This window comes from Actinoplanes couchii (assembly GCF_016862075.1).
Classification (GTDB): Bacteria; Actinomycetota; Actinomycetes; order Mycobacteriales; family Micromonosporaceae; genus Actinoplanes; species Actinoplanes couchii.
This window is the reverse complement of sequence record NZ_BOMG01000070.1, coordinates 1-56,614: the sequence shown is the minus strand read 5'-3', so window position 1 is coordinate 56,614 and position 56,614 is coordinate 1. Positions and strand designations below refer to the sequence as shown.

The following is a 56,614-nucleotide window of genomic DNA, read 5'->3' as shown; positions in this document are numbered from 1 at the left end:
ACTCTGCGCACCTAGCCATAGCCGATCGAACGAGTCAGGTATGCCGGATCAACGAATCGGGGGGACGAAATGACCAGGACATCGATCATTTACCGGATGGAAATCCGGTAGATGTCCCGCTTTTTCTGGACTTAACGTACAGCGGAGTGATCAATTTTCGCCATTCCGATCACCTGATAGTGACAACGATTCCCCTTCGCAACCATTCCGTTATCCAGATAGACCAAGATCAACCCAACCCCCCAAGTCCGAAAGTGATTACGCAATACCCCACCCGAGTGATCTCCCCCAGCCCCCACCCACTCCTTCCCGGCCCCGCCCTCCACGCCCTCGCCCTCCGCACCCTTCTTCCGCGCCCCGCCATCCACTTCCCCTCCTTCGCGCCCACCCGTCCCTGCCTTCCTTCACGCCTTTGCCGTTCGCCTCGCACTCACCCCGTCCGCTTCTTCCTAGCTCCGTCCCCTCAACGCCTCCTCGCATTCGCCCCTTCCACGCCCCTCCCTCGCTTTCGCCCCTTCCGCGGCCTTTCTCCGCCCCCTCGCCTTCGCGTCGCACTCACCCGTCCTCCTCGCCTTCGCGTCGCACTCACCCGTCCTCCTCTTCCCAGCCCGTCCCCTCCGCGCCTTCGCACCGCAAGGCCAAGCACACCCTTCGCACCGTCAGGTGAGATGCGACTTCGCGCTGCGAGGCCGGGCTCGGAGGGGAGCGTTGGCTGGCGTGGGGGTCGCTCGGACCGGGGGTGGTCGGTGGGGGCGGGAGGATGTACGCTCCCCGGCAATGGATACCTTCGTGAACGGAACGGGGGTCTCGTCCGCGCAAGTTGAGTGCTGATGCGCTCATCCGAAGCGGACGGGCTGGCCCGTCTCCACAGCTGGCGGCACGTGCGGCAGTTTGCCGTGCCGACCTCGATGATTCTTGCTGCCACCACCCGCCGGATCGCCGGTGACTGGGCCGGGGCGTGCGCTGCCGCGCATGTCGACGTGGATTTTGATCTGCGTACCGTGGCCGTCGACCGGGGCCGGGAGTTCGCGGCACGCCTTCAAGCCGATCTTCGGGATCTCGCACCCGATCTGTTGCGCTGGCATCTGCCCCGAACCATCGCCGACGGCCTGCTCCGTCCCGGCCTGACCATGTCCCTGATCCGGTACCGGCTTCCCGGCGGCGATCTCCACCTGGTCGCCCGGACCGCCCCGACCTGGGCGGACTTCGGTCAGCGGATCAGCCTGGCTCTCTGGGATCCCGGCGCCGGCGACCCCGGCCCGCACCCGTGGCCACGCCCCGACCACCGTTTCCGCCTCGACCTGCACCCACACCTGTGGTCCGCCACCCACGCCCCGGACCTGCGGGAACGTTCCGGCGCCACCCCGAGCGACCCGGCCGGGCCCGGGAACCGGCCCGCGGGACCGGGCGAGGACGCCTTCGCCGACGGCTCGGCAAACCGCGATCCCGCCGACGGCCCGGCGAACCGCGACCACCCGGAAGAAACGGCAGGCCGTCAACCCGCGGAAGATTCGACAGGCCACGCCCATGCCGAAGGAACCGCAGACCGCAACCCCGCGGCAGGAGCGGCGGAAACGGCAGACCGCGACCACCCGGAAAAAACGGCAGGCCGCGACCATGCGGCCCACCGACATGCCGTGGAAGCAGGGCCCCACGACGCCGGGGTGGAGATTCCGGCGGGGCGTGGTTACGCGGTTCACCGGTGGGTGGCCGAGGCGGGGATCCTGCGCGCGGCCGACGGGCTTCGCGGGCCGGTCGCGGTCCGGCTGGGTGGTGGGCGTCGGCTGACGGTCAGCGACGACGGTCACGGTTCGCGGTTCGAGCACCACCGCTGCGGTACGGGTGGGCCGGTCCTGCCCTACGCCGCCACCTGGCTACCGCCCGATCTGGAGCTGCTGCACGCCGGGATGATCAGCCCGGAGCAGCTGCATCCGCTCGTGGCTGCCGCTCTTGTGCCCGGGTTCACCGCCGGCGCCGTGCCGCCGGTTGCGGTGGCCACCGGGGTGCGGCTCGTCGAGTGCCGGGGTGTGACACATCGGCTGGGGATCGTCGACGGGCGGCTCGTTCCGCTCGATCACCATCCCGACGAGCTGCGGCGGGAGGAACTTCTCGTCACGTTCGGCGGGCCGCCGCTGCCGTGTCTGCGGGTCATCGCCGAGGACAGTCGCAGTCCACACTGGCTGGACGAGGTACGCACCCGGCTGGACCACGGTGACCGGGACGGTGCCGCCGCCCTGGTCGCCGAGTGGCTCGGGCCGGACGCCGAGATCGAGGGCACGCTCCGGGAAGCCTTCGACGACGCCGATGACGGGTCGGCGGAGCACGGAACCTACCGGGCCGGGCGACTGGCCGGGCAGACACCACCCCGGCTCGGCGCCCCACTCGGCGTCCACCAGCACAAACTCGGCCGCCGCGGCCGGCACCGCCGACTACCGAAGCGTGCCACCAGCCGCCACTGAAACGACCCGAGCGAGCCACCGGCCGCCACTGAAACGACCCGAGCGAGCCACCGGCCGCCATAAAGACCCGAGCACGCCACCGAAGACCGAGCGCGCCAACAACAAGAAGCCTGCCCGGACAAGGCCGGAAGCGCGCCACTGAACCCCACCCACTTGCCGCACGACGACGGCGCCCTACTCCGGGCGTACCCGAAAAGCGGTCTGAAAAATCCCAAGGTGATCTCTTTGACCAGTTTCAACACCCTGCCGGTCGCCGCCGAACTGCTGGCCCTTCTCGCCACGACCGGCACCGAACCGCGACCCGACAGCCAGCTCGAAGCGCTCACCCTGGCTGTCGCCGCCGACCTGCCGGTGCTGCTCTGGGGTGAGCCCGGCATCGGCAAGACCGCTACCCTGAACCAGCTCGCCGACGGGCTCGGACTACCGCTGACCACGGTGATCGCCAGCGTGCACGAGCCGTCCGACTTCTCCGGCCTGCCGGTGATCGGCGACGATCCGGCGGTGCAGGGGGTGCCGATGGCGCCGCCGGACTGGGCGGTTCGGCTGGTCCGCGCCGGGCACGGCCTGCTGTTCCTGGACGAGTTGTCGACCGCCCCGCCCGCGGTGCAGGCCGCCCTGCTCCGGGTGGTGCTGGAACGGCGGGTCGGCGCCCTGACCCTGCCGCCCGGTGTGCGCATCGTGGCCGCCGCGAACCCGCGTTCGTCCGCGGCCGACGGCTGGGAGTTGAGTGCGCCGCTGGCGAACCGGTTCGTGCACATCCAGTGGACGTTCCAGCACGAGGTGGTGGTCCGCGGGCTGGGCGGAACCTGGCCGCGCGCCCTGCTGCCCCGCCTCGACGACGAGCGGCTGCCCGAGGCGGTGGCGCTGGCCCGGCGGGCGGTGTGCGGTTTCCTCGACGCCCGGCCGACGCTGGTGCACCGCCTGCCGGACAGCGAGTCCCGTCGCGGCGGTCCGTGGCCGTCGCCGCGCAGCTGGGACATGGCGTTGCGGCTGATCGCGTTCGCCACCGCGGCCGGTGTGTCCCGCGAGGTGCTGTCGATGCTGGTCCGCGGCACCGTAGGCGACGGCCCGGGCCTGGAACTGCTGGCTTTCCTCGACCGTCTCGACCTGCCCGACCCGGAGTCGCTGCTGGCCGACCCGTCGTCGGCTGTCCTGCCGGAACGCGGCGACCTGCGCCAGGCCACCCTCGACGGGGTGGTCGAGGCGGTCCGCAAACGGCCGGAACGGTCCCGCTGGGACGCGGCGTGGGCGGTGCTGGTCCGGGCCCTGGAGACCGGCGCACCGGACCTGGTGGTGGTGCCGGCGTCCACGTTGGCCGCACTGCGCCGCGACGACTGGGCAGTTCCGGACACCATCGAACGCCTGGCCCCGGCCGCCATCCTCCGCCGCCGCGTGGGTGCAAACCGATGAAAACCAAACCTTTGCTGCGTACGCCATCAGCATCGCCCTCGCCCCACCCGCCTCATGCGAGATCCGCCCCGGACCGGCCATCCGAGCCGGAGGGCAGACCCGAGCCGGAGGGCGAGGCCACCACGCCGCAGGGCAGAGGCCTCACGCCCAAAGGCAGGATCGCCGCGCCGCAGGGCAGAGGCCTCACGCCGAAAGGCAGGATCGCCGCGCCGCAGGGCAGAGGCCCCGCGCCGAAAGGCAGGGTCGCCGCTCCGCAAGGCAGAGGCGCCGCTCCGCAGGGCAAGGCCGCGTCCGAGCGGAAGGCCCCACCATCAACGCCGGAAGGGTCGCGGCGGGCCTCGTTCACCGCCGAGGAGTCCGAGAAGCTCTATGCGGCCCGCTTGTTCGCCGCCGAAGCCCGCCCCTATCTGGCGACCGCCCTGTTCGCACTGAAGCCGATCCTGTCCTGGCGGGTGCCGACGATGGCGGTCGACAGGTACTGGCGGTGCTACGTCTCCCCCGGTTTCGTGACCGCGACACCGCTGGAGGAACTCGCCGGGATCTGGGTGCACGAGGTCTCCCACCTGCTGCGCGACCACCACGGCCGGGGTGACCGGCTGGCCGCCGGGAAGGACCTGACCGGCCCCGGTGACCGCCTGCGGATGAACATCGCCGGAGACTTCGAGATCAACGACGACGTGTACGGCGACGGACTGCCCCGCCCGTCCGGGGCGATCGTCCCGAGCCTCCTCGGCCTGCCGGACGGCAAACTGATGGAGGAGTACCTGCCGATGATCGCGATGGGCCCGTACCTGGACCGTCTGGTCTGGCTGGACTGCGGCGGCGGCGCGGACGGCGCGGACCGCCCGTGGGAACTCGGCCCGGACGGCGCACACGCCATGGACGCCGAGGCCCAGGCGCTGGTCCGGCATCGGGTGGCGCGCGGCATCATCGGCCGGGGTGACAGCCCGGCCGGCTGGAAACGCTGGGCCGAGCGGGTGATCCACCCACCACAGCCGTGGCGGCAGTTGCTGGGCAGCGCGATCCGGTCCGCGGTCTCGGCCTCCGGCGCCGGCGAGGACTACTTCTGGAACCGCCCGTCCCGCCGAGCGTCGAGCCTGCCCGGCGTGATCCTGCCGAGCCTGCGCCGCCGCCCGCCCCGGGTGGCCGTGGTGATCGACACGTCGGGTTCGGTGAGCGACTCCGAGTTGGGCAGTGCCCTGCTGGAGGTGGCCGCGATAGCCCGGGCGGTAGGCGGCCGCAGCGACCTGCTCCGGGTGATCTCCTGCGACGCGGCCACCCACGTCTCCGGCCCGATCTGCCAGGCCGAGAACATCACGCTGCTGGGCGGCGGCGGAACCGATCTTCGGGCCGGTTTCGCCACCGCCCTGACCACCCGCCCCGACGTGGTGGTGGCCCTGACCGACGGCCAGACCCCATGGCCGGACCACCGTCCCCCGTGCCGAACAGTGGTAGGCCTGTTCAGCCGGCCCCCGGCCGAGGACGACGAGGACAACTACGTCCCGATCCTGACACCGTCCTGGACCCGAACCGTCCACATCGGCTGAGAAGCCGCCCGGATCCTGTCGTCAGGCAGCTCACCCGCGGCCACCCCGGCCCGCGGGAAACGGGGGGCGGCCTGGCGACACCACAACAACACAGCACCAACGGAAACCGCTGCCGCCGCCCGCAGCGAAGGCAGCAGACGGCAATCGGGACGGGCACTCCGACCCGACAAGCCGACAGCCGCGGCGAAGAGGGCCGAGGCGGCGAAGAAGGCGGCGGCCCGGGAGAAGCACCCCGCGCAGGCGACCCGGGAAAGGCCGCCCGGATCAGCAGGGCGGCGGCCGAAAGGGCGGCCGCGGAAAACGGCCCGGATCAGCCGGCCGACGGCGGTGGCGACGATGGTGGAAGAGGGGCGGGTAGGGCGGCCCGGATCAGTGGGGTGACGGTTGCGGCGAGGGTTTCGGATTCGGCCGGAGTCAGGGCCGGGTCGGCTCGGCGGATCTCGATCGCCTCGGCGAGTGCCTCCGGCATCGCGGTGCCGGTCAGTGCCAGGAACGACGTGAGGAACGCGGCGGCGCCGGCCGCGTGGGGATGGTCGGGGGCGGCGGCGACCTGCGCCAGGATGACGGCGGTCAGGCAGACGTCGACGGCGGGTGGGCCCTCGGCGGCGTTGTGCCAGTCGATGACGACCGGGCCCCGGGTGGTGAGCATGACGTTGTCCGGATGCAGGTCCCGGTGCAGGATCCGGTCGCCGTCCTGCCGGGCGAGCCGGGCCGGCAGTCCGTGCAGGCGGCGCTGCAGATCGGCCAGGATCCCGGCGCCCTCGGCCATGGTGAGCCGCCCGTCCCCGAGCGCCCCGAGCATGGTCGGCCCGTCGAGGCGTTCCAGAATCATGTCGGCGCCACTGACCTCGAACACCCGCGGAACCGGAAACCCGAGCCCGCCGAGGTACGCCATCATCTCCGCCTCGGCCCCCGCACCGGCCCCGTTCCGGTACCGCCGCAGCACCCGCCCCGAATCCAGGGCGAAGACGTCGGCCTCCCGCCCGGAACCGACCAGCTCCATCCGAGTCACCGGCTCATTCTGACCCGACCCCACCGCAGCCGCCGCCCCGCGACAACACCGGGCCACCCGAACGCACCGGGGACGCCGGAAACCCGCAGGCCGCCCGAAAGCCCGCCGACCGCCGAGTCACCAGCCGCGACAAAAGGGACAACCGGGCGGCACCAGGTAAGCCAGGAAGCCGAACAAAACGGATAAGTCAGTGCAGGATGACCGGCGCGGCGGTCTTGTCGTCGTCGAGCAGGTGGGACTCCTCGCGCTTGCGGGGCAGGAACAGGGCGGGAATCAACGTCAGCGCGGTCAGCACGAAACCGACCATGAACGTGGTCGCGAACGAATCCGCCGCGAACGCCAGCCCCCGCTCCAGGATGCTCGGGTCGGGCACACTCGCCGCCACGGCCGGGTCCATCTGGGCGCCGATGGCCAGGCCCGCCTCGGTGACCGGTGCTCCGGTCGGGCCGGTCAGCCCCGGGACCGGTGTGGAGTCGTTCAGCTCGGCGGTCAGGATCACCGACATCACCGCGCCACCGACCGACCCGGCGATCTGCTGCAGGATGTTCAGCAGGGTGGAGCCGCGCGCGACCTCGTGACTGGTGAGGGTCCGCAGCGCCGACGTCATGATCGGCATCATCGTGCCGCCCATGCCGAGGCCCATCACGAAGAGCGAACCGCACAGCAGCACGTACGACGTGTCCGGCCCGACCTGGGTGAACGCGAAGAACCCGGCGGTGATCAGCAGCAACGCGAACGGCACGGTCCGCCCGATCGGCACCTTGTCGGCGAGCATGCCCGCGATCGGCATGGTCAGCATGGCGCCGATGCCCTGCGGGGCCATCAGCAGACCGGCGTGCAGTGTGGTCTCGCCGTGGATCTGCAGGAAGTAGCTGGGGAAGAGCAGCCCGGCGCCCATGAACGCGACGGTGAACACCGACAGCGTGACCGACGCGACGGTCAGGTTCCGGTTGCGCAGCAGGCGCAGGTCGAGCAGCGGATGTTTCGGTTTGAACGAGTAGAGGACGAACCCGATCACCAGGAGCGCGCCGACCAGCATCGGGATCCCCACCTTGGGGGCGGTGACGCTCTGCTCCTCGGGCAGGGTGGAGACGCCGTAGAGGAAGAGGGCGAGACCGGGCGACAGCATCAGCATGCCGATGAAGTCGAACGACTCGGACGGCTCGGGGTTGTCCTTCGGCAGCACGATCTGCGCGTAGATCAGCGCGGCGATGCCGATCGGGATGTTGATCAGGAAGATCCAGTGCCACGAGTACGAGTCGATCAGCCAGCCGCCGAGGATCGGGCCGCTGATCGGGCCGAGCAACATCGGGATGCCGAGGACGGCCATCAGCCGGCCGATCCGGTCCGGCCCGGCCGCCTTGGTCATGATCGTCATGCCGAGCGGCATCAGCATGCCGCCGCCGAGGCCCTGCAACACCCGGTAGGCCACCAGCTGGCTGATGCTGTCGGCGGTGGCACACAGCGCCGAACCGGCGGCGAAAAGCAGCAGTGCGGCCATGTAGAGCCGTTTGGTGCCGAACCGGTCGGCGGCCCAGCCGGTCAGCGGGATGACGGTGGCGAGGGCCAGCGTGTAGCCGGTCATCGTCCACGCGACCTCGGCGAGGCTGGCCTGGAACGTGTCGGCGAACGTCGGCAGGGCGACACTCACCACGGTCACGTCGAGGATCGACATGATGGCGCCGAGGACGACGACCCCAGCGATCTTGAGGACGGCGCCGTCCAGTTTCGCCGGCGCCGAGGTCTGACTGCTCACAACATCTCCACAGGTGAGGCGGCTGTTGGGAGCCTAGCGACGGGGTCGGACACCTTTCTCAGGATTAAGCGTTGCCACCGGAATCGGGTTGCATCGAACGCCGCACCCATACCGAAGCGAGTATCCCCAGGCCATTGGCGGTCCAATGGAGCACGAAGGGGGCCAGAAGTCCGCCGCCCGCGTGCCGGAGAGAGCTGAGAACGACACCCGCGAGGGTGGTGAAGGCCACTTCCCGGGTGTCCGGAAGATGCCAGAGCCCGAAGAGCAGAGCAGTGATCACGTACGCCCACACCGGCCCGTGGCCGACATACAGCAGGCCCCACAGCACGCCCCGGAACGCCACCTCCTCGAAGATCACCGTGGACAGCGGCACCCCGATCAGCGCCCGGCGCAGCGGGTGGTCGAAGGACGGGACGGCCAGGGCCCGGCGCGCGGCGGGGATCACCAGCGCGACCCCGTACCCGGCGGCGACCAGCAGGGCCGCTACCCCGGCGTACCAGAAACCGGAAAGGGTGAGGCCCGCCGCCGCGGGAGTGAGGCCGGAGACCGCGACCAGCAGGAACGCCGCGAGGGGCCCGATCACGGGTTGCGCCCGCGCGGGCCCGAGGCGGTTCGCGGCACGAACCGCCACCATGATCAGCAGCACCAGAGCGAGCGTCACCATCGACCACTTTAATCGCTCGACGGCGCGCCGGGATCTCCGTAACGTCGATGCCATCAACCGCGACCGGAAGGAGACCCGGCCATGCAGTACCGCACCGCCGTCGTCATCCCCGCGTCGCGTTTCGAGCTGATCCTGGTGAGCGGTGTGGCCGGCTCCGGCTGCGCCACCGGGGCTGGTCTCTGCCTGTAACAGGCGCGGTCCACCACCAGTTCACGCTCGAAAGATCCCTGTCATGACCATTCGTAACATCGGCATCCTCGCGCACGTCGACGCCGGCAAGACCACCCTGACCGAGCGCATCCTGTTCACCACCGGCACGACCCACCGATCCGGGCGGGTCGACGACGGCAACACCGTGACCGATTTCGATCCGCAGGAGCGGGATCGGGGCATCACCATCTTCGCCGCGGCGGTGAGCTGCGACTGGGCCGGCCATCGGCTCAACCTGATCGACACACCCGGCCACGTGGACTTCTCCGACGAGGTGGAACGTTCGCTGCGGGTGCTCGACGGGGCGGTCGCGGTCTTCGACGGTGTCGCCGGGGTGGAGCCGCAGAGCGAGACCGTCTGGCGGACCGCTGACCGCTACGGCGTGCCCCGCATCGCGTTCGTCAACAAGCTGGACCGGGCCGGGGCCGACTTCGACGCGGCGGTCGCCTCGATCCGGGAGCGCCTGGAAGTGACAGCGCTGGTGGTGCAGCTGCCGACCGAAGAGGGCGTGATCGACCTGGTGAACCAACCGCCCCCGCATGCCCGATCTGCACGAAAAGCCCTAGAAGAAGCGGTAGCCGAACTCCACGAGGAAGCCCTGAACGAACTGTCTGAAATGTCGGACACAACTCTCAAAAAGGCCATCCACGACCTCACCCTGGAAAACAAGGCAGTACCCGTCTTCTGCGGATCGGCCTTCCAGAACATCGGCGTCGAGGAATTGCTCGACGGCATTGTCGACTACCTGCCCGAACCCACCGGAGACCAGACCAAGCCACCACTCGCGCTGATCTTCAAGAAGCGCGAGAGGCTCACCTACCTGCGCGTCTACGACGGAACGATCACCAAGGGAGACATCCTGTGGAACGCCACGGACAACCGCACCGAACGAATCTCCAGAATTCTCCGCGTCCAGGCGGACCGGCAGACCGACGTGGATCAGGCGAGGGCGGGGGAAATCGTCGCCGTCACCGGGATCAAGGCGGCCCGGACCGGGGCCACCCTCTCCACTAGGGAGGCGCCGGTCGAGCTGGAGGCCCCACGGACGACCGAATCGCTGGTGTCCGTGGCGGTCGAGGCCCGCACCCGCTCCGACGCCCAGCGCCTGCCGTCCGCCCTGGCCACCCTGACCGAGGAGGACCCGTCGCTGCACGTCCGCACCGACCGGGAGACCGGCCAGATCCTGCTGTCCGGCGTCGGTGAACTGCACCTGGAGGTGGCCGTGGAGAAACTGCGCCAGACCACCGGACTGGAACTGATCACCGGCCGCCCCCGGGTCGCCTACCGCGAGGCGGTCACCGGGGGTGTCACCGGAGTCGTCTACCGGCACGTCAAACAGGACGGTGGCGCCGGCCAGTTCGCGCACGTCGTCCTGGACGTGACACCGGCCGACGGCACCGGTTTCACCTTCACCTCCACGGTGACCGGCGGCCGGGTTCCGGCCGACCTGATCCGCGCGGTCGAGGCCGGCTGCCGGGAAGCCCTCACCGACGGTGAGCATCCGGTGGTCGGGCTGCGGGTCACCCTCACCGACGGTCAGACACACGTCAAGGACTCGTCGGAGATGGCGTTCCGCGCGGCCGGCCGGTTCGGGCTCCGCGCGGCGCTGCGTGCCTGCACGCTGACGCTGCTGGAACCGGTTGCCGAGGTCACCGTGAGCGCGCCGGGCGAGGCGATCGGCGCGGTCCTCGGCGACCTCGCGGCCCGCCGGGCCCAGGTGACCGATTCGACGGTACGCACGGTGACCGCGACCGTGCCGCTGGCCGAACTGTTCGGTTACGCGACCCGGTTGCGCAGCCGCACGCACGGCCGGGGCACGTTCACGAGCCGTCCGGCGGGTTACCGCCCGACGGCGGAGAAGGCGGCGGAGCAGGCCGCGTAACAGGAACGGAGAGTGCCAGGGACAGCCGGCGCAACCATTGCCGGGCTGCCCCCGGCACCCCCGGGAAGTCGCCGAGGAAGTTGCCCCAGTCCACATCCGACCAGGTCAGCACGGTCGCCGCGGTGAACCCGGCGGCCTCCGCGCCCATGTCCGGCTCGGACAGCTCCCGCACCAGATCCAGATCAGCGGTGAACCGCTCGGCGAGCAGCACCGCGTCGTACAGATCCTTGCCCTGCGGGTACCTGTCGGTGAACAGCCACACCAGTTTCCAGACCAGCGACAGCTCCGGGGTCGCCGCCAGCACCGGCACGTCCACCCCGCGCAGCCCCACCGGCTCCGGATCGATCGGCAGACCCTCGCCGAACACCACGTCGACCTGCAGGCTGAAGTCGTCCGGGTAGGTGATCACCAACCGGCGGCCGTCGGCTCGCTCGTACGTCCAGATCGCCGACTCGGAGACATCCGCGGCCGGCCGGCCGGACGCCTCGATGATCGCGTCGAGCAGTTCCCGGGCCTGGACACTGTCGCTGGTGATGTCCACCGGAGTGACCACGAAGTCGAGATCACCCGGCGGCCGCGCCTGATCGCCGAGCCACGCCCGCATCACCGCGCTGCCCCGCACCACCAGATGCCCCGCGAACCGGCTCCGCCCGATCGCGGTCAGCAACTCGTTCATCGCCCGGTCCCGCGCCGCCCGCCAGTCCCGGCCGGTCGACGGGTCGGGGAACACCGGCTCGCCCGGCCGGTACGCGTTGGAGTGCTGCTTGAGCGCCGGATCGAAGACGTACCGCTGGGTCGCCTTCTGTTTGCGCACCGGCTGGAACGTCGGTGGCATGCCACTCGCGCGCCGCCTGTTGATCACCGACTCCCGGCCGAACCGCTCCGTCGGGGTCAGCCAGCCCACGTCCGACGCCGGATCGGTGTCCCGCCGCACACACCACCGATCCACCGGGCCGACCCGCAGACCGGCCGCCCGCAGGTCCGCCACCAGCCGGTCCAGCCGCTCCCCCGCCTCCGCAACGGTGGTCCTCCGCAGGCCCTGGATGATCAGCCGCCGCGGATCACGGAACAGCCCGGCCCCGTGCGACTCGGCGATCTCGTCCAGCCGCACCATGTCGGCCACCTGATCCGGTTCGGACAGCAGCTCCACCTGATGCAGGAAGTCCCGGCCACCGGTCAGATCGTCGTCGAGGCTCTGCACCCGCTGCACCCGGACACCCCACTCGCCCAACTCCCCGCGCACCACGATGGTCCGGCGCGGCCCCCACTGATAGTGGTCCGCCTCCACGGAACGAACGAACCCACCGTGACTCTCCGCCATGGTGGCCAGATGCCGGATGTCGTAGCCGGCGACGGTCAGATGATGCTGGATTATGGTCACGCCTCCTGGTCGTCCTGATAGATGAAACTGCGATGAGTGGGCCGGTAGCCGAGCGCGTCGTTGACCCGCCGCATCACCACATTGCTGTCCGCGGTGTCCGCCACCAGCGCTTTCACCTGCGGAAACCGCTCCTTGACGAGACCGATCTGGGCGACCTTCAACCACTTCGCCAGGCCACGCCCCCGATGCGCCGGCAGCACCCCGGTCCCGTAGTGCAACCCCTCGTCGCCGGACAGCACCACCTCGGTGAACCCGGCCATCTCCCCGTCGGCGCCGATCGCCGCCGTGGTCAACAGCGTGTCACCACGATCGGCCACCACCGCCGCCACCCGGTGCAGCCGCGCCACGTCCCACGGCTCCGGACGGTAGTCGATGTCATCCATCGGCATGTCGTCCATCGCCGGCCGGGCACGCGCGAACGTCTCCGCCAGATCGTCCGCCACGGTGCCCTCCCAGTGCACCAGCCGATAGCCCGGCACCGCCTCCGGCTTCAGATCAAAATCCGACACCGCCAGCTTGGTGTACGTCAGGGCGAGCACCCGTCGCATCCCCGCGGCCCGGCAGCGCTCGTCAGCCGCGGAGCCCTCCTCGACCGGTTCGCTCAACACAGTCAGCCGTCCCCCTCGACACGTGTGATCACGGCACGCATTGTCACCCGTACGGCACAGTGGGGTGAAATCATTTTTGCCATGCGTTCAACGGTGGCGACAGTGCACGAACTGGTGACCGGCCTGGTCCCCGGCGACAATCTGGAGGCCGAACACCGGGCCCACACGCTGGGCTGGCTCCGGCGTACCGACGACGTCTTCCGGCGGGTGAAGCCCGCACAGCCCGCACAGCACCTGGTGTCGTATGTAGTCCCGATCGACCCCGCCGACGGCTCGGTGCTGCTCGTCGAACACGTCAACGCCGGACTGTGGCTGCCACCCGGCGGCCACGTCGAAGTCGACGAACACCCACACCGGACCGCCGCCCGCGAGATCGAGGAGGAACTCGGCGTCACCACCGCGCCCACCAGCGAACCGGTCTTCCTCACCGTCACCGAGACCGTCGGCGTCGACTCCGGCCACACCGACGTCAGCCTCTGGTACACCGTCGACGTCCCCCGCGACCGCGAACTGACACCGGACGCCGGCGAATTCCACGGCATCCGGTGGTGGAGCCGCGCCGAGATCCTGGCCGCCGACCCGAAACTCTTCGACCCGCACCTGACCCGGTTCCTGGAGAAACTGCCTACCGCAGCACCCGATAGGTCAGGTGGGTGACACCCCGCCCCTCGATCACCTCCGGATCACCGAGCCGGATCGGCATCACCACCGGCATCCGGAACAACCGGGTTCCGGTCCCCAACAGCACCGGCACCAGCGACACCGCGATCTCGTCGAGCAGACCCGCGTCCAGATACTGCTGAGTGAGCGTGGGAGTGGACACCGACACCGTTCGCTCCCCCGCCACCTTCTGCGCGGCCTCCAGCGCCCCGATCGGATCCGGGAAGAACGAAGTCTCCGAATCGTCCCGCGGCCACCCACCCGGCACCGAGTGACTCACCACAAAAACCGGACACCCTGCCGGATGCCTTCCACCCCATCCGTCGGTACGGTCGAACAACCGCCGCCCACAGATCAGCGCACCGGAACTCCCGAACCCCGACCGCAGGTACCGTTCGCTCGCCCCGGTCACCCGGAACACCCGGCGCGGATCGGCGCTCGGTAACTCGACATCACCGTTCATGTACCACCCGAACAGCTCACCAACACCGTCATGCTCGTCCGCGACGAACCCGTCCAGTGACATGGACAGGGCAGCGACGACCTTGCCCATGGCAGGCCTCCTCAAGCGCATCCCTACCCGCAGGTTTCCCCTCACCGGCAGTTCACGCAACCCACCCATGTCGGTTTTGGCCCAGCGGAGTCCCCGGTGCGCAGGCCTTCTAGCGGTGGACTCGCTTGACGTACCGGCGCACCACGACCGTCATCGTGGAGTCACCGGCCGTTTCCGCCGGGTAGTCGACCGGCCCCGCGTCGGCCCAGCCCTGCCGCTCGTAGAAGCGCCGGGCCCGCGCGTTCCCCACCGCCACCACCAGGAACGCCTCGACGTGACCGGCCGTCGCGACCTGCCGTTCCGCCTCGTCGAGCAGCAGCGTGGCCACCCCGCCGCCCCGATGTCCGCCGTCGACGAACACCTGCTCCACCTCGTCCGCGGTGACCGTGACGAATCCGGCCACCTGACCGTCCTTGACAGCCACCGTGGTCCGTTCCAGCCGCGCGACGACCCGAGCCGGAAACGCGTCGGGGGTCCGCACCGCGGTCAACTCGTCCGGCACATGCCCCGCATGCCCGTCATGCCACCCGGAATGCCAGACAGCCGCGATCGCTCCGACATCATCGGAGGTCGCGGCCCTGATCGTGTACGCCATGCCGGCGACGCTACACAGCGGATGACACTCCCGGTTCCGTCGAGGCTCCCGGCCCTGCCGAGCCCTCCGTCCCTGCTAAGGCTTCCGGCCCTGGCGGGGCTTCCGGCTCCGCCGAGGCTTCCGGCTCCGCCGGCCTCTGTCGAACTCTGTCGCGCGGAGGAGGTGGGATTCGAACCCACGGGACTCGTCACCGAGCCCACGCCGATTCCAACGGCGTTCCCGAAGCCAGGCCGGCTCCTCCGAATTGGAAGCAGGGACGGGATTCGAACCCGTGATCTCCAGCTTATGAGACTGGTGAGGACGACCGGACTCCTCCACCCTGCGAGTGCGCCGCCGGGGACTCGAACCCCGAACAGCCTGATTAAGAGTCAGGAGCTCTGCCAATTGAGCTAGCGGCACTCTTTTGTTGTGCTTTTCCCGCGTCGGGTTGGCGGGATTCGAACCCGCGACATCTCGCTCCCAAAGCGAGCGCGCTGACCAAGCTGCGCCACAACCCGTGGTGACACGTATCGCCGGGTGGTCTCGAACCACCGCCCTCCCCGTTATGAGCGGGGCGCTCTGACCACTGAGCTACGGCGACAGGAGCGGAGAGTGGGAGATTCGAACTCCCGACAGAGGTGTACGCCCCTGCTACGGATTAGCAATCCGCCGCCATAGACCACTCGGCCAACCCTCCACCGTTGTTACGTGGACCCGGCCGGACTCGAACCGGCCACCTTCCGCGTGCAAAACGGACGCTCTACCAGATGAGCTACGAGCCCCTTACTGCGTACCCGGAAAGGGATTCGAACCCGTAACCTCTGCGACCTGAACGCAGCGCCTCTGCCAATTGGGCCATCCGGGTGTGAAAAACGTGCCCTCGGCGCGATTCGAACGCGCACCGTCCAGATCCTCGGTCTGGTGCCTCTGCCGTTGGGCCACGAGGGCGATGAAGAGTGGCTACCGGGCTTCGAACCCGGGACCTCCGCCATGGCAGGACGGCGCTCTACCTGTTGAGCTACAGCCACGTGAACCGCGTGTCCCCGGAGAGATTTGAACTCCCGGCCGCCGGAGTCGTATTCCGGTGCTCTGTCCGCTGAGCTACGGGGACAAGATGGACCCGGGCGGGATCGAACCGCCGGCCTCCGGTCTGCCGAACCGGCGCGCTACCCGCTGCGCTACGGGCCCATGACCCGGCCTGGTCGAGGCCGGAAGAATATGTGTCATCCGCTGTGTAATTGTCAAAGAAGAATGCGCACGGGCAGCAGGAGTCGAACCCGCATCTGCCGGATTTGGAGGCCGGTGCTCTTGCCGTTGAGCTACACCCGCATACGAAAAAGCCGCCCGATTCCGATCAGGAAGGGCGGCGCCGACGCTAGCTGGATGCTAGCCGCGCCACCGGGCCGGAAGTCGGCTCAGACCTCGGGCGGGGGAACTCGGTAGGGCCATCGCGGCCAGGGACATCGCGGTCCGTGCCGGCGCGGCCGGGGAGAGGGCGGTCAGAGCCGTCGCGGCCTGCCACATTCGCTTGGCGGACATCATCTCCCCTTCCGTTTCCTTCGTTCCCGTCCGGCTGGGCCATCGCCCGGCCGGTGAGAACAAAGATAGGCGCCGGACGGGAACCCGTCCAACGAATTAATGGGAGAAACTTGGAGCATGATTTTCCGGGTGCTGGCCGAGGCCACGATGGCGGTGCATTTCCTGTTCATCGGGTACGTCGTGCTGGGTGGTTTCGTGGCCTGGCGCTGGCCGTGGACGATCTGGTTGCACCTGGTCGCGGCGGGGTGGGGCCTGTGCATCGTGGTGTTCACGCTGAACTGCCCGCTGACCTATGTGGAGGACTGGGCGCGGGAGCGGGCCGGCCAGTCGGGGCTGAGCCGCGGTTTCATCGACACGTACCTGACCGGGGTGATGTATCCGGAGCGCTACCTGGACGAGGTGCGACTGCTGATCGCGGCGGTGGTGCTGGTCTCCTACGCAGGCCTGGTGTACCGCTGGTGGCGACGGACGCGACGGCACGACGCGGAGCAGGTCAAGCGAGGATGATCCCCGCAACCACGCGCCGCGGACGGCCGGACAGGGAGCAGATCGAACGGTGACGATCGCCGTGACCACGCGGCACGGGCAGCCGAGACGGAAGTAATCACCGCGACCGCGCGACGCGGGCGGGACGGACGGTGACGATCGCCGTAACCGCGCGCCGCGGGCGACCGGGCTGCACGGAGATAGTCACCGCGACCGCGCGACACGGGCGGGACGGGCGGTGACGATCGCCGTGACCGCGCGGCGCGGGCGACCGGGCTGCACGGAGATAGTCACCGCGACCGCGCGGCGCGGGCGGGACGGACGGTGACGATCGCCGTGACCGCGCGGCGCGGGCGGCCGGGTGGGTGGGGAACGGGTCAGGCGGGGATGATCGCCTCGACGGCACGGCGTAGTTCGGCCGGGGTGGGGGGTGAGCCGGTGCGGTCGGCGTGGAGCAGGTGGCCGGTTCCGATCAGGATGGCGCCGAGGACTGTGGTGTCGGCTCCGGCGGCGACCCGGCCGCGGGCGCGTTCGTCCTCCAGGTAGTCGGCGAGGGCCACGGCGCCCTGGGTGAGCACGGGGACTCCGGCTGGCCAGGTGTCGCGGAGCCGTGCACGGAGCCCGTCGCGGAAGGTGACGAGGGCGACGATGGCGACGGCGACGGAGCCGAAGAGCGCGGTGAGGAAGGCGGCGACGTTGCCGGTGACCGTTCCGCTTCCGGCGTTCAGGAGGTCGTCGGCGGAAAGACGGTGGACGCGGTCGAGGACGTAGTCGGCGAGGAACGCGTCGAAGTCGGTGAAGTGCCGGTGCAGGACGCCTTTGGCGCAGCCGGCGGTGTCGGTGACGGCTCGGCTGGTGAGTGCTTCCGGCCCTGATCCGAGCAGGATGCGGTCGGCCGCGTCGAAGAGTTGTTCCCGCACGTCGCGTAGGGCTACACCGGTTGGCACACTCAGGAATCTAGCCGAGTGGGCATGCGCCCACTTAAAGTGGGCGCATGCCCACTTCCCGATTTGCGAAGTCAAGGTTCGAGAAGCCCCGGCTCGATGAAACCCGGCTCAATGAAACCCAGCCCGATGAAACCCGGCCCGAGACGCGGGCCGATGAGACGCGGCCCGAGACGCGGGCCGATGAGACGCGGCCCGAGACGCGGCCCGAGACGCGGGCCGAGACGCGGGCCGAGACGCGGGCCGAGACGCGGGCCGAGACGCGGGCCGATGAGACGCGGGCCGATGAGACGCGGGCCGATGAGCACAGTGAGATCGCGCAATCCTTTGGGCTCGATCCGGAGCGTTACGACCGCGCCCGGCCCCGTTACCCCGTCGAGATGATCAACCGGATCGCGAAAGACCACCACGAGCTGCTGGACGTCGGTATTGGCACCGGGATCGCCGCGCGCCAGTTCCGGGACGCGGGCTGTGAGGTGCTCGGCGTCGAACCCGATCCGCGGATGGCCGCGGTGGCCCGGCGTTACGGTTTCCCGGTCGAGGAGTCCCGCATCGAGGACTGGGATCCGCAAGGACGCACCTTCGACGCGGTGGTCGCCGGCCAGACCTGGCACTGGGTGGATCCGGTGGCCGGAGCGGCGAAGGCCTACCAGGTCCTGCGGCCGGGCGGCCGCCTCGCCCTGTTCTGGAACGCCGTCCAGCCGTCGAAGGACCTGGCCGAAGGGTTCGGTGCGGCCTACCGGAGAGCCGCACCGAGCCTGCCGTTCGATCCGTGGGCGGTGACCGATCCCTACGCCACGATCGTGGAGAAGGCCTCCGAACACCTGCGGGATCCGGAGGTGTGGCGGTTCACGTGGGACCACGAGTACACCCGCGAGGAGTGGCTCGATCAGATTCCGACCGCGGGCGGCCACGGTCTGCTGCCGCCGGCGGAACTCGAGGCGTTGCTGACGGCGATCGGCGAGGCCGTCGGCGACCGGTTCACCATGCGGTACCAGACGGTGGTGGTGACGACCGTCAAAAAAGACGCCGTCAGAAAAGATGCCGCCAGATAAGACGCCGCCAGACAACGCGTTGTCAGACAACGCGCCGTCAGACAACGCGCCGTCACAAACGGCGCCGTCAGATGACGCGACGTCAGAAAAGGCGACGTCAGAGGAAGAGGCTGGGCCCGGTGCTTCCGGCGGGGTATTCGCGCAGCGGCACCTCGCCGGCCCGCCACGCGGACGTGACCGGTTCGACGATGCGCCAGCACTGTTCGGCGGTGTCCGCCCGTACCGAAAGAGTGGGGTCGCTGTCGAAGACCCCGCGCAGCACCTCTCCGTAGGGCGGCAGCTCACCGGCGCCGAACGACGCCTCCAGGGTGATCGGGTCCAGTTCGAACGGATCGCCGGGCCCGTTGATGTTGAAGTCGAGGGCGAGGTGGTCCGGCCCGAAGCCGATGCGCAGCCGGTCGGGCTGGTCGCAGCCGTGCAGGCCGTCGGGGACACGCGGCGGCCGTTTGAAGGTGATCACCGCTTCCTTGCGGCTGGCGCCGATCGCCTTCCCGGAGCGCAGGCGGAACGGCACTCCGGCCCAGCGCCAGGTGTCGACGGCCAGGACGATCTCGGCGAGGGTCTCGGTGCCGCGGGACGGGTCGACGCCCGGCTCGTCGGCGTAGTTCACCAGCTTTCGGTCGCCCAGCACCCCAGCGGTGTAGCGGGCGCGCAGGCTGCTGTCGGCCGGGGTTCCCCAGAGACGGGTGGCCCGCAGCACGTCGGCCTTGCGGTCACGGAACTCGGGGGCGGCCATGCTGAACGGCGCTTCCATGGTGAGCAGGGCGAGAATCTGCAGCAGGTGGCTCTGGATCATGTCGGCCAGCGCCCCGGCCTTGTCGTAGTACCCGGCCCGGCCTTCCAGGGCGAGATTCTCGTCGAAGACGATGTCGACGGACTCGACGTGGGTGGAGTCGAGGATCGGTTCGAAGATGCGGTTGGCGAACCGCAGGCCGAGGATGTTGAGCACCGTCGACTTGCCGAGGAAGTGGTCGACCCGGTGCACCTGCTCCTCCGGGACGAGCTTGGCGAGCAGAGCGTTGAGCGCGGTGGCCGACTCGCTGCCGGTGCCGAACGGTTTCTCCAGCACCAGCCGGGTGCCGGGCGGCAGGTCCACGTCGAGCAGCGCCTCACAGGCGAGCGCGGTGACGGCGGGCGGCAGGGCGAAGAAGACGGCGACGGAGCCGCGCGCCGCACTGAGAAGAGCGCGAAGATCAGAAGCCTTCGTGACGTCGGTACGGATCCAGCGGGCCCGGTCGGCGACGTCCGAGGTGGCCGGGACGCTGTCCGTGGTGGGGGTCTCCTGCCCGGTGGATTCAGCGGCGGCCGCGGCGCCGTGCGCGCCGAACGCGTCGTGGACGCGGGTGCGCCAGGCCGAGTCGTCGAGGTCGTCGGTGGACGCGCCGATCAGGGTGAGGCCGGGCACGTGCCCGGCGGTGAGCAGCGCGCCGAGTCCGGGCAGCAGCAGCCGGGCGGTGAGGTCGCCGCTGGCGCCCAGGATGATCAGGGTCTGGTCCGTCATGGACCGGGCATACCCCCGGAGGCCGGGCGGTACTCGACCTCGGGCCGTCCCGGGCCACCGTACCGGGGGCTGCGCACGACCCGCCCGGCGTCGGCGAGGTGTTCCAGGTAGCGGCGGGCGGTGACCCGGGAGGTGCCGGTGCGGGCGGCGAGTTCGGTGGCCGACAGCCCGCCCGGGGCCGCGGCGCGCAGGGCGGTCAGGAACAGGTCGAAGGTCGTCGGGTCGAGTCCTTTGGGGAGGGTGTCGGCGGGGGCGCCGCGCAGGGTGGCGAAGACCCGGTCGACCTCGTGCTGGGCGGCGACCTCGGCGGATGCGGCGAGCTGCCGGCGGTACTGGGCGTACCTGTCGAGTTTGTCGCGGAACGCCGCGAAGGTGAACGGTTTCAGCAGGTAGTGGGTGACACCGAGGGCGACCGCCTGGCGGATCATGGCGATGTCCCGGTTGGAGGTGACGGCGAGGACGTCGGTGCCGCTGCCGGCCGCGCGCAGGGCCCGGGCGATCTCCAGGCCGTGTTTGTCGGGCAGGTTGAGATCGAGCAGGACCAGGTCAACCGGGTGGGCGCGGAGCATGGTCATCGCCTCGCGCGCGGTGTGCGCGACACCGGTGACGGCAAAACCCTCGACCTTCTGCGTGTACGCCCGGTGAGCCTCGGCGATCAGGGGTTCGTCGTCGACGACGAGCACGTGGATGGGTGTCATGAGGGCACCGGCAATCGTACGGTGATGACCGCGCCGCCCTGGTCCCCGGTCCGGATCTGGTAGCTGCCGCCGTAGCGTTCGGCGACCTGCCGGACCAGGGACAGTCCGATGCCGTGGCCGTCGCCCTTGGTGGTCCAGCCGCGCCGGAACGCGTACGCCGCCTGCTCCTCGGTGAGGCCCGGCCCGTTGTCGCCGACCCGGACCAGCACTTCGCCGTCCTGTTCGCGGACGAGCACGTCGACCTTGCGGGGCAGCGGTGTCTCGGCGACGGCTTCCAGGGCGTTGTCGATCAGGTTGCCGACGACGGTGATCAGGTCGCGGCCACGCAGCAGGGAGGTGGTGAGGCGGGAGCCGGTGTCGACGGTGAGTTCGACGCCGCGTTCGCCGGCCTGGGCGGATTTGCCGAGCAGCAGGGCGGCCAGGGCGGGCTCGTCGACGGCGCCGACGACCTGGTCGGTGAGTTGCTGGGCGAGGGCGAGTTCGGCGGTGGCGAGCTGGATGGCTTCGTCGGTGCGGCCGAGTTCGACCATGGTGAGGACGGTGTGCAGGCGGTTGGCGGCTTCGTGGGCCTGGGCGCGCAGGGCTTCGGTGAGGCCGCGGACCGAGTCGAGTTCGCCGGTGAGGGCGCGCAGTTCGGTGTGGTCGCGCAGGGTGAGGACGGTGCCGAGGACACGGCCGTCGAAGCGGGTCTCGCGGCGGCTGGCGACCAGGACGCGGTCGCCGATGAGGACGGGTTCGTCGACGGTGGGCCGTTGTTCGGCAATCAGGCCGGCGACCTCGGTGGGCAGGTCGGCGGGGCCGTCGTCGGTGACGCCGAGCAGGCGGCGGCCCTCGTCGTTGATCAGGGTGACCCGGCCGTCGCGGTCGACGACGACGAGGCCTTCGCGGACGGCGTGCAGGACGGCGTCGTAGTACTCGAACATGCGGGTCATCTCGGCCGGGCCGAGGCCGTGGGTCTGGCGGCGCAGGCGGCGGCTGAGCAGCCAGGATCCACCGGCGGCCAGGAGCAGGGCGACCCCGGTGGCGGCGGCGAAGGCGGGCAGCTGGGCGATCAGGTCACGGTTGATGGCCTCGGTGCGGATGCCGACCGAGACGAGACCGATGACGGTGCGCCCGTCGGTGTCGCGGACCGGGACGACGGTGCGGACCGACGGGCCGAGACTGCCGCGGTACTCCTCGATGACGGTGCCGCCGCGCAGCGCCTTCTCCACGGTTCCGGCGAACGGCTGCCCGATCAGTTCGGTGGTGGGGTGGGTGTAGCGGGTGCGGTCCGGGGCCATCACCACGATGAAGTCGGTGTCGGTGGCGTCGCGGGTGGCTTCGGCGTACGGCTGCAGCAAGGTTGTCGGGTTTGACGTTCGCAGTGCCTCGACCACCGACGGGGAGTGGGCTATCGACTCGGCCACCGCGACCACCTCGGCGACGGCGGCGGTGTGCGCGTCGCGGCGGGCGAGCAGCACCGCCCCGACCGTGCCGATCGCCACCAGCAGCGTCACCACCAGCACCTGGAGGGCGAAGAGCTGCCGGGCGATGCTCCATCGACGTGCCAAAACCGTGCCCCGATCGTTTCGTTCGAGTGAACAGAATGAACGTAACGGTGAAAGTCTCTGAGACCCAGGCCACATTCTCGGCATGACTTCCACCACCGCCCCGGTCAAACGGGACCGCACCCACTTCCTGTACCTGGCGGTCATCGTGGCCGTCCTGCTCGGCATCGCCGTCGGCCTGATCGTGCCGGACTTCGCGGTCGAGCTCAAACCGATAGGCACCGGCTTCGTCGATCTCATCAAGATGATGATCGCGCCGGTCATCTTCTGCACCATCGTGCTGGGCGTCGGCTCGATCCGGCAGGCCGCTCAGGTCGGCAAGGTCGGCGGTCTGGCCCTGGCCTACTTCCTCAGCATGTCGACGGTGGCCCTGGCGATCGGCCTGATCGTCGGCAACATCATCCAGCCGGGTTCCGGCATGCACCTGGACGAGAAGGTGGCCGCGGCCGGGCAGAAGGCGGTCGGCGAGGACACCGCCACCAGCACCGCCGACTTCCTGCTCGGGATCATCCCGGACAGCCTGCTCTCCCCGTTCGCCTCCGGCAACGTGCTGCAGACGCTTCTGGTGGCGCTGCTGACCGGTTTCGCGCTGCAGACCCTGGGTTCCATCTCCGAGCCGGTCCTGCGGGCCATCGGGATGTTCCAGCGGGTGGTCTTCCGGATCCTGGCGATGCTGATGTGGCTGGCCCCGATCGGCGCGTTCGGCGCGATCGCGGCGGTCGTCGGCGCCACCGGCGTGGACGCGCTGATCAGCCTGGCGCAGATCATGCTCGGCTTCTACATCACCTGTGCGCTGTTCGTCTTCATCGTGCTCGGCTCGATCCTCTGGTTCGTCGCCCGGATCAACATCCTCAGCCTCTTCAAGTACCTGGGCCGGGAGTTCCTGCTGATCGTGTCGACGTCGTCGTCGGAGTCGGCGCTGCCCCGCCTGATCGCGAAGATGGAGCACGTCGGTGTCTCCAAGCCGGTCGTCGGCATCACCGTGCCGACCGGGTACTCGTTCAACCTGGACGGCACCGCGATCTACCTGACCATGGCGTCGCTGTTCGTGGCGTCGGCGATGGGTGACCCGCTGTCGATCTCCGAGCAGGTGTCGCTGCTGCTCTTCATGATCATCGCTTCGAAGGGTGCCGCCGGTGTCACCGGCGCCGGCCTGGCCACCCTGGCCGGCGGCCTGCAGAGCCACCGCCCCGACCTGGTCGACGGCGTCGGCCTGATCGTCGGCATCGACCGGTTCATGTCCGAGGCCCGCGCGCTGACCAACTTCGCCGGCAACGCGGTCGCCACGGTCCTGATCGGCACCTGGACCAAGGAGTTCGACCGGGAACGGGCCGCGCTGGTGCTGGCCGGCAACGACCCGTTCGACGAGGCCACCATGGTCGACGACCACCACGCGGCGTCGCCCGCCGAGCCGCCCGCCCCGCCGGCCGAGCCGGAGCGCAAGTCCGAGCCCGCCGCTTCGTAGGACGACCTGTTCGCCGCACACGCCGCTGTCATCGTGATGACAGCGGCGTGTGCGTTGTATGGCAGCGCGGGGCGGCACGCTGCGGGCATGACAGACGATCTGGTGGTGCGCGCCGAGGGGCTGCGCAAACGGTTCGGTGGTACCCAGGCGCTGGACGGGGTGGACCTGTCGATGCGCCGCGGGACGGTGCTCGGGGTACTCGGTCCCAACGGCGCGGGCAAGACCACCGCGGTACGGGTCCTCGCCACCCTGCTGAAACCCGACGAGGGCAGCGCCGTGGTGGCCGGCGTCGACGTGCTGAAGGAGCCGGCGAAGGTACGCCGCAAGATCGGCCTGACCGGGCAGTACGCGTCGGTGGACGAGGACCTGACCGGCGTACAAAATCTGGTGTTGATCGGTCGTCTCCTGGATCTGACCAGGGCCGGCGCGCGAGCCCGGGCCAGAGAACTGCTGGCGTGGTTCGACCTGGAGGAGGCCGGGCAGCGTCCGGCTAAGACGTATTCCGGTGGCATGCGCCGCCGTCTCGACCTGGCCGCGAGTCTCGTCGGGCACCCCGAGGTGATCTTCCTGGACGAGCCGACGACAGGTCTCGACCCGGCCAAGCGCGAGGACATGTGGGGTGTGGTCCGCACCCAGGTCACCAGTGGCGCGAGCGTGCTGCTGACCACCCAGTACCTGGAGGAGGCGGACGCGCTCGCCGACGAGATCGTGGTCGTCGACCACGGGAGGGTGATCGCGCACGACACCCCGGACGGGCTCAAGCGCAAGGTGGGCGGGCAGACGCTCCGGGTCCGCCCGGCCGACCCGGACCGGGTGCCGGACGTGCTGCGACTGCTGGACCTGGTGGCCGCCGCGGGCACCACCGCGAGCCGGGACGAGAACGCCGGATCCCGCGCGGGCGCCGCCTCGGTGCCGGTCACCGGCGACGAGGCCCTGGACAAGCTGATCCCGGCGCTGCGCGCGGACCGGATCGAGGTCACCGAACTGGCCCTGCACCTGCCCAGCCTGGACGAGGTGTTCCACGTGCTGACCGGCCGTACGAAGAAGGAAGAACTGGTATGAGCACCTTGGCCATCGCCAGGCACAGCACGTCCCTGGCCCAGCGCAGCCTGATCAAGACGATCCGCACCCCCGAGGCGCTGATCGACGTCACCCTCCAGCCGGTGATCTTCCTGCTGATGTTCACCTACCTGCTCGGCGGCGCCATCGCCGGGGATCGCGACGCGTACCTGCAGTTCCTGTTACCCGGCATGCTCGCGCAATCGCTCGCGATGGGCGGGGTGGCACTCGGGCAGAACCTCAACGCGGACATCGAGAAAGGCGTCTTCGACCGGTTCCGGTCACTGCCGATCTCCCGGGCCGCGCCACTGATCGGCGCGGTCCTGGCCGATGTGGTCCGGTACCTGACGGTGTGTGTGGTGATGCTCGGCTTCGGCACCATCATGGGTTTCCGGATCCAGACCGGCTTCCTGCCGGCCGTCGCGGCGGTGGCCCTGTCGATCGGGTTCGGGCTCTGCTTCTGCTGGATCTCGGTGTGGGTCGGGATGCTCGCCCGGACCTCCGGCGCCGTCCAGGGCATCATGTTCCTGCTGGTGCTGCCGCTGACGTTCGGCTCCAACGTGTTCGTCGCCACCGACACCCTGCCCGGCTGGCTGCAGGGGTTCGTGTCGGTCAACCCGATCACCCCACTGGTCGAGGTGATCCGCGGGCTGCTGGTCGAGGGCCCGGTCGCCGGACCGCTGATGCAAACCCTGCTCTGGATGGCCGGCCTGCTCGTGGTGTTCGTGCCGCTGGCCCTGCGGGCCTACGCCCGGCGGGCCTGATCTTTCACGATCCGGGCAGTGCGAGCCGCGCGGGGTCGATCAGACTCCGCGCGGCTGCGGTGTCCAAGGACCATCCCGCGGCGTACGCCTCCCCGAAGCCCTCCTCGCCCAGCGCCGACCGGACCTGTCCCGCGACCCGGGCCACCTGCAGGTCGGTGTGGTCGTGCGCGCCCCGCAGCCGGGCCGCCGCACCGATCAGCAGCGCCGCGTCCCGGAACCGGCCGCGCAGCACCGCCAGCCCGCCCGCCGACACCGCGACCATCGCCAGGATCGGCATGTCCCGGGTCTCCAGCGCCGCCGGGTACGCCACCAGCAGCGCCTTCTCCGCCGTCGCCGGATCGCCGCGGTGCACGGCCAGCGACGCCCGGACCGCGCCGACCAGCGCCGTGCCGTGGTCGCCGGCCATCAGCGTGACCCGCTCGAAGTCCAGCCCGAACCCGGCAGCCGACCGGTCCACCAGCTCCTGGGCCCGGTCGTAGTCGCCGAGCCAGGTCAGCACCCCCGCCTCCAAGGCGTCCACCAGCAGCACCATGTCGGCGGACCCGGACCGTTCGGCACGCGACCGGGCCGACCGCAGCGCCTCCCGGGCCCCGTCCGGCTCGCCCCGGCGCATGTGCAGGTCCGCCCAGCGGATGTCGATGAAGATCTCGTCGGCGATGTCCAGCGAACCGAACTGGCGGGCCAGCGCCCGCGCCGTCCGCAGGTCGGTCAGGGCGCCGTCCAGGTCACCGTCGAACTGCCGGGTCAGCGCCCGCAACGGCAGCACCGTCGCCTGGCCCCAGCGGTCGCCGAGGGCCTGGAACCCGTCCAGGGCCGCCGTCACGTGCCGGGCCAGCAGATCCATGTCACCGTCGTTCTCGGCGATCTGTGCCTTGAACAGGTTCGCCAGCGACGCCAGCCACCGGTCCGGGCCGGCGATCATCCGGTCCACCCGGCGGCCCGCCTCCGCGTCCTTGCCGGCGAAGTAGAGGGTGGCCGCCGCGACCGCCCCGGCCGGGCCGGGCAGCTCCTCGTGCCGGGACAGCCGGGCGCTCAGGCCGGCGAGACGTTCGATGCGCTGGTGGGCGGTCTCGTTCATCAGGGCCGGTTCGGTGCTCGACCGGTTCAGCATCATCACCGCCTCGGCACAGTCGACGGACACCGGATCGACCTCCCCCGGCGTCGCCAGGGCGGCGCTCAGCCAGTACCGGGCGTCGTCGTGCCGGCCGAACATCTGCCAGTACCAGGTCAGGTCCAGGGCCAGGGTCACCGCGGCCCGCGCGTTCCCGGTGTCGCACCAGTGCCGCAGGGCGGACAGGGCGTTGTCGTACTCGGCGCGCAGCGCCCGGAGCGCGGCCACCTGGTCGGCGGTACGCAGCCGGGCGTCCCAGCCGGCCACCAGCACCCCCAGGTGGCGGGCCGCGGCGTCCCGGACCTCGGTCAGGATGCCCTGTTCGGTGAGGCGCTCGATGCCGTACTCGCGCAACGTCTCCAGCATCCGGTAGCGGCCCTCCCCCGGGCCCAGCTGCAGGATCGACCGGTCCACCAGCGCGGCGAGCAACTCCCCCGCGTCACCGTCCCGGTCACCGGTCGCGGTGGCCAGGCCCACGGTCACGCCGCCCGGCAGGACCGCCAGGCGCTCGGCCAGCCGCCGCTCCCGGTCGGTGAGCAGATCCCAGCTCCAGGCGATCACCGCGCGCAGGGTCCGGTGCCGGGGCTGGGCGGTCCGGCTGCCGGTGTTCAGCAGCCGGAACCGGTCGGACAGGCCGGCCCGCAGCTCCGGCAGGCCGAGCGTGCGCAGCCGGGCGGCGGCCAGCTCCAGGGCCAGCGGCAGCCCGTCCAGGCCGCGGACCACCCGGATCACGTCCCGGACCGTGCCGTCGTCGACGGTGAAACCGGGCCGGACCGCGGCGGCCCGCTCGGTGAACAGCCGCACCGCCGTCGCCCGCATCGCCACGGCCGGTTCGTCGTCGGCCCCCGGCAGGTCCAGCGGGCCCAGCGGCACCAGCGCCTCACCGTCCACCGCGAGCGGCTCCCGGCTGGTGGCCAGCACCCGCAGCAGCGGGCACCGGGTCAGCAGCGCGGTCACCAGATGCGCGACGGCGTCGATGAGATGTTCACAGTTGTCGACCACGAGCAGCACCCGGCGGCCGGACAGCCGCTCGGCGAGCAGATCGACGTCCTCGCGGCCGTCCGGGCGTACCCGCGCACCGGTCTCGAACAGCGCCGCCCCGCGCAGACCCGCAGCCGCCACGACCGCCGCGCCCACCTTGGCATTCTCGGTCACCGACGCCAGATCGACGAGCCAGGTGCCGTCCGGGTTGCCGGCGGTGTGCCGGCGGGCGGCTTCGGTGGCGAGGCGGGTCTTACCGGCCCCACCCGGCCCGGTCACGGTGACCAGACGCCCATCGGCGAGCAGGAGGTCCACCCGGGCGAGATCGTCCTCCCGCCCGACAAAACTGGTCAACGGCGCCGGCAGATTCGTCGGAGTCACCACCGCCGATCCCGCCGAGGTCCGCGGTTCCAGCCCACCACCCCTTCCCGCCGGTACGGCCACCAGCCCCGTCCCCACCCCGGCCACACTTGTTTCCGCCGCGTCCTGCTCATTGCTGTTCGCTGAGCCGCTCAGTTGCCGGGCACTCGTTTCCGGGGTGGGGGTGTCGGTGTCGCCGCGGAGCAGGCGCAGGTGGCGGTCCCGCAGGGCCGCGCCCGGGTCGGCGCCCAGCTGGTCGGCGAGGCCTTCCCGGATCCGTTCGTAGACGGCGAGCGCGTCCCCCTGCCGCCCCTGCGCGGCCAGCGCGTCGATCAGCAGACTCGCGAACCGTTCGTCGATCGGATGCTCGGCCACCAGCCCGGTCAGCCGTGCCGCGGCCCGATCGGCCCGCCCCAGCCCGATCTCGGCCTCGGCAAGATCAGCCCCGAGGTCGACGACGTCCCGGGCCAGGCGCACCGCATGGGCGGGCGCGACCTCGGCGAGTTCCGGAGCGACCGCCCCGTGCACGAGCCCCGCGGCCTCCCCCAGCATCGCGGCGGCCCCGGCGAGATCTCCACCCCGGAGCCGTTCCCGCCCACCGGCCGCCAGCCGCCCGAACCGGAGAACGTCGACATCCACCGCGACCAGCCGGTACCCACCCTCGGACTGGGCGACGGCAGCCGCCCCGACGATCCGCCGGAGCCGGGACACGAGCGATTGCAGGGCATTGACCGGATCAGCAGGCCGCTCTTCCGGCCACAGAGCCGCCACCAGCACCGCGGGCGCCACCGCCCGCCCACCGGCGACAGCGAGCCGGACGACAAGCCCCCGAAGCCGGTTCCCCGGCACCGAAACCCCGTCCCCACCCCGCTCGACCCGAACCCCACCGAAGAGCCCGACGACCACCCCGTCCCCACCAACACTCACCCGTCGATCCTCCCTCACTCCCGCCACCGGAGCGGGCCCGCCCACCACGGCGAGAAGTCGGACGAGAAGTCAGGAGACGAGCCGGAAGTCCGGAATCCGGGGAGTGCGCTCCGCAGCGGGCAGGCTGCCGTCCCGGACGACCGCCCAGCCCGGAATCACGGCCCGGGAGATCCCGATCCCGGTGAGGCAGTGCTCACACCAGAACGTCCCGTACCCGACATCCGCACCGGGCTTCGCCGTATAGACCAGCCGGAGCCGCAGATGCCCGCACTCCGGGCAGGCGATGTCGAACGGTTCCCCCGCGCTGCGGTAGGCGACCTCGTAGACGTCCAGCCACTGCTCGAATGTCATCATCGCCTTCTCGGCTCGGGACGGACCGGCTGATCTTCCCACCACTGATCCTCGTGCGCGTACGCCCGGTCCTCGAAGGCCTCGAACTCGTCCGGATCCCGCGGATACGGTTTTCCGGCGGCGAGCTCGTCGTGATGGAACTTCTCGTGTGCCAGCGTCCGCGCCAGGTCCTCCTCACTGCGGAATCCCGGCACGAACAGGGTGATCGACCCGTCCGGTTTCGTCATCCCGCAATAGCCCCGGAAACGGCGGTCGGCCAGGGTGATCCGGAGCCCGTCGATGTCGATGCCGTACTTGTCGGCGATCGCCCGTACCGAATCCAGCTTGTAGAGCTGGACCGCCCCGGCGCCTTTCTTCTTCACCCGGTGCAGGGCGTGGAACTCCTCCTCGGCGCGACCGAGCCGATCGAGCAGCCGGCGCAGCGCGTCGATGTGGTCCTCGATCCGCCGGACCAGCGGCACCAGGTTGTCGAGGCTGCGCAGCAGGGCGGTCAGCCACCGCCCGATCCGGGCCGACCACGACGAGACCACCGAGACGACCTTCGGCAGGATGAGCGGGGTGGCCGCCCCGAAGGTGGCGACCTCCTCGGCGGCGTAGACGGCCAGCCGGGACACCACGGTGGCGATCGCGTCGCGCACCAGTTCCCGAACCGCCGCGACGAGGAACCCGGCGCCCTCGGTGATCGCCGCCATCGTCGCGGTCGCCTCGGCGAGCGCCGTGATCGCACCCTGCTGCTGCCGGGACCCCCGAGCGGATCACCGGCGAAGGCGAAGCCGTCCAGGCTCGTGGCGACCACGCCGAGGGTGCCGTCGATCCAGTCGCCGTTCTCGATCCCCTGCCGGATCAGCTGGATGTCCTCGGCGATCCAGATCCCGGCCCACGGGTCCTTGTCCACCTCGGCAGGTGGCGCGACGTAGGGATTACCCACCACGAATCGCGGCAGCGGTAGCCTCGTCAGCCGCCTCATAGCTGTCGGCGACGCCGCGGACCGTGCCCGCGGTGTCCCGCACCGACTGCCCGGCCGCCCCGATCGCCGCGGTCAGCGGTGCCTGGAGCCGGCCGAGAAGGTCGGGAACAACGACACAGAGACGGCCGTAGGAGTCCGGGGCGGGAACGACAGCGCCGCCCGCCTGCTTGATCTCGTCGAGTTCCCCGGCGATGACGTCCAGGTGGGCGGCGTGTCTGCGCAACTCGTCGGGTGTGACGCCGTAGCCGTCGGCCATGAAACCTCCCAGGGATCCATGGCGGACTATATTTCAGTTCTCGGCGGCGTAGGCCTCTACCTTTTCGGTGTCGCCGGCGACTATCAGGACGGCGTTCTCGGGGACTGTGGTTTCTGGTCTGGCGTACACGAAATCCTCGCCCGGGCGTTTGGTGCCGACCACCGTGACGCCCCAGCGGGTGCGTAGGCCCAGCTCGGCCAGGGTGCGGCCAGCGGCGCCCTTCGGGGCTCGGACCTTGGCGATGGCGAAGCCGTCGTCGAATTCGATGTAGTCCAGCATCCGGCCGGTGATCATGTGGGCCACCCGTTCGCCCATCTCCGACTCCGGGAAGATCACGTGGTCGGCGCCGACCGCGGACAGGATCTTGCCGTGTTTGGTGCTGGTGGCCTTGGCCCAGATCTCCGGCAGGCCCATCTCGGTGAGGGTCAGCACGGTCAGGACGCTGGTCTCCAGGTTGGTGCCGATGCCGACGACGGCCCGGCCGAACTCGTGCACGCCGAGCTGGCGCAGCGCCTCCTCGTCGGTCGAGTCGGCTTCGGCGACCTGGGTGAGCCGGTCCGACCAGTCCTGCACGATGCGCGGGTCGGAGTCGATGCCGAGGACTTCGTAGCCGAGTTCGAGCAGTGCCTCGGCGACGGCGCCGCCGAACCGGCCGAGGCCGATCACCGCGACGTGGCCGCCCTGGGCGAGTTTGTCGTCAGCCAACGAGGGGTCTCTCCTCCGGGTAGCGGTAGTGCCGGCGGCGGGTGTTGAGGGCGATCGCGGTGCCGACCGCGATCGTGCCGACCCGGCCGACGTACATCAGGATGACGAGGACCACCTGGGCGGACGGCGGCAGGGTCGGGGTGACGCCGGTGCTGAGCCCGACGGTGGCGAACGCCGAGGTCACCTCGAACAGGGCCCGGTCGAACGGGATGTCCTCGGTGAGGGCGTCCAGGGCGACGGTGCCGCACGCGACGAGCGCCACCCCCATCAGGGCGACGGTGACGGCCTGCCGCTGGGTCTCCTCGGCGATCCGGCGTTTGCGGATGACCACGTCGGGTTCGCCGCGGATCTCCGCCCAGATCACGAAGGCGAGCAGCATGAACGTGGTCAGTTTGATGCCGCCGGCGGTGCTGGCGCTGCCGCCGCCGATGAACATCAGCCCGTTGGTGACGGCGATCGTCTCGCTGTTCATCCGCCCGAGATCGACGCTGTTGAATCCGCCGGAGCGGGTCATCACGTCCTGGGTGAACGCCGCGAGAACTTTCCCGCCCGTACCCAGGGGGCCGAGGGTTCCGGGGTTTCGCCATTCGAAGGTCAGGAAGATCAGAAAACCGAACAGCGAGAACAACAGGCTGCCGGAAACGGTCAGGAAGGTGTGGGTGGACCATCTGCCCGGCGTACGCCATTCGCGCGCGAGTTCGAACAGAACGGGAAAGCCGATCGAGCCGGCCATCACCCCGAGGGCCAGTGGCAGGCAGATCCACGGATCGGTGACGAACCGGACGAGGCTGTCCGGGTAGAGGGCGAATCCGGCGTTGTTGAACGCCTGGACCGCGTGGAACACCGCTTCCCATGTGGCGCGGCCGAGCGAATAGTCGTACCGCAGCCAGAATCTGAAGGTGAGGACCACGGCGATGGCGCTCTCACACGCCAGCATGACCATCGCCACCCGGAAGAGAATGCCGCGTAGATTGCCGCCGAAGAGCCCGGCGCTCTCGGTCTGGGCGAGCAGGCGGCTGCGCAGGCCCAGTTTCCGGGACACCAGCAGACTGATCAGAGTGGCCATCGTCACGATGCCGAAGCCACCGATCTGCGACAGAACGGTCAGCAGGACGTGGCCGAACGTGGACCAGTAGGTGGGTGTGTCGACGACGGCCAGGCCGGTGACGCAGACCGCGGACGCGGCGGTGAACAGCGCGGTCACGAACGGGGCGTGACCTGGTTCGGCGCGGGCGGCGGGCAGCATCATCAGCCCGGTCCCGATCACGATCAGGGCCAGGAACGCCAGCGGCACGACGCGGGCCGGATGCCGCCAGGGTGATCGCACCGATGAGTCATATCACCCGATCCTGGCAGCCCGCTCGTCAAGGGACGTTTCACACCTTCGAGGGCATCGATGTGTTGCCCATCGACGATACGATCCCGTCACGGGGCTGAGGAGTGGAACCCCTCACACATAGCGGTCGGTGACTGGCGTTCACCAGCGCCCGCTATCCTCCTCGGCCGGGGAGGACAAACATGAATCTGGTTCGGGGGATCGCGGCGAGTGCCGTACTCACCGTTTTCGCCGTCACGCTCGGGGCCTGTGGACCCATCGGTGTGCTGCAGTCACGTGCTGTCGAGGCCGGAGCGGGCTCGGTGTCCGCACTGGACGGACTCGTCCGTTTCAGCGCTCCGGAAGGTGCGACCGAGGGCACACCGCGGGTCTCGTTCCGCCGTGAGCCGTTGCCGTCGAACCGGCCTTTCCCGCCCGCCATGGCCACTGTGGGTGACATGGTGAGCATCGATGTGGAAGGTGGCAACATCTCCCGGGGCCGGATCACCCTCGACTACGGCACCCTTCCCGCCGCGGTCGACCCGGAGATGCTCAACCTGTTCGGCTGGTCCAGCGATCTGGGCGGCTGGATTCCGCTGACCGGAACGCTGACCGACGCCGTCGATCGGTCGGTCTCCGGCGACACCGTGCTGTTCGACAGCTTCGTGGTCGGCACCTGGCGGGTCTCGTCGGACGACACCGGCGACTCGATCACCACCGGCGCCGGCACGGTCCTCCCGGTGGCCGAGGGGACAAGCCCGACTTTCTGGGCGTACGCCCGGTCAGCCGCCGTTTCCGCCCTCAACGAGTCGGTCAACCACCTGACCGGGACCACGCTCGTCACCACGCCGGTCCCGGGCGCGGCCGGCTCCACCACGCCGTCCGCCTCGGCGACCGGCCGCACCTCCGCCGTCGCGTCCACCGCGCCGACCACCCCGGCGCCCACCCCCTCGGTCTCCACCAGCGTCGTCGCCACCAAGCCCGAGGCGCTGGTGTGCACCCCGCAGGTGACCGGCGTGACGGTCGGGGTGACCTCGGTCCCGGCCGGCCGGTTCGACGCCTGCCTGGTGACCGCCGGAACCGGCACCCAGCAGCTGCGGGTCCGCAACCGGTACCCCTTCCCGATGGTGCTGGACCTGCCCACCGACGGCCGTGTCCAGCCGGTGCCGGACTCCGAGACCGGCGTCGACGGCATCCGCGACACCGTGCTCACCTACCTGAAGAACCAGATCGCCGTCGGCGGTGGCGAGACCGTCACCCTGAACGTCCGGCCCGGCTCCACCACCGGGCTGCGCCTCACCGGCCGCCTCGACTGGTCGGTGATCGCCCTGGACGCCGGGCTGCGCCAGCTCGACCTGCTGCTGCCCAACAGCCGGGCGATGCGGCCGATCACCGCCGAGGCGCTGCTGCAGGCGCACGCCGAGTTCGGTCCGGCCGCGGTCACCGCGCTCGCCGCCGGCGACACCGGCAACCAGGCGGTCCGGTCGCTGCTGCAGAAGGCCGGGCTGACCGGGGCGGACCGCAGCGTCGCGGATCTGTTCCAGTTCAGCGCGTGCGTGCTGGAACGTACCGATTACGTGGCCGGTTCCGACGCGGACGTGCTGGCCGCTCTGAAGCACACCGGGCCGACGATCGTCGTCTATACGAGCGATTGCTTGCGTACGATCTACGACAAGTACCTGCCGCCCGGTGCGCGGTCGGTGAACCAGATCGTGGACACGCTGAAGGCCACCACCCGGCAGGTTCGGGCCGCGGTTCCCGGCAAGGATCGCAAGCAGGGCTTCGGGCAGGTCGTGATCACGGTCGGCGCTCGCTGACGGCTCCTCTTACCGCTCGGCGCTCCTTAACGCCCGGGTCCTCGGACCGTCCGGTTCTCCTTAACGCCCGGTTCCTCCTACCGCCCCGGTTCCTCCTACCGCCCGGTTCTTCTTACCGCCCCGGTTCGCCCTGGTCAGGGTGAGCCGGGGCGTTTTGTTTCCGTTGCCGCCGCCCGTGCCGCCGCCCGCGCCCTCACCCGCTGCTGCCGTCCGTTGCAGAAAACCTGCAAACGGATATCTCTTCACATCTATGACGGGCTGTGTTTTTCTGGGGCCGGGAGCGCTCCAGATATCCCCAAAAGTTCATATACCGGGCACCGTCACGGCCTCCTCAGCCATCAGCACCCGTCCCCCGCACGGCGCCCTCCCCCATCCCCGAACGTCGGGGGAGGGCGCCACCCCCGGCTTCGAGCCGGGGCAGCAGGCGTTCCATGGCCCGCCCGTCCATCAGCGGAAGCACGCTGAGCAGTCGTTGACAGGTCTCCGGCGTCAGGACCGCTGGGTTCCGCACCAGGAAACCCGTCACGAAATCGCGAAATTCGTGATCCTCGGTGCCCGGCGCCGCCTGCTGCGCACGAGCAAGACATTCGAGGAGTACGGGGGACAGCTTCAGGTTCATGTGCCCCGACCTGAACCACCTCACGAGATCGGTGGACTTGAACCGATGGGCGTCGAAAGTGAGGGCCCGCAGGATCCCGCTCTGACACTCTTCGATGTCCAGCCATTCGCATTCCCGGAAAGCGTGGAAGACCCGTTCATAGGCACGGAACAGTTCGTCCGTGTCCGAGCGGTCCATGAGAAGCACCCGGAGCACGCTGTGGGCGATCGACGCGAAATCGCCGGTGCCGTGCTCGACGAGGGTGGACATCGCCGGCCAGGTGAGGGCGTCCAGAACCGGCTCGGCATGGTGGCGCAGGATGTCGTCGCTGACCGTTCCGGACAGCGTCATCGAGGTGACGGCCGAGATGAGCGGGAAATTCTCGCTGAAGTCGTCGACCACTCCGCCGGACTGCTGGGCCCGCTCCGGCGGGATCCGGTGCGACCACAGCGGATCGTCCTTTCCCACCGTCACCTCCTCGACGAATTCGAGGACCATGTCGCGGCGGCCGTCGTCGGCCCAGCCCCGGGTCACCTGCAGCGATTTCAGGGCGTCGAGCCACATTCCGCCGGGGATCGCGCCGCGCCACTGCAGGGCCGAGTCGCGTAACCACTCGGCCGGGTCCTTCGCGTGCCGGAACAGCTCCGATGCCCGGACCCGCCCTCCGCAGGACAGGGTCAGCAGGAGCAGGTTGAAGGAGTACGTGGCCATCCAGTGGTCGGTGCGCTTGTCGATCGGCTGGTACCTGCGCGGGGTCCACGTCGGACGGGTCACCGCCACCCGCAGTTGCTCTACCAGCCACTGGCGCACTTCGGCCGGCTTCTCGTGCACGTCGGCCTGCTCCTCGTGCACGTCGGCCTGCTCCTCGTGCACGTCGGCCAGTTCCTCGCGCTCTTCGGCCGGCTCCTCCCGAGGAAGGAGACTCGTCACGAACTGGAGGACGGTGTTGCGGGCGCACAGGGGCGTGTACCCGAGCAGTGACCGCAACAGATCAGCGTCGTCGCGGGCGCCGATGCCGAGGGAGCGCACCCGGGACAGCGCGTGGGCCTCGCGAACCGCCTGCACCACGAGGCGGGCCACCAGGTACTCACCGAACGTCGCGTGCAGGAACTCGTACGTCCGCAATGTCTGATCGTCTTGCCTGGCCTGGGTGCGCTGGATGAAGAAGAAGCGGCCGACCATCTCCTCGCCCGCCGTGAACGGGCGCTGGAAACCGGCGGTGCGCGATGTGCCGGACGGGGTGAGGCCCAAGCCGGTGAGGTCGGCGTCGAGCTCGGCGGCGGTGGCCCAGAGGCGCAGGCGGTGGAACATCGCGAACGCCACCACCGACAGTCGCAGCAGTTCCTCGTCGATGAGTGTGGCGCGGTCGGGTTCGGGCAGGTGGTCGCCGTGTACCCGGGACACCTCGCGGCCGGCGAAGTCGTGCAGCAGCCGTTCGTAGAGCCGGCCGGTGTCGAACTCCTCGGCGGTCTGCAGCGCGTTGGCGCCGGCGTCGTAGAGCGCGAGCATCAACAGCAGGAGCGGCTGGGTGGCCAGATCCGGGAAACGGTCGGTGACGTCGCGGGTCAGGGGGCGGCGGCCGGTGTGTTCCCAGTAGGCGGCGTTGACGGTGGTCCAGATGTCGAGCCAGCGGTCCACCTGCGACGGCGCGAACGGTTCCAGCCGGACCGCGATGCCGCCGGCGGGAAGCCGCGCCCGGTCGGCGACCGCGACCCGGCTGGTGACGATCACCGCGACCGGGCGGCCGAGGCGGGCCTCGCGCTGCTGGAACTTCGCCACCTGCTCCAGATAACCGGACTGGTGCACGCCCGTGGCCTGCAGCAACTCGTCGAGACCGTCGAGCAGGATGACGGGCATCGCCCCGTCGGCGGTCGCGGCCAGGTCGGCCCAGGCGACCGTCTCGCCCAGGGTGCCGCGCAGCGCCTGCTCGATCTGGTCCTGGACCTCGCTCTCAGCCCGGACCTCCCGCAACGCCACCCGGACCACCAGGTAGTCGGCGGCCGGCAGCCGGGCGGCCAGAATGCGGGTCAGCGACGACTTGCCGCCACCGGGCTGGCCGAGCAGCAACAACGGCACCTTCGCGGCCTGCGGGGTGGTCAGGTGGACGGCGAGGAACTCGTCGAAGTCCGCGCGGACGTCGGCCTCGCTCCACCAGCCCTCGTCGGCCGGCCGGGTGCCGGGGCCGCCGGGCCGGGCCCGGAAGCACGGGTCCAGGTAGGCGCGCCCGAGACTGGGCATGACCAGGTCACCGGCGTCGCCGCCGAGGATCGGTTCGTCCAGCTCGTGCCGGTAGACGGCGGCCAGTCCCGCCCGGTGCCGCCCCGGATCACGCTGGGAGGTGGCGCGCAGCAGCATCGCCTCGAGACGCTCCATGCCCCGGGATGCCGCCCGGGACTCGGTCTGTGTCATCCAGATCGCGAACTCCGGAATGTCCACGGCCAGCCGGCGGGCCACCTCTTCGTACCGGTTCCGGGCCGCCGCCGGCAGCACCTCGGTCAGCACGTCCCGGACCGCCCGGCGCGCCCGATCGTCGGCGTCGTCCCAGGCGGACAGTCCGGGCAGGTGTTTGATCAGGGTCTCGGACAGCGCCTCGAACCACTCGGTCAGCGTCCGCAGGAGCCGGTCGAAGGTCAGATCCGGCGACGGCCCCGGGACGGGGGCGTCGAGCAGGCGGCTCTGCCAGGACCCTTCGGCACGTGCGGTCGCCACGAGCAGCAACTGGTCGTCCCGGCTGAACTCCGGCGACCGCATCCCACTCCCGTCGAGGCAGTCCCCGAACACGTCGAAGAACGACGACACGACCAGAACCGCATGCGCGGCGTGCAGACGTTCGCTGCGGTGGTAACGCCCCTGCCCACGAACCAGATCGGTGACCTTCTCAGCAACTTGGTACCCGATCCGGGAGGCTTCCCCCTTGGCGTCGAAGAGGCTGAGCGCCATCTCACTGCCACCACCCGTCCCGACCAGGAGCACACTCCCCACCAGGTTGTCCGCGAACTTCATGCCCGCCCCAGCCCCACCAAGCAACTTGACGGCATCGGAGTACTTCAGCCCCTGACTCACGAGGCAACTATATGGACGCCCGTCACCCCCACTCCACCATCAACAACTCAGCCACCAGCCCGTTCTCCACCCACACCCGAGCCTTGCCTGGCCCCGCCGCACCCCACCCTGTCCCGCCTCCCGGCACCCAGTCCCTCCGCATCCCGCTTCTGTTCCGCCTCACCGCGCCACATCCCGCCGCATCCCCGCTCTGTCCCGCCTCACCGCGCCACATCCCGTCGCGCCCTCTCGGCCGCGCCCTGTTTAGCTGTGCCCAGCCCCGCCGTACTCCACCTGCCGTGCCCCACCTGCCCTGTTCCACCTCGCCGCACTCCGCCTGCCGTGTCCACCTCGCCGTGCCAGGCCCACCTCGCCGTACCCCATCTGCTGTGTGCCCCACCACGCCGTGCCGGCCCCGTCTCGCCTCGCGTCCGGCTGATCATCTAGAGCTTTCCGAGCAGTTCGCGGAGTGCGGCGACATCCTTGACCCGTTCGGCGCGGGTGGCAGCCAGCGGGGAAGCCAGCAAGGTCGTCACTCCGGCGGCGGCGAAGTCGTCCAGGCGGTGCCGGATCGTGTCGACCGTGCCGACCAGGGAGGTGGCCGTGACGAGGTCGTCGGGGACGGCGGCTGTCGCCTCGGCCCGGCGCCCCGACAGGAACAGGTCCTGCACTCGGGTGGCCTCCTCGGCGTACCCGTACCGACGCACCAGATCGTTGGAGAAGTTTCGGCCTTTGGCCCCCATGCCTCCCAGATAGAGCGCCAACTGCGCCCGATGCCGTCCCAGCAGTACGGGAGTAGGTTCACCGACGGCAAAGGGCACGGGAACACTGACGTCGAGCGGACCCAGCCCCGGATCACGGCGGGACCGCCCGTCGGCCAGGGCATCACCGAAGACCCGGCCGGCGGAACGCGGATCAAGCCACAGCGCCTGCCACCCCTCGGCGATCTCAGCGGCCAGGGCGACGTTGCGAGGCCCCATAGCGGCCAGCAGGATCGGGATCCGCGACCGCGTCGGACGGTTGATGATCTTCAGAGGCTTGGCATAGTCACCAGGCAGCGGAATCGTGTAGTGATCACCGTCGAAGGCCAACGTCTCCCGGCGCCAGACTCGGCGACAGATCTCAGCGGTCTCCCGGGTCCGGGCGAGCGGAGCGTCGTACCGAACCCCGTGAAAGCCCTCGATGACCTGAGGCCCGGAGGCACCGAGCCCTAGGTTGAACCGCCCACCGGACACGTAGTCGAGCCCAGCCGCAGTCATCGCCAGCAACGTCGGCGTACGCGTGTAGAGCTGCATCACCCCGGACGCCAACTGCATCCCACGCGTGCGCGCCGCCAGAAACCCGAGCTGACTGACCGCGTCGAAGCTGTAGGCCTCAGGCACCACCACCAGCTCCGCCCCGGCCTCCTCGAACTCCACCACCTCATCAACCGAAGCGGCGAACCCCTCCCCGCTGTACCCGAGCTGAATCCCAAGCCGCATCAGCCGACCTCTTTCCGCTCCCGCCCGTCCCCAGCCGTCACCCACAACCCACCGCGCGTCCTACCGCCCGCCGTCCACCACCCGCCGCCCATCCCTCGGCGTCCAACGCGCGGCTGCCCACCGCCCGCCGTCCGCGACCCGGCGCGCGGCTACCCGCCACCCGCCGCCCATCGCCCGCCGCCCATCGCGCGGCTGCCCGCTGCCCGCTGCCCGCTGCCCGCTGCCCGCCGTGATTTTGCAGCCGGCTCAGTCGTGGATGATCACCTGGCGGATGACGTCCCCACTGCCCAAGGCGGCCAACGCGTCGCCGACCTGGTCAAGGCGGAGGCGGCGGCTGATCATGCCCTCGATGTCGAGCCGGCCGGCCCGCCAGAGCGCCAGCAGACGCGGGAAATCACGATGCGGCTCGGCCGATCCGTACAACGACGGCAGGATCCGTTTGCCCTCGAAGAGCAGCTCGAACGGGCTGAATTCGACCTGGTGCTCGGCCCGGCCCGCACCGACCACGATGACGCTGCCACCCCGGCGGCAAGCGGTCCACGCGGTGCGGAGCGTCTGCGGAACGGCCACCACGTCGAAAGCGTGGTCGAAGCCCTCCGGGACCACCTCCATCTGAAGATCGCTGAGTTCGTCAGGCCCGGCCGTGTGGGTGGCGCCGAACCGGCGGGTCGCGTCGTGCCGAGCCGGAACCGTGTCCACCGCGACGATCACGGCGGCTCCGGCGAGACGGGCGCCCTGGATCGCGGCGATGCCGACGCCACCACAGCCGATCACGACGACGGTGTCACCCGGTCGCACCTGCGCCGTGTTGATCACCGCGCCGACACCGGTGGTGACCCCACAGCCGACCAGCGCCGCCACCTCGTACGGAACATCCTCGTCGATCTTGACCGCACCGGCCCGGGGAACCACCATCTCCTGCGCGAAGGCCCCGCAGCCGGCCATCCCGAAGATCTGCTCGCCGCCGGCGGTGAACCGGGGGATCACGTAGCCCGCCATCACGTGTGTCATGCACAGGTAGGGCTCGTTGCGACGGCAATGGGTGCAGACACCGCAGGCGGGCAGCCAGTTGACCGCCACCCGGTCGCCGGGGCCCAGGTCGTCGACACCGTCGCCGACAGCGATGACGTCACCGGCTGCCTCGTGACCGAGGACCGCGGGCACCGGCTGCGGCAGACCGCCCTGGATCGCGGAGAGGTCGGAATGGCAGACACCGGAGGCGCGCACCCGTAGGTGCACCTCGCCGGGGCCCGGGCCGAGCACTTCGACGTCGTCGCGAAGGTCGAGTTTCTCTTCACCGATCGTGTGCAGAATCGCCGCGCGCATCCCGGCACCTCCTCAGGAATTAGAACACGTTCTAAACTAGTCATGAGGGCCGAACCAAGCAAGCGTTAGCTCAGGGGTCATAATCGGCCCGTGACCCAATCCCGAAGCCCGTCCGAACGGCGCACCCATCTCGTCCAGCTCGCCGGGGACCTCTTCGCCGAGAAGGGGTTCCGGGCCACCACGGTGCGCGAGATCGCGGACGCCGCCGGGATCCTCTCCGGCAGCCTCTACCACCACTTCGACTCCAAGGAGTCGATCGGGGACGAGATCCTCAGCGCCTTCCTGGAGGACGTTCTCGCCGGTTACCGCGAGGCGGTCCGCTCGGCGCCCGGCCCGCGGGAGGCCATCGAACTGATCGTACGGTCCAGCAGCGCCACCCTGGGCCGGCACCGCGCCGCGCTCACGATGTTGCAGAACGACTGGAACTACTTCAGCGGCCAACCCCGGTTCGACTACCTGCGAACGGCCATGAAGGAGATCGAGCAGACCTGGATCGACCTGCTGGAGCGCGGCAAGGAGACAGGCGTCTTCCGGGCCGATCTCGACGCCCGCCTGGCGTACCGGCTGCTCCGCGACATTCTGTGGATGCCGGCGTCGCGGCCGTCGTCGACCTGGACCACCGAGGAGATCGTGGACGGGTTGCTGCGACTTCTCTTCGACGGGATCACGGCCTTCAACAATCGACAGCCTTCGGTCTAAGCTGCACCAAGCAAGCGTTTGGTTCGGCTTCGGCCGGGCGTGCTTGGACGTGCTGGGCCCGGGATTGCCGGATACGACGTGGCGGAGCTTCGGTGCGCTCCGCCCCGGTCGGCTCGGCTGTCGCCGGCTCGGTTTCCGTTGCTGGGGCTTCGATCGGTTCGGTCGGGAGGCGCGATGGGGCGGCTGGACGGCAAGGTTGCACTGATCACCGGTGGGGCGCGAGGCATGGGCAAGGCTCACGCCCGGCACTTCGCCGCGGAGGGTGCCCGGGTGGTGATCAGCGACGTACTCGACGAGAAGGGCCGATCGGTCGCCGACGAGATCGGCACGGACCGCTGCAAGTTCGTTCATCATGATGTGACCAGCTCCGATGACTGGGCGCTTGCTGTGGACATGGCTCTCTCCTCCTTCGGGCGCCTGGACGTACTCGTCAACAACGCCGGCATCCTGCGGCACGCTCCGGTCGCCGAGATGGATCCCGGCGAGTTCCGTCAGGTCATCGAGGTCAACCTCGTCGGCACCTGGCTCGGCATCCGCCAGGTCGTCGCACCGATGACCGCGGGTGGTGGCGGCTCGATCGTCAACATCTCGTCGATCGAGGGCTTCGCCGGGGCGTCCGGCCTGTCCGCCTACAGCGCCAGCAAGTTCGGCGTCCGAGGCCTGACCAGGTCAGCAGCTCAAGAACTCGGGCCGGCCGGCATCCGGGTCAATTCGGTCCACCCAGGTGGTGTGATGACGTCGATGGCCCTGGTCGCGGCACAGTCGATGACCGGTGTGGACCCGAGCGGGTTCCTGAAGTCGCTGCCGATCGCCCGCTTCGCCGAGCCGGTCGAGATCTCCCGGCTGGTCGCGTTCCTGGCCTCCGACGAATCGTCATACACCACCGGCGCCGAATTCCTGGCTGACGGCGGCCTCCTGAGTGGACCGGGATACTGACATGTCTCTGCCTCCTCCTGACACTCCCCGTTCATCCGGCTCCGCCTCCTCTCCCCTGTCTGCTTCCCCCGGTGTTCCCGACTCGCCGCCCGTCCCCGGCTCCCCCTCCTGGTCTCCCGTGCTGCACTCGGCCACGCCGCTCGCCGGGCGGGTTGCGATCGTCACCGGCGCCGGTCAAGGGCTGGGCGCGGCGGAGGCGTCAGCGCTGGCCGCGGCCGGCACCCACGTGGTCGTCAACGATCTCGCCGGGCCGGCTCTCGACGCGGTTGTCGAACAGATCCGGGCCACCGGCGGTTCGGTGGTGGCCTGCCCTGGCGACGTGGCCGACTGGCCGACCGGGGAAGCCCTGATCAAAACGGCGGTGGAGACATTCGGCGGGCTGGACGTGCTGGTCAACAACGCCGGGGTGCTCCGGGATCGCATGATCTTCTCGATGTCGGAACAGGAATGGGACACGGTCGTCCGCGTCCATCTGCGTGGTCACTTCGTCACCTCCCGGTTCGCGACCGCCTGGTGGCGGGATCGCAGCAAGGAGACCGGCGGCCCGGTCTACGCGCGGATCATCAACACGGCCTCCGAGGCTTTTCTTCTCGGCTCCGCCGGGCAACCCAATTACGCGGCGGCCAAAGGAGGGATCGTCTCCCTCACCCTGGCCACGGCCCGGGGTTGCCTCAAACATGGGGTACGGGTGAACGCCATCTGCCCACGCGCCCGCACCGCCATGACCGGCGAGCTGATGGGCCCCGCGCCCGACGGTCTGGATCCGCTGTCTCCCGACCGGGTCACGCCACTGGTCGTGCACCTGGCCGGGCCGGCCGGCGCCCTGATCACCGGAGAGATCTTCGTCGTGCACGGTGACGTGGTGGCGCTGATGGGGCCGCCGACCGTGCGGGCCGTCTTCCATGCGGCCGCCGGCCACTGGACGGACCTGGAACTCGACGCTGCTCTGAGCACTGTTTTCACCTCTGATCCCCCACGACCGGGATTCGTCTGCGAGGAGACGATCCCGCTGGCCGAGTCCACTTTCGGCGAGTCCCCTTCACCGTAGTTTCGTCGTCGCCGCGGCACAGTGGGGCAGACCGATCAATTGCTGGTACGGCTACCCGTACCAGCAAGAGGTGGCTACCCCCATCGCCGAAGGACCCCGGAGCGACAACACTCGAGACACGGCAACGAACGGAGGGCACGGTGAAGCAACGAGAGACGGTCACCATGGCCGACGACGAGATCGAGTCGCTGCTGGGTCACACGAGGAAGGTGCAGATAGCGACGATCAACCCGGACGGGACACCCCACCTGGTGACCATGTTCTTCGGGGTGACGGGCGGGCGGATCGCGTTCTGGACCTATCGCACGTCGCAGAAGGCCCGGAATCTGGCCCGTGACCCCCGGCTGACCTGCCTGGTCGAGGACGGGGAGGACTACTTCGAGCTCCGCGGCGTGCAGGTGGGCGGCATCGTGCAGCCGATCGACGACCTGCCAGGCGTCACCGGCGTCGGCAAGCTGATCGCCGCCCGGATGCCGGACGTCCCACCGGATGCCTTGGACGCCTACGTCGCGCACACGGCCCGGAAACGCATCGCCTACGTGGTCGACCCGGTCCGCATCGCCAGTTGGGACCACCGCAAGCTACTGACCTGACAGCGCTCGGACCGCGAGATGGTCCGGGAGAGCAGCGGTCCGGAGGTGTAGCGATCGAAGAGTGCATCCGCCCTAGACTGAGCGCCGACCGGTCGATCAACTGGAGGATTCGTGGCTGCTTCGCCCGCGGGCCGGCCTCGTGATCCCGAGGTTGACGCGCGGATCACGCGGGCGGCGGCCGAGGTGTTCGGCGCTGAGGGCTGGGCGCGGTTCTCGGTGGACGCGGTGGCCCGTAAGGCCGGAGTCGGGAAAGCCTCAATCTATCTGCGGTGGCCCAACAAAGAGGCGCTGCTGGAGGCGCTGTTCGCGTCCCGGCTGTCCGGGGTGCGGGACATCGACACCGGAACCCTGCGGGAGGACCTGGTGGCGTTGGCGCGGCAGGTGTTGCACGCGTTTCTGGACGAGGCGGGTGGGTCGGTACTGCGCTTGATGCTCGAGGTGGAGAGCATTCCATCGGGGCAGGAGCACCTGGATCGGTTCCTGCAGTCGCAGGCGACCGCGGCGCGGGCGATCGTGCACCGGGGCATCGACCGGGGCGAGCTCCGGAAGGACACCAGCGTGACCCTGCTGCTGGACACGATCAGCGGCGGGGCTCTGAACCACGCGCTGGTCGCCCCGGCCAGGTTGCGGGCTGAGGTGGCCAGGAGAGCGGATCGCTACGCCGAGGAGCTGGTCGACTTCGTGCTGGCCTCGGTGGCGACCGCCGAGTAGCCAGGCGGGCTGCGGGCTGCGGGCTGCGGGGTCAGTTGAGCAGGAGGCGCTGGGTGCCGTCGGCGGATTGTTTGCGGGTCAGGGTTCCGGCTTTCAGCAGGAGTTCCACGTGGGCGGCGGTTTCGGCTACCGCGGCCACCTTCATCGGGCCGATCTCGGGCCAGGGCCGCGACCAGCTCAGGGCCGCGGCGAGCTGCCAGATGCCGGGGTCGCCCAACTGCTCGACGATGCTGACGATCTCGGCACAGCGGTCCCGGTGATGGGTAGTCAGTTCAGCGGCGCGGGCGGCGATGCCGTGGAAACGGTATTCGTGGCCCGGCAGGGCCTCGTGGTCGTCGTAGACGGTCACCTTCTCCAGTGACTGGAGGTAATCGCCCAGCGGGTCGCCGCCGCTGAGCTGGAGGCCGATGTTGGGGCTGATCCGGGGCAGCACGTGGTCGCCGGTCAGCAGCGCTCGGGAGTCGGCGTCGAGGAGGCAGATGTGACCGGGAGTGTGGCCGGGAGTCCAGATCGCCTGGATACGACGGCCGGTCAGTGGGATCAGGTCGCCGTCCTCGAGCATCAGGTCGGGGTCGGCCAACGGGGCGAAGTGCTGGTCGACGGCTGTTCCGAACGTACCCACAAGGTTGTCGATCTCGGTTTCCGGCACGTGGAGATCGCGCAGCCAGCCACCGAGGGCCACGGCCGGCGCGGTGTCCCGGTCGCGCAGCATCGTGTCGTGTTCGGCGGGGTGCATCGCGACCCAGGCTCCGGAGGCGCCGCGGAGCCGGGCGGTCAACCCGTGGTGGTCCGGGTGCACGTGAGTGAGCACCACACCGATGACGTCGGCGGTGGTGGCGCCGGCCTCGGTCAGGCCGGCAAGCAGAGCGGTCCAGCCGGCCTCGCTGTCCCAGCCGGGATCGACCACGACCAGCCCGTCGTCGCCGGGGATCAGGTAACACAGCGTGTACCGCAACGGATTGTTCGGGATAGGCACCGGGACGGATACCAGCCCACCGGCGAGCTTCTCCACCGGCGGCAGCACCCTGGCCCGCCAGGCGGCCTGCTGAGCGTTCATCCCCGAGCCCCTTTCCTAGACGAAACTCGTCTAGGAAAGCGACCATAGCCTGATCATCCGTCGTTCAGCAATCACCCACCAGGCCCGCCCGGCCCGGCACCGCCCCACAAGGCGGGAGGCGGGCTGCGGGAGGCGGGCTGCGGGAGGCGGGCTGCGGGCTGCGGGCTGCGGGCTGCGGGCTGCGGGCTGCGGGCTGCGGGCTGCGGGCTGCGGGTAAGCCTGACCGACCGGGTCGCGGCTACATCATCTCGTCGGTTGTCGGGATCAGGACTGTTTTCAGTTCGGTGTAGGCCTCGATGGAGGATCGGCCGCCCTCCCGGTTCAGGCCGGACTGGCCGTAACCGCCGAAGGCCACGTGCGGCTCGAGTTGGTAACCGTTGACACCGACCGTTCCCGCGCGCAGGGCCTTGGTCATGCGGAAGGCACGCCGCACGTCCGAGGTCCACACCGTGGCGGCCAGACCGTACGACGTGTCGTTGGCCAGGCGGATCGCCTCCTCCTCGTCGCTGAACGGGATCACCGCCAGGACCGGGCCGAAGATCTCCTCGCGCGCGATGGTCGCGTCGTTGGAGACGTCGGCGAAAACGGTGGGCTGCACGAAGTTCCCGGCCGCCAGCTCGCCGTCGGGACGGTCGCCGCCGACCACCAGGCGGGCACCCTCGGTCCGGCCGGACTCGATGTAACCGAGAACCCGGGCCAGCTGGCGCTCGTTGATCAGCGGCGACGCGGTGGTCTCGGGGTGGAACGGGTCGCCGTAGTTGACCAGCGCGGCCATGGCTTCGACGATGGCCAGGAAGTCGTCGTAGACCTCCCGCTGGACCAGCGCCCGGGTGTGCGCGACACATGCCTGCCCGGACAACCCCATGGTCACCGTGCCCATGGTCGTGGTGGCCGCCGCGTAGACGTCGGCGTCGGAGAAGACCACCGACGGGCTCTTGCCGCCGAGTTCGAGGCTGGTGCGCTTGACGCCGTTGGCAGCGGCGGCGAGGACCTTGCGGCCGACCCCACGACTCCCGGTGAACGTGATCTTGTCGATCAGCGGATGGTTGATGAGGGCGTCGCCGGTGGTCTCACCCGGCCCGGTGACCACGTTGAGCACACCCGGCGGCAGCCCCGCCTCCTCGATGATCCGAACCAGCCGCAGCACCGAGAACGTGGCGAACTCGGAGGGTTTGAGCACGACGGTGCACCCGGCCGCGAACGCGGGGGCGAGTTTCTGCGCGGCGAGCAGCAGCGGCCCGTTCCACGGGATGACCGCGGCGACCGCCCCGACGGGTTCACGCAGGGTGAGCACCATGTGGTCGCCGCCCTGATAACCGGGCAGGGTCTCGCCGCCGAGCTTGTCGACCCAGCCGGCGTGGTGTTCGAAGATGTCGGCGACACATTCGACGGACATCGCGTAGGTCTCGCCAAAACTGACCGGCACCCCGTTGTCCAGCGCGATCAGGGTCTGCAACTCGTCGGCGTGTTCGCGGATGCCGTCGGCGATGCGCCGCAGCACCCGGATCCGTTCCTTGGCGCGGGCCCGCGGCCAGGGCCCGTCGTCGAAGGCGGCGCGGGCGCTGCGGACGGCGGCGTCCACGTCGGCCGTCCCGGCGATGGCGAACGTGCCGACCTCCTCGGCGGTGGCCGGGTGGTGGTGGGTCCAGAGGTCGCCGTCGGCGGACGGGCGCCACCGGCCGTCGATCAGCAGTTCTCCGGCGCTCAGGCCGGCCTCGTCGCGTTTCGTCTTGATCGAGAGCACCATGCCGAGCCTCCGAACGCCGCAATTCTGCAACAGGTTCTATTTCCCGGCACGGTACGCCGTGTCCCGGAGGTCCGCCAGGTACGCGGGCCACTCGCCACCGCCGTGCACGGCCAGCGAGGCGCCGCTGATGTATCCGGCGAGCGGCGAGGCGAGCAGCAGGCAGGCGCTGGCGACCTCGTCGGCACCCGCGCCCCGGCCCATCGGGACGGTGCGGCCGATCGTGGAAACCGCACCGGGCGCGGGCACGTCCGGCGAGTCCCCGACCGGGCCGACGACCAGGTTGTTCACCCGCACCAGTGGGGCCCATTCGGCGGCCAGGCTGGTGGTCAGGTGGTGCAGACCGGCCTTGGCGGCGCCGTACGCGGCGGTTCCCGGCGAGGGGCGGGTGCCGCTGACACTGCCGATCATCAGGATGACCCCGCCGGTGGGCTGGGTGCACATCACCGCCCGGGCGGCCTGCGACACGTGCAGCGGCGCGATCAGATTCAGCTCGATGATCTTCTTGTGCAGGCGGGGCGAGGCGGTTCCGGCCGCTACCGACGGGCTGCCGCCGGCGTTGTTGATCAGGACGTCGAGCCTTCCGAAGCGCTCGACCGCCGATGCGACAAGCGCCGAGGCCTGTGCCGGATCCCGTACGTCAGCGGGAAAGAAGTCACCCGGTGGGACGGCAGACGGTGACGTGCGGGCGCACACCAGGACGTCGGCGCCCGCCGCGCGGAACGCTGAGGCGATGGCGGCGCCGATGCCGCGGGTGCCGCCGGTGACGACCACCGCCCGGCCCGCATAGTCCAGAGGGTTCATGCCGATCGATGCTACCCACCCAAGCAAGCGCTAGGTTAGCCTGACGCCCGTGGGCATTGAGCTGCAACGCGGCGAGATCGCCGAAGTGATCCTGGACTTCCCGCCGGTCAACGCGGTCCCGGCGGCCGGCTGGCACGCGATCGCCGAGGCGCTCGCTGTCGCCGGTTCCGAACCACAGACGCGGGCCGTCGTGCTCGCCGCCGAGGGCCGCGGCTTCTGCGCGGGCGTCGACATCAAGGAGATGCAACGCACATCAGGGCACGAGGCGCTTCTTGCAGCGAACCGTGGCTGTGCTGCGGCGTTCGCTGCGGTTTATGACTGCCCGGTGCCGGTGATCGCGGCGGTGCAGGGGTTCTGCCTGGGCGGCGGGGTCGGGCTGGTCGGTAACGCCGATCTGGTGGTGGCCTCGGACGACGCGACGTTCGGGCTGCCCGAGGTGGATCGCGGGGCGCTCGGCGCGGCCACCCACCTGGCCCGGCTGGTGCCGCACCAGCTGATGCGCACGATGGTCTACACGTGCCGCCCGGTGACCGCGTGGGAATTGCACCGGTTCGGGACGGTTCTGGAGGTGACGCCACCGGCCGGGCTGCGGAGGGCCGCACGACGGGTGGCGGAGGAGATCGCCGGAAAGGATCCGCTCGTCATCCGGCGGGCGAAGGAATCGCTCAACGGCATCGATCCGGTCGACGTGAAACGGTCCTACCGGTTCGAGCAGGGATTCACCTTCGAACTCAATCTGAACGGGGCCGGTGATCGGGGCCGCCGACGATTCCTGGAGGACCGGTGAACAAGCTCGTCAGCGTCGAGGACGCGGTCGCGGAGATCCGGGACGGAATGACGATCGGCATCGGCGGGTGGGGGTCGCGACGGAAACCGATGGCGGTGGTCCGCGCCGTTCTCCGATCCGGGCGCAAGAACCTGACCCTGGTCACGTACGGCGGACCGGACGTCGGTCTCCTGGTCGCGGCCGGAATCGTGCGCCGCGTCGTGACCGGTTTCGTCTCCCTGGACAGCATTCCCCTGGAGCCGCATTTCCGCCGGGCCAGAAGCGAAGGCACGATCCGATTGACCGAGTACGACGAGGGAATGCTCTACTGGGGACTCCTCGCCGCCGCCAACCGGCTGCCGTTCCTCCCGATCCGCGCCGGCCTCGGCTCGGACGTGATGCGGATCAATCCGGAACTACGGACGGTCCGTTCTCCGTACGCCGATGACACCGAGCTCGTGGCGATGCCCGCGATTCCCCTCGACGTCGCCTTCATCCACCTCAACCGTGCCGACACCGGCGGAAACGGCCGCTATCTGGGCCCCGATCCGTACTTCGACGACCTGTTCTGTCTGGCCGCGAAGCGCCGCTTCCTGTCGTGTGAACAGGTCGAGTCCACCGACGATCTGATGGCCGGCGGCCCGCCACAGACCCTGCTCGTCAACAGATCGATGGTCGACGGTGTCCTGCACACCCCGAACGGCGCCCATTTCACCAGTTGTGTGCCCGATTACGGGCGCGACGAGGCGTTCCAGCAGGAGTACGCCACCACCGATTGGGAGACGTTCCGGGCCCGTTATCTGGACGGCGGCGAAGCCGACTATCAGCTGGCGGTGAAGCGATGACCCGGGCCGAGACCTGCGTCGTGGCCTGCGCCGAGGCGTGGCGGGGCGACGGCGCGATCCTGGCGAGCTCCGCCGGCCTGATCCCACACCTGGGGGCGCGGCTGGCACAGGCCACGTTCGCGCCGGACCTGCTCGTCAGCGACGGCGAGGCCACCCTTCTGCGGGACGGGCGGGCCGAGGGCTGGCTGCCGTTCCGGTCGGTTTTCGCGACCGTCGCGGCCGGCGCCCGGCACGTGATGATGGGCGCGAGCCAGCTCGACCGGTTCGGCAATCAGAACATCTCCTGCGTCGGCCCCTGGGAGAAACCGACGTCGCAGCTCCTGTGTGTGCGTGGCGCTCCGGGAAACACCGTGAACCATCCGGTCAGCTACTGGATCCCCCGCCATTCCCCGCGGGTGTTCGTCGAAGCCGTCGACATGGTCTCCGGGGTGGGCCACGACCGGAACGCGCACGAGATCCGGGTGGTCGTCACCGATCTCGCGGTTCTGGACTTCGCCACCCCGGACCGTTCGATGCGGCTGCGATCCACCCATCCGGGAGTGACGGTCGACGATGTGGTGGCCGCCACCGGATTCGCGCTGACGATTCCGGACGACGTGCCGCCGACCCGGGAGCCCGACGACGAGGAACTGAAGCTGATCCGCGATCTGCTGGACCCCGCCGGCGCCCGGGAACGGGAGATCCGGTGAGGACCGCGCTCACCGAACTGCTCGGCTGCCGCCATCCGATCGTGCAGACCGGAATGGGATACGTCGCCGGGGCACGACTGGTCTCGGCGGTCGCCGAGGCGGGCGGATTCGGCATCGTCGCGTCCGCGACCATGACCCTGGACGAGCTGCGCGACACCGTTCACCGGGTCAAGGAGAGAACCTCACGACCATTCGGCGTCAACGTACGGTCGGACGCGCCCGACGCCGCCAGACGCATCGATCTGCTGATCCGGGAACGGGTGCGACTCGCGTCGTTCGCCCTGGCACCCTCCCACGATCTGATCCGCCGATGCGCCGACGGCGGAGTGTTGACGATGCCCTCGGTCGGGGCACGGCGGCATGCCGAGAAGGTGGCTGAATGGGGAGTCGATGCGGTTCTCGTCCAGGGCGGTGAGGGCGGCGGGCACACCGGGTCGGTTCCGACGACGATTCTGCTCCCCCAGGTGGTGGACACGGTCGGGATTCCGGTGGTGGCGGCCGGTGGCTTCTTCGACGGGCGGGGGCTCGTCGCCGCGCTCGCCTACGGCGCCGCCGGAATCGCGATGGGCACCCGGTTCCTGCTGACCGCGGAGAGCCCGGTCGGCGCCCGGGTCAAACAGCTCTATCTCGATGCCGGCGTGACCGGAACAATCGTCACCACGTCGGTGGACGGTATACCGCACCGGGTACTGCGAACGTCGTACATCAATGGTCTGGAAAGGTCGGGAACCGTCGGCGCGCTGCTCCGCTCGGCCCGGCACGCCGTCGCGTTCCGGCGTCTCGCCGGGCTCACCTGGCCACAACTCGTGCGGGCCGGGCGCAGCGCACGACACGGCCGGGAATTGACGTGGGCGCAGACCCTGATGGCGGCCGGCACACCGGTGCTGCTGCGGACCGCAATGGTCGACGGACGGCCGGAATTCGGGGTGATGTCGGCCGGTCAGGTCACCGGGCTGATCGACGATCTACCGTCCTGCGCCGAACTCATCGACCGCATCATGAAGGAGGCGTCCGAGGGCCTGGAACGGCTCACCACCGCTCGATGATCGTGACGTTGGCCTGGCCACCGCCCTCGCACATGGTCTGCAGGCCGTAACGCCCGCCGCAGCGTTCCAGCTCGTGCAGCATGCCGACCATCAGGCGCGCGCCGGTCGCGCCCAGCGGGTGTCCCAGCGCGATCGCGCCGCCGTTGACGTTCACCCGGGCCGGGTCCGCGCCGGTTTCCTTGAGCCAGGCCAGAACGACGCTGGCGAATGCCTCGTTGACCTCGAAACGGTCGATGTCGTCGATGGTCAGGCCGGTTCTCCGGAGCGCGTGCGCGGTGGCCGGAAGGGGCGCGGTGAGCATCAGGATCGGGTCGTCGCCACGTGCCGAGAGGTGATAGATCCGCGCCCGTGGGGTCAGACCGTGCACGCGGAGTGCGGTGTCGTTCGCGATCAGCAGTGCGGCAGCACCGTCGGCTATCTGGCTGGACATGGCGGCCGTCGTGACGCCGCCTTCCCGCAACGGTTGCAGCGCCGCCATCTTCTCGACGGTGGTGTCCCGGCGAGGGCATTCGTCGTCCTCGGCGCCGTGAATCTCCTGCCGGAAAAGACCGCCATCAATGGCGTCGGCGGCCCGGCGATGACTCTCCAGAGCGAATTCACGCATCTCGCCGGCGTCGATGGACCACCTGGCAGCAATGTCGTCGGCACTGCGAAACTGGTCGAGGACATCCGTCTCATACCGATTCATCCAGCCGTAGCTGCCCCGGTAGGGCCCGGACGGGTCCATCGCGCTCCCGATCGGCACCCGCGTCATGTTCTGCACGCCCCCGGCCACCACCAGGTCAGCGGTCCCGCTCATCACCGCCTGCGCCGCGAAATGCACCGCCTGCTGCGACGAACCGCACTGCCGGTCCACCGTCACGCCAGGAACGTGTTCTGGAAGTCCGGCCGTCAGCCAGGCCGTCCGGGCGATGTCACCGGACTGCGGGCCGAGCGTGTCGACACACCCGAGGATGACGTCGTCGACCGCCCCCGGATCGACACCGACCCGATCCACGAGCGCGTTGAGCACCCCGGCAGCCAGATCGGCGGGGTGCGTTGCCGCGTGCATGCCGTTGCGCCGGCCCACCGGAGTGCGCACGGCGCCGACCAGATAAGCCTCCACTGTTGACGCCCTCCCGCTTCCGCGTGATAGAACGTGTTCTAACTTACCGGGATCGGGGTGCGCCATGCACGTCGGATACACGCCCGAACAGGAGAAGCTGCGGGCGTCATTACGGGAGTACTTCGCCGCGCTGATGACACCGGCCCTACGTGCGGGTCTGGACAGTGGCGGCGGTGAATACGGGGATGGGACGGCGTACAAACAGATCGTCCGTCAATTGGGACGAGACGGCTGGCTGGCGATCGAAGGGCGCTCCCGCCTCGATCAGTTGATCTTCGCGGACGAAGCGGCGCTGGCCGGCGTCCCGGTGCCGTTCCTCACCCTCTACACCGTCGGCCCGACCATCGCCCGGCACGGATCACCGCAGCTCAAGGCCGACCTGCTGCCACGTATCGAGGCGGGCGAGGCGCACTTCTCGATCGGCTACTCCGAGCCCGAGGCCGGCACCGATCTCGCGGCGCTGCGCACCCGGGCGGTCCGCGACGGCGACTCCTGGGTGATCAACGGCCAGAAGATGTGGACCAGCCTGATCCAGTACGCCGACTACATCTGGCTCGCCTGCCGCACTGATCCTTCGCAGCCACGCCATAGAGGCCTGTCAATCCTGGTCGTACCCACCGACGCACCGGGCTTCTCGTGGACCCCGGTGCACACCGTCGCCGGGCCGTCGACCAGCGCCACCTACTACTCCGACGTGCGGGTGCCGGCATCCGCCCTGGTCGGCGCGGAGAACCAGGGCTGGCGGCTGATCACCGACCAGCTCAACCACGAACGTGTGGCGCTCACCTCGGCCGCGCCCCTGCAACGTGCCCTGCGCGAGGTCCGCGACTGGGCCGCGTCGACCGGCGCGATCGAACAGGAGTGGGTGCGCCTGCACCTGGCCCGGGTGCACGCCAAGACCGAGGCGCTGAAACTCTTCAACTGGCGCGCGTGCATCACCGACGGTACTCCCGCCGCGCCCCGGGCCTCCGCCGGAAAGGTCTACGGAACGGAACTGGCGATCGAGGCGTACCGCCTGCTCATGGAAGTGACCGGCACCGGGAACGCCCACATCGAGCGGATGTACCGCTCCGCCCTGATCCTCACTTTCGGTGGCGGCGCCAACGAAGCGCAGCGTGACATCATCGCGGCCGGAGCCCTCGGCCTCCCGGTCCGGAGATAGGGAACCGACATGGACTTCTCCTACTCGCCCGCCGCTACCGAGCTCGCCGGCATGACCCGTGACCTGGTCTCTTCCGGCCGCCCGCTGTGGCCGGCCCTGGCCGAGGCCGGAGTGCTGGCAGCGGCCCTCCCGAAACGTGCCGGCGGCGAGGACCACGGCTTGGCCGAACAGTGTGCGATCCTGATCGAACTCGGTCGTGCCGCCGCGTCCGTCCCCTACCTGCCATCGATCGTCGGCGCTGCCTCGGCGATCGCCCGGTTCGGCACCGACGAGCAGGTGGAAACGTTGGCGATCCCGGCCGGCCGGGGCGAGATGGTCCTCGGACCGGAAGTGCCACTCCCCGACACCGGCGCCGCCTGGATGAGAACACGCCTCACCGTCGGCGCCTGTGCGACACAACTCGGCATCACCGAGCGCGCCCTGGAGATGACCGCCGCCTACGCCCGGGACCGGGTCCAGTTCGGCCGCCCGATCGGCTCGTTCCAGGCCGTCGCCCAACGGCTCGCCGACGCGTGGATCGACGTGGAGGCGTTACGGCTGGCCGTGTGGCAGGCGGCCTGCCGGCCGGAACCCGCCGAGGTCGCGACAGCCGGATTCTGGGCCGCCGAAACCGGCCACCGGGTCCTGCACACCGCGGTCCACGTGCACGGCGGCGTCGGCATCGATCTCGAATACCCGTTGCACCGCTATTTCCTGGCCGCCGAGGACATCGAATTCCAGCTCGGTGGCGCCACCCGTCAACTGCTCGATCTGGCCGAGGTGCTGCCGTGAAATTCACCCTGGGAATCGCCCTGAGCCCGCTCGACCAACTGACCGCGCTGGCCCGCACCGCCGAGGAATGCGGTTTCGCCTCGATCGCACTGCCGGACTCACTGTTCTATTCCGAACACGTCTCCGCCTCCTATCCGTACACCCCCGACGGCAGCCGTTTCTGGAATGCCGACACCCCCTGGCCGGACCCGTTCGTCGCCGCCGCGGCGATGGGCGCGGTCACCTCCCGGATCCGCTTCTACACCCAGGTCCTCAAACTGGATCCACGGAACCCGCTGCTCCTGGCCCGGCAGATCGGATCGGTCGCGGTGATGACCGGGAACCGATTCGGCCTCGGGGTGGGCCTGGGCTGGTCACCGGAGGAATCCCACTGGTGCGGCACGCCGTTCCGCGACCGCGGTGTCCGCGCCGACGAATCCATCGACATCATCCGCCGGGTTCTGGCCGGCGGCATGGTCTCCTTCCACGGCAAGCACTTCTCCTTCGAGAAACTGCAGATGAGCCCGGCTCCGTCCGAACCGGTCCCGTTCTACATCGGTGGCCACACCGAACCGGCCCTGAACCGCGCCGCCCGCATCGGCGACGGCTGGTCCTCCGCGATGATCGGATTCGACGACCTCCGCGCCGTCATCACCCGACTCGCCGAACTCCGCGATTCATACGGCCGCGCGGAAACACCGTTCGAGATCCAGGCGGTCTGCATCGACCGCCCCGGCCTCGACGGCTTCCGCCGGCAGGCCGACATCGGCGTCACCGATGCCATCGTCGTCCCGTGGCGCCGATTCGACGCCCCGCTCCAAGAAAAACTCGACGCCCTGCACCGCTTCGCGGACAAATTCATCAACCCCTTTTCTGGTACGCCTTGAGGGCCCACAAACGCACTTGTCCGTCCCGCACCGTGCCGCTCACACCCCGACCGTCTCTCGGTCTAGGCGCTGCACCCATCCTCCTCCCTCACAAGCCGCAGCCGCCGAGTTATCCACAGCGGCCGTACCTCGACATCGCTCTGTCCACAGGCAACGAAAATCCGGAGCGGGCCGGCGTCCGGGCCGTTTACCGTCGGGCCCATGACAGATCTGAGGTTTCTCGCGGATGCACCGGCACCGGGCGTCGACCTGAGCCTGTTCGGCAGATTCACCGGCTCGTGGGCGCTCGACTGCACCGAGCACGCGGCGGACGGGTCCACCACCGTGCGGCGCGGAGAGTGGCACTTCGGCTATGCGCTGGGCGGTCACGCCACCACCGACGTCTGGATCCTGCCCGGCGTCGAGCACGGCGTGAGCATCCGTTTCCCCGACCCGTCCGCTGGTGAGGACGTGTGGCGCTCCACGTGGGTGGGGCCGGGCCGACGTCGCGTCCACACCTTCCTGGCGAGCGCAACCCCCGACGGCATCCGCCTCGACGGCGACACCCTCCGCTGGACGTTCTCCGACCTGACCCCCACGTCGTTCCGCTGGCGCAACGAGGCCCGGCGCGTCGGCGGCTGGCACCTGCAGCAGTCCTTCGAGGTCTGGCGGTCCCGGTGACCGCCACGTCGCGATTCCGAGGGACTGTCTCGGGCCGGGCCGCCGTCCACGCAGCCGCCCGTGCACAGCCGGGCCCGGTGACCGTCCGGGTCCGGCCGGGG

General features: G+C 69.9%; 48 protein-coding genes, 13 tRNA genes and 1 pseudogene. 24 read left to right on the top strand and 38 right to left on the bottom strand.

What is annotated here, in order from left to right:
- Positions 1-830 precede the first annotated feature (830 nt).
- The 3 genes and pseudogenes from Aco03nite_RS28115 to Aco03nite_RS28105 all read left to right on the top strand — a co-directional run.
- Positions 831-2,459 carry a hypothetical protein gene (locus Aco03nite_RS28115; protein ID WP_203799769.1) on the top strand — a complete coding sequence of 543 codons (1,629 nt, stop codon included), beginning with the start codon at positions 831-833 and terminating at the stop codon, positions 2,457-2,459.
- 225 nt (positions 2,460-2,684) lie between these two features.
- Positions 2,685-3,869 carry an AAA family ATPase gene (locus Aco03nite_RS28110; RefSeq protein WP_239145489.1) on the top strand — a complete coding sequence of 395 codons (1,185 nt, stop codon included), beginning with the start codon at positions 2,685-2,687 and terminating at the stop codon, positions 3,867-3,869.
- 353 nt (positions 3,870-4,222) lie between these two features.
- Positions 4,223-5,416: pseudogene (locus Aco03nite_RS28105) on the top strand (vWA domain-containing protein); the annotation flags it as partial.
- Between the two features lie 310 nt (positions 5,417-5,726).
- On the opposite strand, the gene Aco03nite_RS28100 reads toward Aco03nite_RS28105, so the two are convergent.
- The 3 genes from Aco03nite_RS28100 to Aco03nite_RS28090 form a co-directional block, all read right to left on the bottom strand.
- Positions 5,727-6,419 (bottom strand): phosphotransferase, encoded by a 693-nt coding sequence (locus Aco03nite_RS28100; RefSeq protein ID WP_203799819.1) that lies wholly within the window; start codon positions 6,417-6,419, stop codon positions 5,727-5,729.
- Positions 6,420-6,615: 196 nt separating this feature from the next.
- Entirely contained in the window at positions 6,616-8,184 is a 1,569-nt protein-coding gene (locus tag Aco03nite_RS28095; RefSeq protein WP_203799765.1) for a DHA2 family efflux MFS transporter permease subunit, read from the bottom strand.
- 64 nt (positions 8,185-8,248) lie between these two features.
- Positions 8,249-8,848 carry a CPBP family intramembrane glutamic endopeptidase gene (locus tag Aco03nite_RS28090; RefSeq protein ID WP_203799762.1) on the bottom strand — a complete coding sequence of 200 codons (600 nt, stop codon included), beginning with the start codon at positions 8,846-8,848 and terminating at the stop codon, positions 8,249-8,251.
- A gap of 232 nt (positions 8,849-9,080) precedes the next feature.
- Here Aco03nite_RS28090 and Aco03nite_RS28085 point away from each other — a divergent pair, with 232 nt between their 5' ends.
- Entirely contained in the window at positions 9,081-10,940 is a 1,860-nt protein-coding gene (locus Aco03nite_RS28085; RefSeq protein ID WP_203799759.1) for an elongation factor G, read from the top strand.
- Here the strand turns inward: Aco03nite_RS28085 and Aco03nite_RS54195 are convergent.
- Positions 10,879-12,321, bottom strand: coding sequence for a nucleotidyl transferase AbiEii/AbiGii toxin family protein (locus Aco03nite_RS54195; RefSeq protein ID WP_275415913.1), 1,443 nt, complete (start codon positions 12,319-12,321; stop codon positions 10,879-10,881). The genes Aco03nite_RS28085 and Aco03nite_RS54195 overlap by 62 nt on opposite strands.
- A complete protein-coding gene (locus tag Aco03nite_RS28075) occupies positions 12,318-12,929 on the bottom strand; it encodes a GNAT family N-acetyltransferase (RefSeq protein WP_203799757.1) in 612 nt (203 codons plus the stop codon). Before Aco03nite_RS28075 ends, Aco03nite_RS54195 begins: the two co-directional genes overlap by 4 nt.
- A gap of 81 nt (positions 12,930-13,010) precedes the next feature.
- On the opposite strand from Aco03nite_RS28075, the gene Aco03nite_RS28070 reads away from it, so the two are divergent.
- Positions 13,011-13,586, top strand: a complete 576-nt coding sequence (locus Aco03nite_RS28070) for an NUDIX hydrolase (RefSeq protein WP_203799755.1) — start codon at positions 13,011-13,013, stop codon at positions 13,584-13,586.
- On the opposite strand, the gene Aco03nite_RS28065 is transcribed toward Aco03nite_RS28070, so the two are convergent.
- The 16 genes from Aco03nite_RS28065 to Aco03nite_RS27990 form a co-directional block, all read right to left on the bottom strand.
- On the bottom strand, positions 13,555-14,142 hold the full coding sequence (locus Aco03nite_RS28065; protein ID WP_203799753.1) for a dihydrofolate reductase family protein: 588 nt from the start codon (positions 14,140-14,142) through the stop codon (positions 13,555-13,557). The two genes, Aco03nite_RS28070 and Aco03nite_RS28065, sit on opposite strands and share 32 nt — an antisense overlap.
- Positions 14,143-14,251: 109 nt before the next feature.
- Complete coding sequence (locus Aco03nite_RS28060) at positions 14,252-14,737, bottom strand: GNAT family N-acetyltransferase (RefSeq protein ID WP_203799751.1); 486 nt, start codon at positions 14,735-14,737, stop codon at positions 14,252-14,254.
- Between the two features lie 154 nt (positions 14,738-14,891).
- A tRNA-OTHER gene (locus Aco03nite_RS28055) sits at positions 14,892-14,978 on the bottom strand.
- 4 nt (positions 14,979-14,982) lie between these two features.
- A tRNA-Met gene (locus tag Aco03nite_RS28050) sits at positions 14,983-15,061 on the bottom strand.
- 2 nt (positions 15,062-15,063) lie between these two features.
- Positions 15,064-15,136 (bottom strand) — tRNA-Lys (locus Aco03nite_RS28045).
- A 23-nt stretch (positions 15,137-15,159) separates the two neighbouring features.
- Positions 15,160-15,234 (bottom strand) — tRNA-Pro (locus Aco03nite_RS28040).
- 10 nt (positions 15,235-15,244) lie between these two features.
- Positions 15,245-15,317 (bottom strand) — tRNA-Met (locus Aco03nite_RS28035).
- 5 nt (positions 15,318-15,322) lie between these two features.
- Positions 15,323-15,413 (bottom strand) — tRNA-Ser (locus Aco03nite_RS28030).
- Between the two features lie 12 nt (positions 15,414-15,425).
- A tRNA-Ala gene (locus Aco03nite_RS28025) sits at positions 15,426-15,498 on the bottom strand.
- A gap of 9 nt (positions 15,499-15,507) precedes the next feature.
- Positions 15,508-15,581: transfer RNA gene (locus Aco03nite_RS28020), tRNA-Leu, on the bottom strand.
- Positions 15,582-15,591: 10 nt separating this feature from the next.
- Positions 15,592-15,664: transfer RNA gene (locus tag Aco03nite_RS28015), tRNA-Leu, on the bottom strand.
- Between the two features lie 7 nt (positions 15,665-15,671).
- Positions 15,672-15,744: transfer RNA gene (locus Aco03nite_RS28010), tRNA-Gly, on the bottom strand.
- A gap of 10 nt (positions 15,745-15,754) precedes the next feature.
- Positions 15,755-15,827 (bottom strand) — tRNA-Arg (locus Aco03nite_RS28005).
- A gap of 4 nt (positions 15,828-15,831) precedes the next feature.
- A tRNA-Ala gene (locus tag Aco03nite_RS28000) sits at positions 15,832-15,904 on the bottom strand.
- Between the two features lie 68 nt (positions 15,905-15,972).
- A tRNA-Trp gene (locus Aco03nite_RS27995) sits at positions 15,973-16,045 on the bottom strand.
- 57 nt (positions 16,046-16,102) lie between these two features.
- A complete protein-coding gene (locus tag Aco03nite_RS27990) occupies positions 16,103-16,255 on the bottom strand; it encodes a hypothetical protein (RefSeq protein ID WP_203799747.1) in 153 nt (50 codons plus the stop codon).
- Between the two features lie 117 nt (positions 16,256-16,372).
- Here Aco03nite_RS27990 and Aco03nite_RS27985 point away from each other — a divergent pair, with 117 nt between their 5' ends.
- Positions 16,373-16,762: a DUF2784 domain-containing protein gene (locus Aco03nite_RS27985; protein WP_203799744.1), complete on the top strand. Its 390-nt coding sequence runs from the start codon at positions 16,373-16,375 to the stop codon at positions 16,760-16,762.
- 356 nt (positions 16,763-17,118) lie between these two features.
- Here the strand turns inward: Aco03nite_RS27985 and Aco03nite_RS27980 are convergent, their stop codons facing one another.
- Positions 17,119-17,688 (bottom strand): TetR/AcrR family transcriptional regulator, encoded by a 570-nt coding sequence (locus Aco03nite_RS27980; RefSeq protein ID WP_203799740.1) that lies wholly within the window; start codon positions 17,686-17,688, stop codon positions 17,119-17,121.
- A gap of 311 nt (positions 17,689-17,999) precedes the next feature.
- Here Aco03nite_RS27980 and Aco03nite_RS27975 point away from each other — a divergent pair, with 311 nt between their 5' ends.
- The gene (locus tag Aco03nite_RS27975) at positions 18,000-18,740 is read left to right on the top strand and encodes a class I SAM-dependent methyltransferase (RefSeq protein WP_275415915.1); all 741 of its coding nucleotides are present in this window, start codon (positions 18,000-18,002) and stop codon (positions 18,738-18,740) included.
- A 97-nt stretch (positions 18,741-18,837) separates the two neighbouring features.
- On the opposite strand, the gene Aco03nite_RS27970 is transcribed toward Aco03nite_RS27975, so the two are convergent.
- Genes Aco03nite_RS27970 through Aco03nite_RS27960 form a run of 3 tightly spaced genes read right to left on the bottom strand, consistent with a single transcriptional unit; the run spans position 18,838 to position 22,489 of the window.
- Positions 18,838-20,241 (bottom strand): glucose-6-phosphate dehydrogenase, encoded by a 1,404-nt coding sequence (locus Aco03nite_RS27970; protein ID WP_203799732.1) that lies wholly within the window; start codon positions 20,239-20,241, stop codon positions 18,838-18,840.
- On the bottom strand, positions 20,238-20,939 hold the full coding sequence (locus tag Aco03nite_RS27965; protein WP_203799729.1) for a response regulator: 702 nt from the start codon (positions 20,937-20,939) through the stop codon (positions 20,238-20,240). The genes Aco03nite_RS27970 and Aco03nite_RS27965 overlap by 4 nt, the downstream gene beginning before the upstream one ends.
- Positions 20,936-22,489 carry a sensor histidine kinase gene (locus Aco03nite_RS27960; protein ID WP_203799726.1) on the bottom strand — a complete coding sequence of 518 codons (1,554 nt, stop codon included), beginning with the start codon at positions 22,487-22,489 and terminating at the stop codon, positions 20,936-20,938. The genes Aco03nite_RS27965 and Aco03nite_RS27960 overlap by 4 nt, the downstream gene beginning before the upstream one ends.
- An 82-nt stretch (positions 22,490-22,571) precedes the next feature.
- On the opposite strand from Aco03nite_RS27960, the gene Aco03nite_RS27955 reads away from it, so the two are divergent.
- The 3 genes from Aco03nite_RS27955 (at position 22,572) to Aco03nite_RS27945 (ending at position 25,774) form a co-directional block, all read left to right on the top strand.
- Positions 22,572-23,951, top strand: coding sequence for a cation:dicarboxylate symporter family transporter (locus Aco03nite_RS27955; protein ID WP_203799723.1), 1,380 nt, complete (start codon positions 22,572-22,574; stop codon positions 23,949-23,951).
- Positions 23,952-24,038: 87 nt separating this feature from the next.
- The gene (locus tag Aco03nite_RS27950; RefSeq protein WP_203799721.1) at positions 24,039-25,013 is read left to right on the top strand and encodes an ATP-binding cassette domain-containing protein; all 975 of its coding nucleotides are present in this window, start codon (positions 24,039-24,041) and stop codon (positions 25,011-25,013) included.
- Entirely contained in the window at positions 25,010-25,774 is a 765-nt protein-coding gene (locus Aco03nite_RS27945; RefSeq protein WP_203799719.1) for an ABC transporter permease, read from the top strand. Before Aco03nite_RS27950 ends, Aco03nite_RS27945 begins: the two co-directional genes overlap by 4 nt.
- 4 nt (positions 25,775-25,778) lie before the next feature.
- Here Aco03nite_RS27945 and Aco03nite_RS27940 read toward each other — a convergent pair whose 3' ends face one another.
- The 6 genes from Aco03nite_RS27940 to Aco03nite_RS27915 form a co-directional block, all read right to left on the bottom strand.
- Positions 25,779-29,153 (bottom strand): AfsR/SARP family transcriptional regulator, encoded by a 3,375-nt coding sequence (locus Aco03nite_RS27940; protein WP_203799717.1) that lies wholly within the window; start codon positions 29,151-29,153, stop codon positions 25,779-25,781.
- 69 nt (positions 29,154-29,222) lie between these two features.
- The gene (locus Aco03nite_RS27935; protein ID WP_239145486.1) at positions 29,223-29,504 is read right to left on the bottom strand and encodes a hypothetical protein; all 282 of its coding nucleotides are present in this window, start codon (positions 29,502-29,504) and stop codon (positions 29,223-29,225) included.
- Complete coding sequence (locus tag Aco03nite_RS27930) at positions 29,504-30,196, bottom strand: hypothetical protein (protein WP_203799713.1); 693 nt, start codon at positions 30,194-30,196, stop codon at positions 29,504-29,506. Before Aco03nite_RS27930 ends, Aco03nite_RS27935 begins: the two co-directional genes overlap by 1 nt.
- Before the next feature lie 228 nt (positions 30,197-30,424).
- Complete coding sequence (locus Aco03nite_RS27925; RefSeq protein ID WP_203799711.1) at positions 30,425-30,727, bottom strand: type VII secretion target; 303 nt, start codon at positions 30,725-30,727, stop codon at positions 30,425-30,427.
- A 33-nt stretch (positions 30,728-30,760) separates the two neighbouring features.
- Complete coding sequence (locus tag Aco03nite_RS27920; protein ID WP_203799708.1) at positions 30,761-31,432, bottom strand: potassium channel family protein; 672 nt, start codon at positions 31,430-31,432, stop codon at positions 30,761-30,763.
- Complete coding sequence (locus tag Aco03nite_RS27915; protein ID WP_203799705.1) at positions 31,425-32,759, bottom strand: TrkH family potassium uptake protein; 1,335 nt, start codon at positions 32,757-32,759, stop codon at positions 31,425-31,427. The genes Aco03nite_RS27920 and Aco03nite_RS27915 overlap by 8 nt, the downstream gene beginning before the upstream one ends.
- Positions 32,760-32,950: 191 nt before the next feature.
- On the opposite strand from Aco03nite_RS27915, the gene Aco03nite_RS27910 reads away from it, so the two are divergent.
- Positions 32,951-34,564 (top strand): hypothetical protein, encoded by a 1,614-nt coding sequence (locus Aco03nite_RS27910; RefSeq protein WP_203799702.1) that lies wholly within the window; start codon positions 32,951-32,953, stop codon positions 34,562-34,564.
- 331 nt (positions 34,565-34,895) lie between these two features.
- Here the strand turns inward: Aco03nite_RS27910 and Aco03nite_RS27905 are convergent, their stop codons facing one another.
- The 3 genes from Aco03nite_RS27905 to Aco03nite_RS27895 all read right to left on the bottom strand — a co-directional run bounded on the left by Aco03nite_RS27905 (position 34,896) and on the right by Aco03nite_RS27895 (position 41,011).
- Positions 34,896-38,225 carry an NACHT domain-containing protein gene (locus Aco03nite_RS27905; protein ID WP_239145485.1) on the bottom strand — a complete coding sequence of 1,110 codons (3,330 nt, stop codon included), beginning with the start codon at positions 38,223-38,225 and terminating at the stop codon, positions 34,896-34,898.
- Between the two features lie 422 nt (positions 38,226-38,647).
- The gene (locus tag Aco03nite_RS27900; RefSeq protein WP_203799700.1) at positions 38,648-39,685 is read right to left on the bottom strand and encodes an LLM class F420-dependent oxidoreductase; all 1,038 of its coding nucleotides are present in this window, start codon (positions 39,683-39,685) and stop codon (positions 38,648-38,650) included.
- Positions 39,686-39,931: 246 nt separating this feature from the next.
- Complete coding sequence (locus Aco03nite_RS27895) at positions 39,932-41,011, bottom strand: Zn-dependent alcohol dehydrogenase (protein WP_203799698.1); 1,080 nt, start codon at positions 41,009-41,011, stop codon at positions 39,932-39,934.
- A 90-nt stretch (positions 41,012-41,101) separates the two neighbouring features.
- Between Aco03nite_RS27895 and Aco03nite_RS27890 the strand changes: the two genes are divergently transcribed.
- The 5 genes from Aco03nite_RS27890 (at position 41,102) to Aco03nite_RS27870 (ending at position 44,998) form a co-directional block, all read left to right on the top strand.
- On the top strand, positions 41,102-41,710 hold the full coding sequence (locus Aco03nite_RS27890; protein WP_203799696.1) for a TetR/AcrR family transcriptional regulator: 609 nt from the start codon (positions 41,102-41,104) through the stop codon (positions 41,708-41,710).
- Between the two features lie 174 nt (positions 41,711-41,884).
- On the top strand, positions 41,885-42,646 hold the full coding sequence (locus Aco03nite_RS27885) for a glucose 1-dehydrogenase (RefSeq protein ID WP_203799694.1): 762 nt from the start codon (positions 41,885-41,887) through the stop codon (positions 42,644-42,646).
- Positions 42,647-42,767: 121 nt separating this feature from the next.
- Positions 42,768-43,694 (top strand): SDR family NAD(P)-dependent oxidoreductase, encoded by a 927-nt coding sequence (locus Aco03nite_RS27880; protein WP_239145493.1) that lies wholly within the window; start codon positions 42,768-42,770, stop codon positions 43,692-43,694.
- A gap of 140 nt (positions 43,695-43,834) precedes the next feature.
- Entirely contained in the window at positions 43,835-44,287 is a 453-nt protein-coding gene (locus Aco03nite_RS27875) for a pyridoxamine 5'-phosphate oxidase family protein (protein WP_373872641.1), read from the top strand.
- 111 nt (positions 44,288-44,398) lie between these two features.
- On the top strand, positions 44,399-44,998 hold the full coding sequence (locus tag Aco03nite_RS27870) for a TetR/AcrR family transcriptional regulator (protein WP_203799690.1): 600 nt from the start codon (positions 44,399-44,401) through the stop codon (positions 44,996-44,998).
- 31 nt (positions 44,999-45,029) lie between these two features.
- Here the strand turns inward: Aco03nite_RS27870 and Aco03nite_RS27865 are convergent, their stop codons facing one another.
- The 3 genes from Aco03nite_RS27865 to Aco03nite_RS27855 all read right to left on the bottom strand — a co-directional run bounded on the left by Aco03nite_RS27865 (position 45,030) and on the right by Aco03nite_RS27855 (position 48,603).
- Positions 45,030-46,055: an MBL fold metallo-hydrolase gene (locus Aco03nite_RS27865; protein ID WP_239145484.1), complete on the bottom strand. Its 1,026-nt coding sequence runs from the start codon at positions 46,053-46,055 to the stop codon at positions 45,030-45,032.
- A gap of 238 nt (positions 46,056-46,293) precedes the next feature.
- A complete protein-coding gene (locus Aco03nite_RS27860) occupies positions 46,294-47,802 on the bottom strand; it encodes an aldehyde dehydrogenase family protein (RefSeq protein WP_203799688.1) in 1,509 nt (502 codons plus the stop codon).
- A 36-nt stretch (positions 47,803-47,838) separates the two neighbouring features.
- Entirely contained in the window at positions 47,839-48,603 is a 765-nt protein-coding gene (locus tag Aco03nite_RS27855; RefSeq protein ID WP_203799686.1) for an SDR family oxidoreductase, read from the bottom strand.
- Between the two features lie 49 nt (positions 48,604-48,652).
- On the opposite strand from Aco03nite_RS27855, the gene Aco03nite_RS27850 reads away from it, so the two are divergent.
- Genes Aco03nite_RS27850 through Aco03nite_RS27835 form a run of 4 tightly spaced genes read left to right on the top strand, consistent with a single transcriptional unit; the run spans position 48,653 to position 51,949 of the window.
- On the top strand, positions 48,653-49,390 hold the full coding sequence (locus Aco03nite_RS27850; protein WP_203799683.1) for an enoyl-CoA hydratase family protein: 738 nt from the start codon (positions 48,653-48,655) through the stop codon (positions 49,388-49,390).
- On the top strand, positions 49,387-50,214 hold the full coding sequence (locus tag Aco03nite_RS27845) for a CoA transferase subunit A (protein WP_275415912.1): 828 nt from the start codon (positions 49,387-49,389) through the stop codon (positions 50,212-50,214). The genes Aco03nite_RS27850 and Aco03nite_RS27845 overlap by 4 nt, the downstream gene beginning before the upstream one ends.
- Positions 50,211-50,903 (top strand): CoA-transferase subunit beta, encoded by a 693-nt coding sequence (locus tag Aco03nite_RS27840; RefSeq protein ID WP_203799680.1) that lies wholly within the window; start codon positions 50,211-50,213, stop codon positions 50,901-50,903. The genes Aco03nite_RS27845 and Aco03nite_RS27840 overlap by 4 nt, the downstream gene beginning before the upstream one ends.
- Before the next feature lie 53 nt (positions 50,904-50,956).
- Positions 50,957-51,949 (top strand): NAD(P)H-dependent flavin oxidoreductase, encoded by a 993-nt coding sequence (locus tag Aco03nite_RS27835; protein ID WP_239145492.1) that lies wholly within the window; start codon positions 50,957-50,959, stop codon positions 51,947-51,949.
- Here Aco03nite_RS27835 and Aco03nite_RS27830 read toward each other — a convergent pair.
- On the bottom strand, positions 51,933-53,120 hold the full coding sequence (locus tag Aco03nite_RS27830; protein WP_203799675.1) for an acetyl-CoA C-acetyltransferase: 1,188 nt from the start codon (positions 53,118-53,120) through the stop codon (positions 51,933-51,935). The two genes, Aco03nite_RS27835 and Aco03nite_RS27830, sit on opposite strands and share 17 nt — an antisense overlap.
- Here Aco03nite_RS27830 and Aco03nite_RS27825 point away from each other — a divergent pair.
- From Aco03nite_RS27825 to Aco03nite_RS27810, 4 genes are all read left to right on the top strand, one after another.
- Positions 53,119-54,216, top strand: coding sequence for an acyl-CoA dehydrogenase family protein (locus Aco03nite_RS27825; protein ID WP_203799673.1), 1,098 nt, complete (start codon positions 53,119-53,121; stop codon positions 54,214-54,216). The genes Aco03nite_RS27830 and Aco03nite_RS27825 overlap by 2 nt on opposite strands.
- Positions 54,217-54,225: 9 nt before the next feature.
- The gene (locus Aco03nite_RS27820; protein WP_203799660.1) at positions 54,226-54,987 is read left to right on the top strand and encodes an acyl-CoA dehydrogenase family protein; all 762 of its coding nucleotides are present in this window, start codon (positions 54,226-54,228) and stop codon (positions 54,985-54,987) included.
- On the top strand, positions 54,984-55,853 hold the full coding sequence (locus Aco03nite_RS27815; protein WP_239145483.1) for a TIGR03619 family F420-dependent LLM class oxidoreductase: 870 nt from the start codon (positions 54,984-54,986) through the stop codon (positions 55,851-55,853). Before Aco03nite_RS27820 ends, Aco03nite_RS27815 begins: the two co-directional genes overlap by 4 nt.
- Positions 55,854-56,054: 201 nt before the next feature.
- Positions 56,055-56,513, top strand: a complete 459-nt coding sequence (locus Aco03nite_RS27810; RefSeq protein ID WP_203799645.1) for a hypothetical protein — start codon at positions 56,055-56,057, stop codon at positions 56,511-56,513.
- Positions 56,514-56,614 lie beyond the last annotated feature (101 nt).

Excerpts from the sequence above, each read along its gene's own strand:
- Aco03nite_RS27895 (WP_203799698.1), bottom strand. The coding sequence starts at position 41,011 with ATGCGCGCGGCGATTCTGCACACGATCGGTGAAGAGAAACTCGACCTT.
- Aco03nite_RS27945 (WP_203799719.1), top strand. The coding sequence starts at position 25,010 with ATGAGCACCTTGGCCATCGCCAGGCACAGCACGTCCCTGGCCCAGCGC.
- Aco03nite_RS27930 (WP_203799713.1), bottom strand. The coding sequence starts at position 30,196 with ATGGCGGCGATCACCGAGGGCGCCGGGTTCCTCGTCGCGGCGGTTCGG.
- Aco03nite_RS27965 (WP_203799729.1), bottom strand. The coding sequence starts at position 20,939 with ATGACACCCATCCACGTGCTCGTCGTCGACGACGAACCCCTGATCGCC.
- Aco03nite_RS27865 (WP_239145484.1), bottom strand. The coding sequence starts at position 46,055 with ATGAACGCTCAGCAGGCCGCCTGGCGGGCCAGGGTGCTGCCGCCGGTG.
- Aco03nite_RS27820 (WP_203799660.1), top strand. The coding sequence starts at position 54,226 with ATGGACTTCTCCTACTCGCCCGCCGCTACCGAGCTCGCCGGCATGACC.
- Aco03nite_RS27835 (WP_239145492.1), top strand. The coding sequence starts at position 50,957 with ATGGGATACGTCGCCGGGGCACGACTGGTCTCGGCGGTCGCCGAGGCG.
- Aco03nite_RS28060 (WP_203799751.1), bottom strand. The coding sequence starts at position 14,737 with ATGGCGTACACGATCAGGGCCGCGACCTCCGATGATGTCGGAGCGATC.
- Aco03nite_RS27985 (WP_203799744.1), top strand. The coding sequence starts at position 16,373 with ATGATTTTCCGGGTGCTGGCCGAGGCCACGATGGCGGTGCATTTCCTG.
- Aco03nite_RS27925 (WP_203799711.1), bottom strand. The coding sequence starts at position 30,727 with ATGGCCGACGGCTACGGCGTCACACCCGACGAGTTGCGCAGACACGCC.
- Aco03nite_RS28115 (WP_203799769.1), top strand. The coding sequence starts at position 831 with ATGCGCTCATCCGAAGCGGACGGGCTGGCCCGTCTCCACAGCTGGCGG.
- Aco03nite_RS27825 (WP_203799673.1), top strand. The coding sequence starts at position 53,119 with ATGCACGTCGGATACACGCCCGAACAGGAGAAGCTGCGGGCGTCATTA.
- Aco03nite_RS27830 (WP_203799675.1), bottom strand. The coding sequence starts at position 53,120 with ATGGCGCACCCCGATCCCGGTAAGTTAGAACACGTTCTATCACGCGGA.
- Aco03nite_RS27860 (WP_203799688.1), bottom strand. The coding sequence starts at position 47,802 with ATGGTGCTCTCGATCAAGACGAAACGCGACGAGGCCGGCCTGAGCGCC.
- Aco03nite_RS28090 (WP_203799762.1), bottom strand. The coding sequence starts at position 8,848 with ATGGTGACGCTCGCTCTGGTGCTGCTGATCATGGTGGCGGTTCGTGCC.
- Aco03nite_RS27855 (WP_203799686.1), bottom strand. The coding sequence starts at position 48,603 with ATGAACCCTCTGGACTATGCGGGCCGGGCGGTGGTCGTCACCGGCGGC.
- Aco03nite_RS28100 (WP_203799819.1), bottom strand. The coding sequence starts at position 6,419 with ATGGAGCTGGTCGGTTCCGGGCGGGAGGCCGACGTCTTCGCCCTGGAT.
- Aco03nite_RS27950 (WP_203799721.1), top strand. The coding sequence starts at position 24,039 with ATGACAGACGATCTGGTGGTGCGCGCCGAGGGGCTGCGCAAACGGTTC.
- Aco03nite_RS28065 (WP_203799753.1), bottom strand. The coding sequence starts at position 14,142 with ATGGGCAAGGTCGTCGCTGCCCTGTCCATGTCACTGGACGGGTTCGTC.
- Aco03nite_RS27910 (WP_203799702.1), top strand. The coding sequence starts at position 32,951 with ATGAATCTGGTTCGGGGGATCGCGGCGAGTGCCGTACTCACCGTTTTC.
- Aco03nite_RS27935 (WP_239145486.1), bottom strand. The coding sequence starts at position 29,504 with ATGACATTCGAGCAGTGGCTGGACGTCTACGAGGTCGCCTACCGCAGC.
- Aco03nite_RS27955 (WP_203799723.1), top strand. The coding sequence starts at position 22,572 with ATGACTTCCACCACCGCCCCGGTCAAACGGGACCGCACCCACTTCCTG.
- Aco03nite_RS27810 (WP_203799645.1), top strand. The coding sequence starts at position 56,055 with ATGACAGATCTGAGGTTTCTCGCGGATGCACCGGCACCGGGCGTCGAC.
- Aco03nite_RS27970 (WP_203799732.1), bottom strand. The coding sequence starts at position 20,241 with ATGACGGACCAGACCCTGATCATCCTGGGCGCCAGCGGCGACCTCACC.
- Aco03nite_RS28085 (WP_203799759.1), top strand. The coding sequence starts at position 9,081 with ATGACCATTCGTAACATCGGCATCCTCGCGCACGTCGACGCCGGCAAG.
- Aco03nite_RS27840 (WP_203799680.1), top strand. The coding sequence starts at position 50,211 with ATGACCCGGGCCGAGACCTGCGTCGTGGCCTGCGCCGAGGCGTGGCGG.
- Aco03nite_RS27990 (WP_203799747.1), bottom strand. The coding sequence starts at position 16,255 with ATGTCCGCCAAGCGAATGTGGCAGGCCGCGACGGCTCTGACCGCCCTC.
- Aco03nite_RS28070 (WP_203799755.1), top strand. The coding sequence starts at position 13,011 with ATGCGTTCAACGGTGGCGACAGTGCACGAACTGGTGACCGGCCTGGTC.
- Aco03nite_RS27900 (WP_203799700.1), bottom strand. The coding sequence starts at position 39,685 with ATGCGGCTTGGGATTCAGCTCGGGTACAGCGGGGAGGGGTTCGCCGCT.
- Aco03nite_RS27885 (WP_203799694.1), top strand. The coding sequence starts at position 41,885 with ATGGGGCGGCTGGACGGCAAGGTTGCACTGATCACCGGTGGGGCGCGA.